54 protein-coding genes and 2 pseudogenes (2 of these 56 cut by a window edge) are annotated in these 57461 nt (G+C 70.8%); 36 read left to right on the forward strand and 20 right to left on the reverse strand.

Going from position 1 to position 57461, the window contains the following annotated elements:
- The 3 genes and pseudogenes from O7610_RS15835 to O7610_RS15840 all read right to left on the reverse strand — a co-directional run.
- Positions 1-97, reverse strand: partial view of a cellulose binding domain-containing protein gene (locus O7610_RS15835; RefSeq protein ID WP_289211266.1) — the beginning only. Its footprint begins 926 nt before the window's first position; only the first 97 of its 1023 coding nucleotides appear in the window; the start codon lies at positions 95-97; the stop codon falls past the left edge of the window.
- Positions 97-189, reverse strand: a pseudogene (locus O7610_RS30680) (hypothetical protein); the annotation flags it as partial. The gene O7610_RS15835 and the pseudogene O7610_RS30680, both read right to left, overlap by 1 nt.
- A gap of 246 nt (positions 190-435) precedes the next feature.
- Positions 436-1461 carry a LacI family DNA-binding transcriptional regulator gene (locus tag O7610_RS15840; protein ID WP_289211267.1) on the reverse strand — a complete coding sequence of 342 codons (1026 nt, stop codon included), beginning with the start codon at positions 1459-1461 and terminating at the stop codon, positions 436-438.
- A gap of 221 nt (positions 1462-1682) precedes the next feature.
- Here O7610_RS15840 and O7610_RS15845 point away from each other — a divergent pair, with 221 nt between their 5' ends.
- A complete protein-coding gene (locus tag O7610_RS15845) occupies positions 1683-2393 on the forward strand; it encodes an aspartate/glutamate racemase family protein (RefSeq protein ID WP_289211268.1) in 711 nt (236 codons plus the stop codon).
- Positions 2394-2463: 70 nt separating this feature from the next.
- Here the strand turns inward: O7610_RS15845 and htpG are convergent, their stop codons facing one another.
- The 4 genes from htpG to modA are packed head-to-tail and all read right to left on the reverse strand — an operon-like array spanning position 2464 to position 7169.
- Positions 2464-4317, reverse strand: a complete 1854-nt coding sequence (gene htpG / locus O7610_RS15850; protein ID WP_281555698.1) for a molecular chaperone HtpG — start codon at positions 4315-4317, stop codon at positions 2464-2466.
- A 34-nt stretch (positions 4318-4351) separates the two neighbouring features.
- Positions 4352-5548 (reverse strand): ABC transporter ATP-binding protein, encoded by a 1197-nt coding sequence (locus tag O7610_RS15855; protein WP_281551511.1) that lies wholly within the window; start codon positions 5546-5548, stop codon positions 4352-4354.
- Entirely contained in the window at positions 5545-6375 is an 831-nt protein-coding gene (locus tag O7610_RS15860) for an ABC transporter permease (RefSeq protein WP_281551512.1), read from the reverse strand. The genes O7610_RS15855 and O7610_RS15860 overlap by 4 nt, the downstream gene beginning before the upstream one ends.
- Positions 6372-7169: a molybdate ABC transporter substrate-binding protein gene (modA, locus tag O7610_RS15865; protein WP_281551513.1), complete on the reverse strand. Its 798-nt coding sequence runs from the start codon at positions 7167-7169 to the stop codon at positions 6372-6374. The genes O7610_RS15860 and modA overlap by 4 nt, the downstream gene beginning before the upstream one ends.
- Before the next feature lie 349 nt (positions 7170-7518).
- On the opposite strand from modA, the gene O7610_RS15870 reads away from it, so the two are divergent.
- The 4 genes from O7610_RS15870 (at position 7519) to O7610_RS15885 (ending at position 12693) form a co-directional block, all read left to right on the forward strand.
- The gene (locus O7610_RS15870) at positions 7519-7860 is read left to right on the forward strand and encodes a hypothetical protein (RefSeq protein ID WP_281551514.1); all 342 of its coding nucleotides are present in this window, start codon (positions 7519-7521) and stop codon (positions 7858-7860) included.
- Positions 7857-10037, forward strand: a complete 2181-nt coding sequence (locus O7610_RS15875; RefSeq protein WP_281551515.1) for a hypothetical protein — start codon at positions 7857-7859, stop codon at positions 10035-10037. Before O7610_RS15870 ends, O7610_RS15875 begins: the two co-directional genes overlap by 4 nt.
- Before the next feature lie 4 nt (positions 10038-10041).
- Positions 10042-11934: an ABC transporter ATP-binding protein gene (locus O7610_RS15880; protein ID WP_281551516.1), complete on the forward strand. Its 1893-nt coding sequence runs from the start codon at positions 10042-10044 to the stop codon at positions 11932-11934.
- Between the two features lie 108 nt (positions 11935-12042).
- The gene (locus O7610_RS15885; protein ID WP_281551517.1) at positions 12043-12693 is read left to right on the forward strand and encodes a hypothetical protein; all 651 of its coding nucleotides are present in this window, start codon (positions 12043-12045) and stop codon (positions 12691-12693) included.
- Here the strand turns inward: O7610_RS15885 and O7610_RS15890 are convergent.
- Complete coding sequence (locus O7610_RS15890) at positions 12671-13477, reverse strand: AfsR/SARP family transcriptional regulator (protein WP_281551518.1); 807 nt, start codon at positions 13475-13477, stop codon at positions 12671-12673. The genes O7610_RS15885 and O7610_RS15890 overlap by 23 nt on opposite strands.
- Before the next feature lie 337 nt (positions 13478-13814).
- Here O7610_RS15890 and O7610_RS15895 point away from each other — a divergent pair, with 337 nt between their 5' ends.
- The 11 genes and pseudogenes from O7610_RS15895 to O7610_RS15945 all read left to right on the forward strand — a co-directional run bounded on the left by O7610_RS15895 (position 13815) and on the right by O7610_RS15945 (position 26169).
- The gene (locus tag O7610_RS15895) at positions 13815-14150 is read left to right on the forward strand and encodes a TcmI family type II polyketide cyclase (protein WP_281551519.1); all 336 of its coding nucleotides are present in this window, start codon (positions 13815-13817) and stop codon (positions 14148-14150) included.
- Positions 14147-15889 carry an acetyl-CoA carboxylase carboxyltransferase subunit alpha gene (locus tag O7610_RS15900; protein WP_281551520.1) on the forward strand — a complete coding sequence of 581 codons (1743 nt, stop codon included), beginning with the start codon at positions 14147-14149 and terminating at the stop codon, positions 15887-15889. The genes O7610_RS15895 and O7610_RS15900 overlap by 4 nt, the downstream gene beginning before the upstream one ends.
- Positions 15886-16386 (forward strand): acetyl-CoA carboxylase biotin carboxyl carrier protein, encoded by a 501-nt coding sequence (gene accB, locus O7610_RS15905; protein WP_281551521.1) that lies wholly within the window; start codon positions 15886-15888, stop codon positions 16384-16386. The genes O7610_RS15900 and accB overlap by 4 nt, the downstream gene beginning before the upstream one ends.
- Positions 16387-16399: 13 nt before the next feature.
- A complete protein-coding gene (locus O7610_RS15910; protein ID WP_281551522.1) occupies positions 16400-17770 on the forward strand; it encodes an acetyl-CoA carboxylase biotin carboxylase subunit in 1371 nt (456 codons plus the stop codon).
- 24 nt (positions 17771-17794) lie between these two features.
- A complete protein-coding gene (locus O7610_RS15915) occupies positions 17795-18595 on the forward strand; it encodes an SRPBCC family protein (protein ID WP_281551523.1) in 801 nt (266 codons plus the stop codon).
- A pseudogene (locus O7610_RS15920) lies at positions 18592-18963 on the forward strand (cupin domain-containing protein); the annotation flags it as partial. The gene O7610_RS15915 and the pseudogene O7610_RS15920, both read left to right, overlap by 4 nt.
- Before the next feature lie 119 nt (positions 18964-19082).
- Positions 19083-20366, forward strand: a complete 1284-nt coding sequence (locus O7610_RS15925) for a beta-ketoacyl-[acyl-carrier-protein] synthase family protein (RefSeq protein ID WP_281551524.1) — start codon at positions 19083-19085, stop codon at positions 20364-20366.
- Positions 20367-20410: 44 nt separating this feature from the next.
- On the forward strand, positions 20411-21652 hold the full coding sequence (locus tag O7610_RS15930; protein WP_475048423.1) for a beta-ketoacyl synthase N-terminal-like domain-containing protein: 1242 nt from the start codon (positions 20411-20413) through the stop codon (positions 21650-21652).
- 127 nt (positions 21653-21779) lie between these two features.
- A complete protein-coding gene (locus tag O7610_RS15935) occupies positions 21780-22169 on the forward strand; it encodes a hypothetical protein (protein WP_281551526.1) in 390 nt (129 codons plus the stop codon).
- A complete protein-coding gene (locus tag O7610_RS15940) occupies positions 22166-24868 on the forward strand; it encodes a KGGVGR-motif variant AAA ATPase (protein ID WP_289211270.1) in 2703 nt (900 codons plus the stop codon). The genes O7610_RS15935 and O7610_RS15940 overlap by 4 nt, the downstream gene beginning before the upstream one ends.
- Before the next feature lie 338 nt (positions 24869-25206).
- Positions 25207-26169 carry a TIGR03557 family F420-dependent LLM class oxidoreductase gene (locus O7610_RS15945; protein ID WP_289211271.1) on the forward strand — a complete coding sequence of 321 codons (963 nt, stop codon included), beginning with the start codon at positions 25207-25209 and terminating at the stop codon, positions 26167-26169.
- A 33-nt stretch (positions 26170-26202) separates the two neighbouring features.
- Here the strand turns inward: O7610_RS15945 and O7610_RS15950 are convergent, their stop codons facing one another.
- The 3 genes from O7610_RS15950 to O7610_RS30890 form a co-directional block, all read right to left on the reverse strand.
- Positions 26203-26421 (reverse strand): hypothetical protein, encoded by a 219-nt coding sequence (locus O7610_RS15950; RefSeq protein WP_278174201.1) that lies wholly within the window; start codon positions 26419-26421, stop codon positions 26203-26205.
- 131 nt (positions 26422-26552) lie between these two features.
- Positions 26553-27317 carry an enoyl-CoA hydratase-related protein gene (locus O7610_RS15955; protein ID WP_281551529.1) on the reverse strand — a complete coding sequence of 255 codons (765 nt, stop codon included), beginning with the start codon at positions 27315-27317 and terminating at the stop codon, positions 26553-26555.
- A 70-nt stretch (positions 27318-27387) separates the two neighbouring features.
- A complete protein-coding gene (locus O7610_RS30890) occupies positions 27388-30378 on the reverse strand; it encodes an amino acid adenylation domain-containing protein (protein WP_502959029.1) in 2991 nt (996 codons plus the stop codon).
- A 200-nt stretch (positions 30379-30578) separates the two neighbouring features.
- Here O7610_RS30890 and cobF point away from each other — a divergent pair, with 200 nt between their 5' ends.
- From cobF to O7610_RS15980, 3 genes are read left to right on the forward strand one after another with little or no spacing between them, the layout of a single operon-like run.
- Positions 30579-31394, forward strand: coding sequence for a precorrin-6A synthase (deacetylating) (gene cobF / locus O7610_RS15970; RefSeq protein ID WP_281551530.1), 816 nt, complete (start codon positions 30579-30581; stop codon positions 31392-31394).
- Between the two features lie 29 nt (positions 31395-31423).
- Positions 31424-32203 carry a GntR family transcriptional regulator gene (locus O7610_RS15975; RefSeq protein ID WP_289211272.1) on the forward strand — a complete coding sequence of 260 codons (780 nt, stop codon included), beginning with the start codon at positions 31424-31426 and terminating at the stop codon, positions 32201-32203.
- A 2-nt stretch (positions 32204-32205) separates the two neighbouring features.
- Positions 32206-33225, forward strand: a complete 1020-nt coding sequence (locus O7610_RS15980) for a helix-turn-helix transcriptional regulator (protein ID WP_289211273.1) — start codon at positions 32206-32208, stop codon at positions 33223-33225.
- On the opposite strand, the gene O7610_RS15985 is transcribed toward O7610_RS15980, so the two are convergent.
- Positions 33216-34130, reverse strand: a complete 915-nt coding sequence (locus tag O7610_RS15985) for an SDR family oxidoreductase (protein WP_281551533.1) — start codon at positions 34128-34130, stop codon at positions 33216-33218. The two genes, O7610_RS15980 and O7610_RS15985, sit on opposite strands and share 10 nt — an antisense overlap.
- Before the next feature lie 175 nt (positions 34131-34305).
- On the opposite strand from O7610_RS15985, the gene O7610_RS15990 reads away from it, so the two are divergent.
- Positions 34306-35898, forward strand: coding sequence for an RICIN domain-containing protein (locus O7610_RS15990; protein WP_289211274.1), 1593 nt, complete (start codon positions 34306-34308; stop codon positions 35896-35898).
- 36 nt (positions 35899-35934) lie between these two features.
- On the opposite strand, the gene O7610_RS15995 is transcribed toward O7610_RS15990, so the two are convergent.
- The 3 genes from O7610_RS15995 to O7610_RS16005 all read right to left on the reverse strand — a co-directional run bounded on the left by O7610_RS15995 (position 35935) and on the right by O7610_RS16005 (position 39552).
- Complete coding sequence (locus tag O7610_RS15995) at positions 35935-36837, reverse strand: hypothetical protein (RefSeq protein ID WP_289211275.1); 903 nt, start codon at positions 36835-36837, stop codon at positions 35935-35937.
- Entirely contained in the window at positions 36834-37943 is a 1110-nt protein-coding gene (locus O7610_RS16000; protein ID WP_281551536.1) for a WxL protein peptidoglycan domain-containing protein, read from the reverse strand. The genes O7610_RS15995 and O7610_RS16000 overlap by 4 nt, the downstream gene beginning before the upstream one ends.
- 100 nt (positions 37944-38043) lie before the next feature.
- Positions 38044-39552, reverse strand: coding sequence for an HtaA domain-containing protein (locus O7610_RS16005; protein ID WP_289211276.1), 1509 nt, complete (start codon positions 39550-39552; stop codon positions 38044-38046).
- A gap of 217 nt (positions 39553-39769) precedes the next feature.
- Between O7610_RS16005 and O7610_RS16010 the strand changes: the two genes are divergently transcribed.
- The 7 genes from O7610_RS16010 to O7610_RS16040 are packed head-to-tail and all read left to right on the forward strand — an operon-like array spanning position 39770 to position 45164.
- A complete protein-coding gene (locus O7610_RS16010; RefSeq protein ID WP_289211277.1) occupies positions 39770-40663 on the forward strand; it encodes a neocarzinostatin apoprotein domain-containing protein in 894 nt (297 codons plus the stop codon).
- Positions 40660-41700, forward strand: a complete 1041-nt coding sequence (locus O7610_RS16015; RefSeq protein ID WP_281551539.1) for a heme/hemin ABC transporter substrate-binding protein — start codon at positions 40660-40662, stop codon at positions 41698-41700. The genes O7610_RS16010 and O7610_RS16015 overlap by 4 nt, the downstream gene beginning before the upstream one ends.
- Before the next feature lie 4 nt (positions 41701-41704).
- A complete protein-coding gene (locus O7610_RS16020; RefSeq protein WP_281551540.1) occupies positions 41705-42754 on the forward strand; it encodes a FecCD family ABC transporter permease in 1050 nt (349 codons plus the stop codon).
- Positions 42751-43629 carry a heme ABC transporter ATP-binding protein gene (locus O7610_RS16025; protein WP_289211278.1) on the forward strand — a complete coding sequence of 293 codons (879 nt, stop codon included), beginning with the start codon at positions 42751-42753 and terminating at the stop codon, positions 43627-43629. The genes O7610_RS16020 and O7610_RS16025 overlap by 4 nt, the downstream gene beginning before the upstream one ends.
- Complete coding sequence (locus tag O7610_RS16030) at positions 43622-44299, forward strand: biliverdin-producing heme oxygenase (protein ID WP_281551542.1); 678 nt, start codon at positions 43622-43624, stop codon at positions 44297-44299. The genes O7610_RS16025 and O7610_RS16030 overlap by 8 nt, the downstream gene beginning before the upstream one ends.
- On the forward strand, positions 44296-44646 hold the full coding sequence (locus O7610_RS16035; protein ID WP_281551543.1) for a DUF2470 domain-containing protein: 351 nt from the start codon (positions 44296-44298) through the stop codon (positions 44644-44646). The genes O7610_RS16030 and O7610_RS16035 overlap by 4 nt, the downstream gene beginning before the upstream one ends.
- 44 nt (positions 44647-44690) lie before the next feature.
- A complete protein-coding gene (locus tag O7610_RS16040) occupies positions 44691-45164 on the forward strand; it encodes a hypothetical protein (RefSeq protein WP_281551544.1) in 474 nt (157 codons plus the stop codon).
- Positions 45165-45267: 103 nt separating this feature from the next.
- On the opposite strand, the gene O7610_RS16045 is transcribed toward O7610_RS16040, so the two are convergent.
- A complete protein-coding gene (locus O7610_RS16045; protein ID WP_281551545.1) occupies positions 45268-46866 on the reverse strand; it encodes a PQQ-dependent sugar dehydrogenase in 1599 nt (532 codons plus the stop codon).
- 144 nt (positions 46867-47010) lie between these two features.
- Here O7610_RS16045 and O7610_RS16050 point away from each other — a divergent pair, with 144 nt between their 5' ends.
- Positions 47011-48168 carry a tetratricopeptide repeat protein gene (locus O7610_RS16050; RefSeq protein WP_281551546.1) on the forward strand — a complete coding sequence of 386 codons (1158 nt, stop codon included), beginning with the start codon at positions 47011-47013 and terminating at the stop codon, positions 48166-48168.
- A 36-nt stretch (positions 48169-48204) separates the two neighbouring features.
- On the opposite strand, the gene O7610_RS16055 is transcribed toward O7610_RS16050, so the two are convergent.
- Positions 48205-48471 (reverse strand): GlsB/YeaQ/YmgE family stress response membrane protein, encoded by a 267-nt coding sequence (locus O7610_RS16055; protein ID WP_281551547.1) that lies wholly within the window; start codon positions 48469-48471, stop codon positions 48205-48207.
- Between the two features lie 238 nt (positions 48472-48709).
- Here O7610_RS16055 and O7610_RS16060 point away from each other — a divergent pair, with 238 nt between their 5' ends.
- The 7 genes from O7610_RS16060 to O7610_RS16090 all read left to right on the forward strand — a co-directional run bounded on the left by O7610_RS16060 (position 48710) and on the right by O7610_RS16090 (position 55287).
- Positions 48710-49840: an LCP family protein gene (locus O7610_RS16060; protein WP_281551548.1), complete on the forward strand. Its 1131-nt coding sequence runs from the start codon at positions 48710-48712 to the stop codon at positions 49838-49840.
- A gap of 69 nt (positions 49841-49909) precedes the next feature.
- Complete coding sequence (locus tag O7610_RS16065; RefSeq protein ID WP_289211279.1) at positions 49910-50614, forward strand: Crp/Fnr family transcriptional regulator; 705 nt, start codon at positions 49910-49912, stop codon at positions 50612-50614.
- A gap of 217 nt (positions 50615-50831) precedes the next feature.
- Positions 50832-51689, forward strand: a complete 858-nt coding sequence (locus O7610_RS16070; protein WP_281551550.1) for a hypothetical protein — start codon at positions 50832-50834, stop codon at positions 51687-51689.
- Complete coding sequence (locus tag O7610_RS16075) at positions 51686-54013, forward strand: hypothetical protein (protein ID WP_289211280.1); 2328 nt, start codon at positions 51686-51688, stop codon at positions 54011-54013. Before O7610_RS16070 ends, O7610_RS16075 begins: the two co-directional genes overlap by 4 nt.
- Complete coding sequence (locus tag O7610_RS16080; protein ID WP_289211281.1) at positions 54013-54723, forward strand: hypothetical protein; 711 nt, start codon at positions 54013-54015, stop codon at positions 54721-54723. Before O7610_RS16075 ends, O7610_RS16080 begins: the two co-directional genes overlap by 1 nt.
- A gap of 120 nt (positions 54724-54843) precedes the next feature.
- Positions 54844-54966, forward strand: coding sequence for a hypothetical protein (locus O7610_RS16085; protein WP_289211282.1), 123 nt, complete (start codon positions 54844-54846; stop codon positions 54964-54966).
- A gap of 114 nt (positions 54967-55080) precedes the next feature.
- Positions 55081-55287: a hypothetical protein gene (locus tag O7610_RS16090; protein ID WP_281551554.1), complete on the forward strand. Its 207-nt coding sequence runs from the start codon at positions 55081-55083 to the stop codon at positions 55285-55287.
- Positions 55288-55337: 50 nt separating this feature from the next.
- Here O7610_RS16090 and O7610_RS16095 read toward each other — a convergent pair whose 3' ends face one another.
- Positions 55338-55805, reverse strand: a complete 468-nt coding sequence (locus O7610_RS16095) for a PPOX class F420-dependent oxidoreductase (RefSeq protein WP_289211283.1) — start codon at positions 55803-55805, stop codon at positions 55338-55340.
- 68 nt (positions 55806-55873) lie between these two features.
- Here O7610_RS16095 and O7610_RS16100 point away from each other — a divergent pair, with 68 nt between their 5' ends.
- Positions 55874-56383, forward strand: a complete 510-nt coding sequence (locus O7610_RS16100; protein WP_502959030.1) for a YqjF family protein — start codon at positions 55874-55876, stop codon at positions 56381-56383.
- A 51-nt stretch (positions 56384-56434) separates the two neighbouring features.
- On the opposite strand, the gene O7610_RS16105 is transcribed toward O7610_RS16100, so the two are convergent.
- Both O7610_RS16105 and O7610_RS16110 read right to left on the reverse strand, forming a co-directional pair.
- Positions 56435-57313 (reverse strand): Sco1979 family transcriptional regulator, encoded by an 879-nt coding sequence (locus tag O7610_RS16105; RefSeq protein WP_289211284.1) that lies wholly within the window; start codon positions 57311-57313, stop codon positions 56435-56437.
- A 4-nt stretch (positions 57314-57317) separates the two neighbouring features.
- On the reverse strand, positions 57318-57461 hold the 3' portion of the coding sequence (locus O7610_RS16110) for an SAM-dependent methyltransferase (RefSeq protein WP_281551557.1). It continues 666 nt past the right edge of the window; the window shows 144 of its 810 coding nt (coding positions 667-810); its start codon lies beyond the right edge, outside the window; it ends in the stop codon at positions 57318-57320.

The raw sequence follows: 57461 nt of genomic DNA on the forward strand, positions 1-57461 counted from the left end.
AGTCGACGGCCTGGTCGAGCGAGGCGGCGGCACTTCTTCGCCGTACCCGGTGGTGTCGTGCACCTCGAGCACGCAGATCATCCGGTTCCGCTTGCACAGATCGATCACGTCGGCGACGTCGTTGGACGGACCCCAGCGCTGGCCGCTGCCCAGCACCACCCGTACGGTGTTGGCACCGAGCGCCTTGATGTCGGCGAACGAGTCAGTCTCGCCGGTGTACCAGACGTGCGGGTGGTTGACCCCGCGCTTGACCTACCTCAGGTTGAGCCCGGGAAGTCCCGGGGCGAGGCGCGCCTGCCCGAGCGCACGGACCCGGAGCGGGGGCGTGCGCGGCGCGCTGTTGCAACGTTTGTAAACCGGGGGTACGAGGACCGGCTCGGCGCTCTACGGTGTGCCAACAAGCTACGTCCGCACCCCGGCCGGAGGCAATAGCTATCAATCGATGCGTTTCGACGCGTCGGACGGCGGGACGGTCGATGCGCGGACCGCCAGCGTCGGGCGGAACCCGATCTCCCGGTGAGCGTGCCCCGGCCTGGCCTCGTCCAGCAGCAGTTCGGCGGCGGCCCGGCCCAGCCGATACTTCGGCTGGCTGACCGTGGTCAGCGCAGGCGCCAGCCGGCGGGCGAACGGCAGGTCGTCGTAGCCGACGACCGAGATGTCCGCCGGCACCCGGACACCGGCTGCGGCAAACCCGTCCAGCAGGCCCAGCGCCGCCGTGTCGTTGAGACAGACCACCGCGGTCACCGGCGGGGTCGCGGCGAGAATCAGCGCCGACGCCGAGGCGGCGGCTTCGACCAGCGGCGGCGGATGCAGCGGTACGCGGACGTCCAGCAACCCCGTCGCCGGGTCGAGACCGGCGGCGGCCAGCGCCCTGCGTACGCCGTCGCGACGGCGGGCCACCGGCCCGGCGTCCCGGGTGCCGCCGAGGAACGCGATCCTGCGGTGCCCCAGCCCGACCAGATGCTCACCGGCCAGCCGGCCACCGGCGACGTCGTCGACCGCGACCGCGCACAGGTCGAGCCCTGCGCGCGGATGGTCGATCAGCACGACCGCCATCCCGTGCCGACTCATCCACAGCAGCGGCGCCGGGTCCGCACCGACCGGCGCGATGATGACGCCCCGTACGGCCTGGGTCTGCAGCAGTTTCAGCAACTGCCGCTCCTTGGCCGGGCGCAGGTCTGTGCTGCAGGCCAGCACCAGACAGCCGTGCTCGGCGAGCTCGTCCTCGATGCCCCGGTTGACCTCGGCGTAGAACGGGTTGGCCAGGTCAAGGGTGACGCTGGCGACGATCGGGCTGGGCCGGCCGCGCAACTGCCGGGCCGGACCGTTCGGCACATAGCCGACGGACTCGATGACGGCCTCCACCCGGCGGCGGGTCGCTGGCGCGACGATCGACGGTCGGCTCAGCACGTTGGCCGCGGTGGAGACCGATACGCCAGCGGCCCGAGCGACCTCACGCATGCCGATCCGCCGTACCGGTACGTCCCTGGGCACCACGGTCCCCTCCCGCCCGTCGCTGGGTCATCGCAGGTGGCACGCCTGATGTTCGGACAGCTGCCGGTAGTCCGCAAAGTGAGTCCACAATAGTCAATACATGGACGGCCGCGACAGCCGCCGACCGGGTCGATGTCCGCCGACGAATATCCGCCCGGTGCCCGGGCACCCGGTGGCACGATGGCAGCATGATGACGATCGGCATGCTCGGCGGCATGAGCTGGGAAAGCAGCGCGCACTACTACCGGCTCGCCAACGAACTGGTCCGCGACCGGCTGGGTGGGCACCATTCGGCACGGTGCGTGCTCTACTCGGTCGACTTCGCCGACGTCGAACGACGGCAGGCGGTCAGTGAGTGGGACGAAGCCGCCGACCTGCTCGCTGACGCGGCCCGGCGGGTCGAAGCGGCCGGTGCCGACCTGCTGCTGCTGTGCACCAACACCATGCACAAGGTCGCCGATCAGGTCGCCGCCGCAATCGACATCCCGTTGCTGCACATCGCCGACGTCACCGCTGACGCGGTCCGCAGCCACGGGCTGCACACGGTCGGTTTGCTCGGCACCGCCTTCACCATGGAGCAGGACTTCCTACGCGAGCGGCTGGCCGGCCATGGCCTGACAGTCCTGGTGCCCGACGCCGCAGACCGCAAGATGGTCCACTCGGTCATCTACGACGAGCTGTGCCTCGGAGTGGTCAGCGAGTCGTCCCGGGCCAGGTACCTGAAGGTGATCGAGCGGCTGATCGCCGCCGGCGCGCAGGGCGTGGTGCTCGGCTGCACCGAGATCGAGCTGCTGGTCCGTCAAGAGGACACCCCGCTGCTGCTCTTCCCGACCAGCCGGCTGCACGTCGCCGCCGCCGTCGACCAGGCGATCGTTGCCGAAGCAACGGTCACCGCCTGAGCTGTGGCGGGTCCCGCCAGCGGGCGTCCCCCGGCGGGTCGACGCCCGCCGGGGGACCGGAACCGGCGGTTCAGACGGTACGGGCCAGTCGGTCGGCGAGCAGCTTGGCGAACCGGGCCGGGTCGTCCAGCTCACCGCCCTCGGCGAGCAGCGCGGTGCCGTACAGCAGCTCGGCGGTCTCGGCCAGCGCCGGATCGTCGGCGCGGGCACCGTACGCCTCACGCAGCCCGGTGACCAGTGGGTGGGTCGGGTTCAGCTCCAGAATCCGCTTGATCTTCGGCCCGTCCTGGCCCATCGCCCGGTACATCCGTTCCAGCGCCGGGGTCATGTCCGCGGCGTCGCCGACCAGGCAGGCCGGCGAGGTGGTCAGCCGGGTGGAGAGCCGTACCTCCTTGACCTGCTCGTCGAGCGTCTGGCCCAGCCAGGACAGCAGCGGGGCGTACGTTTCCTTCTGCTGTTCCCGCTCCGGGTCGGACTCGGCGGTGTCGTCGTCGCCGGCCAGGTCGACCTGGCCCTTGGCGATCGACCGCAGCTTCTTGCCGTCGTAGTCGGCGACCGACTCGACCCACATCTCGTCGACCGGGTCGGTGAGCAGCAGGACCTCGTACCCCTTGGCCTTGAACGCCTCCATGTGCGGGGAGTTCTCGATCATCGTGCGGGACTCGCCGGTCATGTAGTAGATGTCCTCCTGACCGTCCTTCATCCGCTCGATGTACCCGGCCAGAGTGGTCAGCTGCTCCGGATCGTGGGTCGAGGCGAACGACGAGATGTCCAGGATCGCCCGCTGGTTCTCGTAGTCGTTGAGCAGGCCTTCCTTCACCGCCCGGCCGAGCTGGGTCCAGAACGTGCGGTACCGGTCGGCGTCGTTGTCCATCAACTCCTTGAGCGAGGAGAGCACCTTCTTCACCAGCCGCCGCCGGATCAGCTGGATCTGCCGGTCCTGCTGCAGGATCTCCCGGCTGATGTTCAACGAAAGGTCCTGCGCGTCGACGACACCCTTGATGAACCGCAGGTACTCCGGGATCAGCGCCTCGCAGTCGTCCATGATGAACACGCGCTTGACGTACAGCTGCACGCCGCGCCGCGCGTCCCGCATGAACAGGTCAAACGGCGCCTGCGCCGGCACGAACAGCAACGCCTCGTACTCGAAGGTGCCTTCGGCCTTCATGTGGATGATGTCGAGCGGGTCGTTCCAGTCGTGGCTGACGTGCTTGTAGAACTCCTTGTACTCGTCGTCGGTGACCTCGGAACGGGGCCGCGCCCACAGCGCCTTCATCGAGTTGAGGGTGACCACCTCGCTGGTGGTCTCACCGTCGGATTCACCGGGACGCTCGGTGGTGGTGCGGATCGGCCAGGCGATGAAGTCCGAGTACCGCTTGACGATCTCCCGGATCTTCCACTCTTCGGTGTAGTCGTGCAGTTGGTCGTCCTTGTCCTCGGGCTTGAGGTGCAGGGTGACCGTGGTGCCCTGGGGCGCCTCGTCGAGCGTCTCGATGGTGTAGGTGCCCTCGCCGGACGACTCCCAGCGGGTCGCCTCGGTCTCCCCGGCCCGCCGGGTGGTCAGGACGACCCGGTCGGCGACCATGAAGGTGGCGTAGAAGCCGACGCCGAACTGCCCGATCAGCTCCTGCGCGGCGGCTTCCTTGGATTCCTTCATCTTGCGCAGCAGCTCGGCGGTGCCGGACTTGGCGATGGTGCCGATCAGGCTGACCACCTCGTCCCGCGACATGCCGATGCCGTTGTCCCGCACAGTGAGGGTGCGCTGTTCGCGGTCGGCCTCGACCTCGATGTGCAGGTCCGACGTGTCGACGTCGAGATCCTTGTCGACCAGCGCCTGCAAGCGCAGTTTGTCCAGCGCGTCGGAGGCGTTCGAGATCAACTCGCGCAGGAAGATGTCCTTGTTCGAGTAGATTGAATGGACCATCAGCTGCAAGAGCTGGCGCGCCTCGGCCTGGAACTCACGCGTCTCGACCCCGGTGCTCACCTGGATTCCCTCCTGGAGACGAATTGCCGTCGGAAGCATGGCTTCCACCGAGAATCGTACGGTCCGGGTCTGCCGGATACCCGGCCACCTCGGTCGCCTTGAGCGTCGCCCACACCCGCTCGCCGCGACGCAGGTCGAGGTGCGCGGCCGCCGCCGCGGTGACGTCCGCTCCGACCGGTAACGGCCCGGCCAACTCGACCCGCAGCCGGTCGCCGTTGCGGGCGACACTGCTGACGGTGGCCGGCCACGAGTTGCGCGGGCTGCCGTCCGGACGCTGCCGGTAGAGCGCCACCGCCGACGGTGGGAACGCCACGAACACGTCGCCGCGCTGTGGCTCGGCGGCGACCAGCCGGAAGCCGCCGGGCAGCGTGACGCTGCTCCCGTCCCCGCTGCCCCGGTAGAGGTTGAGCCCGACCAGCCGGGCCACGTAGTCACTGCGCGGGCGGGCGGTGACGGTGGCCGCGTCACCCGACTGCACCAGCCGGCCGTTCTCGACGATCACCAGCCGGTCGGCGAGCATCATCGCGTCCAACGGGTCGTGGCTGACCAGCACGGCGACGCCGGTGTGCGCGGCGAGGTGCTGCCGCAGGTGGGCGCGGGTCTCCGCGCGGGTCCGGGCGTCGAGCGCGGCGAGCGGCTCGTCGAGCAGCAGCAGTTGCGGGCGTACGGCGAGCGCCCGGGCCAACGCGACCCGCTGCGCCTGCCCGCCGGACAGTTCCCGGGGCCGGCGGCGGGCGTGCCCGGTCAGCCCGACCCGGTCCAGCCAGCCAGCCGCCGTGTCGCGCGCGACGCGACGCGGCACGCCGTGGCTACGCGGCCCGAACGCCACGTTGTCCAGCGCGGTCAGGTGCGGAAACAGCAGATAGTCTTGGAAGACCACGCCGATCGGCCGGTGCTCCGGTGCCACCAGCAACCCCGCGTCCGGCTGGTCCAGCGTCCGGTCGCCGAGGCGCAGGTGGCCGGCGTGCAGCGGCTGCAGTCCGGCGAGGGCCCGCAGCGCCGTGGTCTTGCCGGCGCCGTTGGGCCCGAGCAGCGCGACCACTTCCCCGGGGACGACGGTCAGCCGCAGGTCGAGGGTGAACCCGGTGCGGCGGACCACCAGATGTGCGTCGAGCGCCGCCGCCGGCCCCGGGTCGGGGACGGGGTCGTCGGCCCGTCGCCGCGTGGTCACCGCAGACCACCGACCCAGCGCTCCCGCAGCCCGGCGAGAATCACCACTGACACGGTCAGCAGCAGCAGGCTCAGCACGATCGCGGCGTCGAAGTCCTGCTCCAGGGCGAGGTAGACGGCGAGCGGCATGGTCTGCGTACGGCCGGGGAAGTTGCCGGCGAAGGTGATGGTGGCACCGAACTCGCCGAGCGCCCGCGCCCAGCACAGCACCGAACCGGCGGCGATCCCGGGGCCGACCATCGGCAGGGTGACTCGGCGGAACGTGGTCCACCGGCTGGCCCCGAGGGTGGCGGCGGCCTCCTCGTACCGGGGGTCGGCACCGCGCAGCGCGCCCTCGACCGCGATGATCAGGAACGGCATGGCGACGAACGCTTCGGCGAGCACGACGGCGGTGGTGGTGAACGGCAGGGTCACCCCGAACGCGCTGTCCAGCCAGCCGCCGACCAGGCCGCGCCGGCCGTAGACGAGCAGCAGCGCGACGCCGCCGACCACCGGCGGCAGCACCAGCGGCACGGTGACCAGGGCGCGGATCAGGCCCCGGCCGGGAAACCGGGTGCGGGCCAGCAACCAGGCCAGCGGTACGCCGAGCAGCAGGCAGAGCACGGTGGCGGCAGTGGCGGTCAGCAGGGACAGCCGCAGCGCGTCGAGGACGCCGGGCGCGGTGAGCCGGGCCGGCAGCTGCGCCCACGGGGTACGCAGCAGCAGGCCGGCCAGCGGCAGCGTCAGGAAGGCCAGTCCGGCCAGGGCGGGCAGGGCGAGGAAGACCGGCGGCCGCCGGTCGGTGCGGCGACGTCGCCGGCTGACGGCGGGCGGCGCGGGCGTGGTCACGGACGCTGGAAGCCGGCGTCGGTCAGGTCGGCCTGGCCGGCGGCGGAGCGGACGTACCCGACGAAGGCCTCCCCGGCCTGCGGGTTGGTGGCAGCAGCCAGGGTGACGATCGGGTATTCGTTGATCGCCTGGCCGGACTCGGCGAACTCGACGGCGTCGACCTCGTCGGCGGCGGCGGCCGCGTCAGTGCGGTAGACGACGGCGGCGTCCACCTCGCCGAGGCGGACCTTGGACAGCGCGGCGCGGACGTCCCGTTCGAAGGTTACCGGGACGAGGTCGCTGCCGGCGGCGTCGAGCGCGGTACGGGCGGCCGCCCCGCATGGCACCTGCTCAGCGCAGAGGGCGACCTTGACGCCGGACCTGGTGAGGTCGGCCAGCCCGGTGACGCCGGCCGGGTTGCCGTCCGGCACCGCGATGACCAGCTGGTTGCGGGCGAAGACGGCCGGTTCGCTGGCTGCCTCGCCTGCGGAGACGACCGTTGCCATGGTGGCCGGGCTGGCGGCGGCGAACACGTCGGCGGGTGCCCCGGCGGTGATCTGCTGGGCTAGCTGGGAGCTGCCGGCGAAGCTGAAGGTGACGGACACACCGGGGTTGGCCGCCTCGAAGTCGGCCCCGATTCGGGTGAACGCGTCGGTCAGCGAGGCGGCGGCCAGCACGGTGAGTGGGCCGGTGACGCCGGCTACGGCGTCGTCCCGGCTGTCGCCGGGCGCCGCCGCAGGGCCGGTGGCGCAGCCGGCGGCCAGCAGCGCGGTGGCGAGAACGGTGCCGTACGTCCGCCGGTGAGTCGTCGTCACGCGGACCAGCGTATATACCGCAGAAGCGAGGCCGGATACCGTCGCCAGGCAGCTGGCAGGTGCGATGACCTCGGTCCGACCGGTCCCACGCTGGCGAGTGCCCCGCCAGGTGTCGACGGCCGCCGCTCGGCGAATTCTGGCCGGACGTCGCCGATTTCCACCGATCCGGCGTCGTGAGCGATACAACCAGCCGGCCGTGTTGCCAATATCTGACACCGGCCTGACGTCGTCGCTGATTGTCGCTGCTCGAACTCCGGAGGTATAAACGATTCGCCGCGCCGCACACTGGCGGAGAGCCATGTCGTCGCGCCATTGCCCGCAACCTGACAGATCCTGATCTGGAGATCAGATGGCCAACTTCAATGCTCGACGTGACATCAAGATCAACGAGCAGATCATCTTCGAGCAGTCAGGCGGTACGGAGGATCTCGGCGGCGTCGTGGCGTTACAGGAGGCGTTGGAGCGACTGGGCGAGATGCTCGCCAACGCTCGGTCCCGAGGCGAACTGGCCGAGGCAGATTACGCTGCGGCGCAGCGCGAGTTGATCTGCGCACAGCAACAACTTCCTGCTGATGATCGGGAAGAGCAGCGTGCGCTGCAGGCCGCGCTGACCCGGATCGGGAAGATTCTTCCCGGTACGCTGGCGATCAGCGCGAACGTGGCGACGATCCTGGGTTCCTTCGGGGCATGAGCATGCCGACCGGGGCCTTCAGTCAACCCGTGCAGCAGCCACGGCAGCCGACCGACCGGAACCTGTACGCCGCTCGTGACATTAACATCGGCAAACAGGTCCTGATTGAGAACAAGACATATCAGGTCAACCCGCAGGCCTCTTTCGAGGAGCGGCTCGCGGCCGCCGAGCGGATGCTCCGAGGCGGTGTAGTCACTTCCGCCCGCGAACTGCTCCGAGATCTGATCACCTCGCCGCAGTCGTCCAACAAGGTGGTCTACTACTACCTCGTCGCGGTGCTGAGCGGCCGAACGGTGGACCACCTGTCTGATGATGAGTTCCGTACGATCAACGGACAGGCTCAGCTCACCAAAGACCGACCTCGCGACGAGTGGACCGAAGCACTGGAAACCGTCGAGATGATGGTCGCAAACTCAACTCAGCAGGCAGCCGACGAGTCCCAGATCAGCATACACCGCATCCTGGACCGCTTTCAGAAGCTTGACAGTAAACGACGAGAGGAAATAATCCGGCACCTGGACATGATTCTGTCCGGGCAGCTCCAGGATCTGCTGGATGCCAAGCTGGCTGGCGAGATAAGCACCCAAAGGATGGGAGACGGCCGCCGCGACCGGGTCTGGATGTTCTTTGAGCCGATCCCGCTGGCCCCGCAGCCGATGCCGGTCGCCCCGGAAAAGAGCAGACTCGACGCCTGGATCCGGCTTGGGCTGGGCCTCGCCGCCGTCGGCGGCGGCGTAGCCCTCGCCCTCCTGACCGCCGGAAGGCAGAGTCTCGGCGGCAGCGCCCTGGTCACGCTTCTTTGGCTTGCCGGCGGCGCGGGCATCGCGTTGTTTGGTCCCCGGCACGACTGGATGCGCCGCCGCCTCGCCCGCAGCGAACGAGAGTTTAGCTCGTACGCCGACACGCTACCGGCCGGCTGGTCCGCGCCACAGCCGTTCAGCTCCGTTCTCGAACGCCTCGTCAGCGACAGTTTCGCAAGCTTCCGCCCCCGAGAACGACTGTCCGACGTGCAGTGGGCCGGGCTAACTGTCGGCATCCGCGCCACCCTTCGTCGCGATCTCACGCTGTTGTACGGCTACCCCGACGCGGACGTGGCAAGGATCCGGTGGCTGGTGCGGTGGTACGCATGGCGCGCCGCCGACCAGTGGCGGCGTGGCAAACTGGCGGAGTTCCGCGAACGGCTACGTGTTCCCTTTTCAGTGCGTGTCGGTGTTTCCTCGGGATGGACAGCCTTCCACATCGCCACCGTTACCGCCGTGATTCTCGGAATGTTCGCCATGCCGTGGCACGCACTGCTCGCAGCGATGCTGCTCGTCACGGGTGAGTGGGTATCGTGGAAGGCGCTGCTGACCCTGCAGTCGGAGCGGATCCGCTACGCGGAGGAGAGCCGGGAGTCCACTGCCCGACTGGCTGCCGAGCGGACCGAGTTCGGCCGATGGTCGCAGGTGCTCGCCGACCGGCCGTCCGACGAGGAGATGGCCCGCTGGCTCGACTATGACAAGGTCTTCATCCGAATGGAGGTGATGCGCGACTACGGGTTGTCGAACCGCGACGTCATCACGCATGTGCTGATGACCCAGGAGGCACCGGACGCATTGCGCGCCCGGGTACTGCACGGGCCACCTCGTTACTCGAAGTACGAGATGATCCTCTTTCTATTGAGTCAACGCGGCGTCCGCCAGGTCGCCATGTCTATGGATTTCGCCACCGGAACGCTGAGCAACGAAAGCCGACAGACGTTCCGGTACGACATGATTGAGTCGGTACGGGTAGATGAATTCGGCCTCCGACTTTCCGACGGACAACGCAAGCTTCTCTCACCTCAGGAGGCAGGCGCATTTGGGCCGCACGTGAACAAACTCGTAACCCGCCAAGCATTTAACCTCAACCTCGCGGGGGGCCGCGAAATCAACGTACTGGTCGAGAACTTCGAGAAGGGTTTCCTGGGACCGGAGGAGAACCTTGCACGGCTGCGGCAGCTGGCGCTCAGTTCCTCCGGCATCAGCTCCGCGATCCGAATCCTGGAGTCGGTTTCCGCAGACGGACGGGACTGGATCACCGACGAGCAGCGGAGGCTGCGGCGGAGGCTCCAGCTCGATAGCAGCGGCGACACGGCGAAGGCCCTCCCGCCGTCCTCTGACGGCGACGACCGTGACGGCGGCCCGTGGTCCACTTGATGGTGTGACCGTCACGCAGACCGCCGAACCCCCCGTCGCCGACCGCCGGTTGCCCCGGCTCCGCCTGCTCTGGTCGTTCGCCCGGCCGCACCGCCGCGCGCTGGGCCTCGGCCTGTGCCTCGCCCTGGTCGGCTCCGCCGCCGGCCTCGCTACGCCCATGGTCACCAAATGGGTGCTGGACACCCTGACCGGGGCGGCGTCGCTGCGCGGCCCGGTGCTCGCGCTGCTCGGTCTGCTCGTCCTGGGTGTCGTGATCTGGCTGTGGCAGTGGATCCTGCTCGGCACCGTCGGTGAACGGGTGATCCTCGACGCCCGCCAGTCGATGGTGCGCCGACTGTTCCGGGCCACCGTGCCGGCCGTCACCGCCCGGCCCACCGGCGAGTTCGTCACCCGGGTCACCTCGGACACGGTGCTGCTGCGCGAAGCCGCCTCGTCGAGCGTGATCGGCCTGATCAACGGCTCGGTGAGGATGGTCGGCACTCTGGTGCTGATGGCAGTGCTCGACCTGGTGCTGCTCGGCGCCACCGTCGCCTCGGTGGCCGGGATGACCGTCCTGTTCAGCCTGTTGCTGCCGGGCATCGCCAAGGCACGCGAACGCGCCCAGGAGCACGTCGGCAAGTTGGGTGCGGCGCTGGAGGGCACGTTACGGGCGATCCGCACGGTCAAGGTGAGCCGGGCCGAGCAGCGCCAGTCGGAGCGGATCGTCGGCGAGGCCCGCGAGTCGGCCCGGCAGAGCATCGCGGCCATCCGCCGCGAAGCCCTCGCCTGGACAGTCGCCTGGGCCGGCATCCAGTTGGCAATCATCACGATCCTCGGTCTCGGCGCCTGGCGGGTCGGCACCGGCGCGCTGCCGGTCTCCAGCCTGATCGCGTTCCTGCTGTACGCGTTCGGGCTGATGGAGCCGGTCACCACGCTGAGCCGGCACCTCACCGCGCTGCAGTCCGGGATCGCCGCGGCCGGTCGAATCCGGCAGGTCGAGGCGATGCCGGCCGAGGCCGACCCGGCCGTTACCCCGGCACCGGGGACAAGCCCGCAGCCGGCTGCCCGCCGGGCGGGTCGGGCGACCGACGACACCGACCGGCCGGTACTGGAACTGCGGCAGGTCACCGCCGGCTACGGACCCGACCTACCGGCCGCGGTACGCGACATCGATCTCGCCGTGCCACGCCGTGGGCACCTGGCCATCGTCGGCCCCTCCGGCGCCGGCAAGACCACCCTTTTCTCGCTGATCCTGCGGTTTCTCGCACCGCAGCAGGGCGAGCTGCTGCTCGACGGTCGACCGTACCCGTCGCTGGGCCACGAGCAGGTCCGGAGCCGGTTGGCGTACGTCGAGCAGGACACCCCGGTGATCCCCGGCACCATCCGGGAAAACCTGCTGTTCACCCATCCGGACGCCACCGACGGGGAGATCCACCGCGCGCTGCACGCGGTCCGGCTGACCGAGAAGATCGACTCGCTCGGCGACGGGCTGGACACCCTGCTCACTCCGTCGTCGATGTCCGGCGGGCAGCGGCAGCGGATCGCGCTGGCCCGGGCGATCCTGCGGCGGCCGGACGTCCTGCTGCTCGACGAGGCGACGGCCCAGGTCGACGGACTCACCGAGGCGGCCATCCACGACTGCATCCGGGAGCAGGCCGGCAACGGCGCGGTGGTCACCATCGCGCACCGGCTCTCCACCGTCATCGACGCCGACACCATCGTGGTGATGGACAGCGGGCGGATCCGGGCGTACGGCGACCACGAGACGCTGTCGGCCACCGACGAGCTGTACCGCGACCTGGTGGAGGCGCTGCGGATCGCCCAGGCCGGCGGAGCGGCGAACGGTGACCGCGTCGGCGGGTCTGCGGACGGTGACCGCGCCGGCACCGGGGAGCTGGTGCCGAGCGACGTGGGCTGACCCGACGCCGAAAGCGACCGACGACGCCGGCGGGGGGGCACGGCGGGCTGCTCCGTTTCATGCGCACCGCCGGGGGTACCTCGTCGGCCGGGAACGGAGGTTGCCACGATGGCGGATCGGCAGGTACGCGCGGTCGACGCGCTGCTCGACCGGCAGGGCCGGACGTTCAGCGTCGAGGCGGGTATCGCCCTGGCCGACCGGCCGGCCCCGCTGTACCAGCTGCTGGTGCTGGCCACCCTGCTCAGCGCCCGGATCTCGGCCGGGGTCGCGGTCGCCGGCGCTCGGGAACTGTTCGCGGCCGGCTACCGCACACCGGCGGCGATGTGCGCGGCCGGTTGGCAGGACCGCGTCGACGCGCTCGGCCGGGGCCACTACCGGCGGTACGACGAACGGACCGCCACGATGCTCGGCGACGGAGCCGAACTGTGCCACCAGCGGTGGGGCGGTGACCTGCGGCGGCTGCACGCTGAGGGCGGTGACGATCCGGCCGTGCTGCGCCGGTTGCTGACCATGTTCCCCGGCATCGGCCCGACCGGAGCGGACATTTTCCTGCGCGAGGCGCAGGCGGTCTGGCCCGGACTACGTCCGTACCTGGACAAGCGGGTGGTGACCGGGGCCCGCAAGCTGGATCTACCGACCTCACCGCGGCGGCTGGCCGCCCTGGTGGGTGAGCGCGACCTGCCCCGGTTCGCCGCTGCCCTGGTCCGGGTCTCGCTCGGCGGTGACGCCGGACGGGTCAGCGGGCCGGGCGAGGGCTGACCGGGCCGGACGCCGACTCACCCGGCCGACGCCGGTCGAGTGTGCGCCGGGCCGGCGCGTCCCGGATCGGGGTGAGGATGTCGCCGATCAGCGCGGCCATCGCCGGGGACGGTTCCAGCTGCAGCTCCCGCAGGGCCAGATCGCGGTACGCGTAGAAGGCGTGCAGCGCCTCGTAGGCGTTGCCCTCGGCGAGATGGATCTGCACGATCAGCCGGTGTGGGGTCTCCCGCAACGGTTCGGCACCGACCGCTTCCAGTGCGGCCTGCAGCGCCTCGTCGTGCCGACCGGCGTCCAGATGGGAGCGGGCGATGTGCTCGAGCAGGTGCAGCCGCAGCTGCCGCAGCCGTTCCCGTTCCAGCAGCACCCAGTCGTCGTACCAGCCGGGCAGCAGGTCGTGCCGGGCGGCGGTGAGCACCGCGTCGGCCAGTCGCGGATCCCCACCGTCGCGCACCCGCGCGGCGGTCCGGACCAGGTCGTCGACGTCGACCTGGACCCGATGGTCGAGCCGGACGGTGTCGCCGGCGGTCCGCAGCGGGCAGTTCGGCTCCTGACGCAGCCGCCACAGTGCGGTACGCAGCGAGGACAGTGCGCGGTCCTCGGCGGCTTCCGGCCAGAGCAGACCGGCCAGGTGGGCACGGGTGGCGCCGGGTCGCAGCCCGATCACCGCGACGATCCGCTGCAGTCCACGGGGGATCAACACGGTCTCGTGCTGGTGGAGCAGACGGAAGCCGCCGAGCAGCAGCAGCCGGACTGATGCCCCCGCGTTGCCTGCCTCTGACGTCACGGCCGAACCTCCTGCACACGTCAGTCACCGGTCGCCGCCCTTGCATCACGTCATCGCGTCACGAAGATTATCAATCATGGTTACTCTCAGTCAACATTCAGTCGACTACCCGATTCGCTTGACCCACCGACCCCATCCCATCTGACCTGGCATTTTGCAACCCCGATGGCAGCTGGAGCGATACCGACGCACATCGAGAGCGATCACGCACTGTACTCACAGGCCGTGACCTCGGCGTCACCAGTGAACGGTGCCCCGGACGGCACGGACAACGCGCCGGTGACGCCGACGGCGGCAAGGTTGGCCAGGACCGGGCCCGACACCGCTGGGAGGAACCATGGATCGCTCGCTGATCATCGCCAAGGTGGTCCCCGACGCGGAGCAGCAGGTCGCGGAGATCTTCGCCGAATCGGACCTGACCGACCTGCCCCACCTGGCCGGGGTACGGCACCGGTCGCTCTACCGGCTGCACGACCTGTACGTGCATCTGATCGAGACCGCCGAGACCGGACCGGACGCGGTGGCCGCCGCCCGGCGACACCCGGAGTTCGACGAGGTCAGCCGCCGACTCGCCAGCTACATCAGCCCGTACCTGGCGACCTGGCGGTCACCTCGGGACGCGATGGCGCACCGGTTCTACCACTGGGACGCACCCACCGGTCGGCCCCGATGACCGCCGTCGCGGCCCTGGGCCGCAACCGCTGGCTGCGCTGCCACGCCTGCCGCGCACTGGTCTACCGGCGACGGATGCGCCGCAACCTGGAGGTCTGCCCCGAGTGTGGAGACCACCAGCGGTTGACCGCGGCGGAACGGATCGGACAACTGGTCGACCCGGACAGCTTCACCAGGCTCGCCGACCGCGCCGCCGAGGTGGACCCGTTGGGGTTCGTCGACTCGATGCCGTACCGGCGACGGCTGGCCGAGGCGCGGGCGGCGACCGGCATGGCGGAGGCGGTGTTGTGCGGCACCGCCCGGATCGGCGGGCATCGGGCCGTCCTGGCGGTGATGGACTTCCGGTTCCTCGGTGGCAGCCTCGGCTGCGCCACCGGCGAGTTGATCACCCGCGCCGCCGAGGAGGCACTCGCCGCCCGGGATCCGCTGGTGCTGGTCACCGCCTCCGGCGGGGCGCGAATGCAGGAAGGCGTCCTGGCGCTGATGCAGATGGCGACGGTCAGCTGCGCGATCGCCGAACTGCGCGCCGCCGGACTGCTCACCGTCAGCGTCGTCACCGATCCGACGTACGGCGGCGTCGCCGCCTCGTTCGCCACCAACACCGACCTGGTGATCGCCGAACGCGGCGCCCGGATGGGGTTCGCCGGCCCCCGGGTGATCCGGGAGACGATCCGCCAGGCGTTGCCCCCCGGTTTCCAGACCGCGGAGTTCCTGCTCCGGCACGGCCAGGTCGACATGGTCGTCGAACGCCACGACCTACGCCCCCGGCTGCGCGCCCTGCTCGCGCTGGCCGCGGGTGGCCGGGCCGGAGCAGGTCCGCTGGCCGAACCGACGGTGCCGGGATCCGGGCCGATTCCGCGCCCCAGGCCGACGCACCGGGCCGACGCGACGCCGACCGCCTGGCAGTCGGTGCGTACCGCCCGGGACCTGGCCCGGCCGACCACTCTGGACTATCTGCGGACGGCGTTCGACGGCTTCGTCGAGTTGCACGGCGACCGGCTCGGTGCGGACTGCCCGGCGATCGTCGCCGGACTGGCCCGGCTCGGTGACCAGCCGGTCGCCGTCATCGGGCAGCAGAAGGGCCACGACCCCCGGGAGATGCTGGCCCGCAACTTCGGCATGGCCAGCCCGGCCGGCTACCGCAAGGCGTTGCGGGTGATGGGGCTCGCCGCCCGGCTCGGACTACCGGTGGTCACCCTGATCGACACCCCGGGCGCACATCCGGGGGTCGACGCGGAGGAACAGGGCCAGGCCGCCGCGATCGCCACCTGCCTGCGCACCCTGGCCCGGCTGCCCACCCCGGTGGTCGCCGTCGTCACCGGCGAGGGCGGCAGCGGCGGAGCGCTCGCGCTGGCCGTCGCCGACCGGGTGCTGATGCTGCAGAACGCCGTCTACTCGGTGATCAGTCCCGAGGGTTGCGCCGCGATCCTGTTCCACGACCGGGCCGCCGCACCCCGGGCCGCCGCCGCGCTCCAGCTCACCGCGCCCGACCTGGTACGCCTCGGCGTCGCCGACGGCATCGTCGGCGAACCACCGGGCGGCGCGCAGCGGGATCCGGCCGGCGCCGCCGACCGGGTACGGGCGGCGCTGACCGCCGCGCTGTCCGACCTGCTCGCCGTGCCCACCACCGACCTGCTGCGTCGACGTTCCCGCCGGTTCCGCCGGTACGGGGCAGGCACCGTCGATGCCGCCGTACCGCAGCCCGACACCGACCGGACGATCCAGGTGATGCCGCGATGACCACTGCCGCCGCCAACGGAACACCGGCCGGGCCGGAGCCGGCCGGCCAGCTGCGCCGGCTCGCCGAGCAGACCCGGACGCTGGTCGGTGAACTCACCGGTCCGCTGCGCCGGGTCCAGGTCCGGCACGGCGACACGGTGATCGAGATCGAGTGGCACGACCGGACGACGTCGGTCGCGGCCACGCCGTCGCCCCCGGCCGACGCGTCGGCGACCGGACCGACCGCACCGGCGGCGGACCAGGCCGCGCCAGCGGCCGGGCACCGGATCGGATCACCGATCGTCGGCACGTTCTACCGGGCCGCGGAGCCCGGCGGAACGCCGTTCGTCGAGGTCGGCGACTCGATCGAGCCGGGTCAGGTGATCGGGATCGTCGAGGCGATGAAGCTGATGAACGAGATCACCACCGACCGGCCAGGTGTGGTCGTGGAGATCCTGGCCGGCGACGGCGATCCGGTCGAGTTCGACCAGCCGCTGATCACCGTGGCACCGGGCTGAGGAGGCGGTGACCGTGTTCGAGAAGATCCTGATCGCCAACCGGGGAGAGATCGCGCTGCGGGTCGCCCGGGCCTGCCGGGAACTTGGCGTACGGACCGTCGCGGTGCACTCCACCGCGGACCGCGACTCGGCGGTGGTCCGGTTCGCCGACGAGGCGGTACAGATCGGCCCGCCGCCGAGCCGGGCCAGCTACCTCAACGCGGCGGCGATCGTCGAAGCGGCCCGGCGCACCGGTGCCCAGGCCGTCCACCCCGGATACGGCTTCCTCTCCGAGGACGTCGACTTCGCCGAAATCTGCGCGGAGAACAGCCTGGTCTTCATCGGGCCGCCGCCGCAGGTCATGCAGGCCCTCGGGGACAAAGCCAAGGCCCGGGACGTGTTCGGGGCGGCCGGCCTGCCGCTGCCGCCGGGCAGCCGGGAGCCGGTGCCCAGCAGTGCCCACGCCGCCGCAGTCGCCGCCGAAACCGGCTATCCGGTCATCATCAAGGCGGCGGCCGGCGGCGGTGGGCGGGGAATGACAGTGGTCACCGACGAAGCGGACCTGGCACCGGCGTACCACCGGACCCGGCAGACCGCCCGGGCGGTCTTCGGCGACGACCGGGTCTACCTGGAACGGTTCCTCACCCAGGCCCGGCACGTCGAGGTGCAGGTGCTCTGCGACGGCCACGGCAACGGGGTGCACCTGGGCACCCGGGACTGCTCGGTGCAGCGGCGGCATCAGAAGCTGATCGAGGAGGGTCCGGCACCGACGCTGCCGGCAGCAATGCTCGACGAGATGGCCGCAGCGGCGCTGCGCGGCGCGCTCGCGGTCGGCTACGTCGGCGCCGGCACCTTCGAGTTCCTGGTCGACGAGCACGACCAGTTCCACTTCATCGAGATGAACTGCCGGATCCAGGTGGAGCACCCGGTCACCGAAATGATCACCGGGGTGGACCTGGTGCAGGAACAGATCCACATCGCCTGCGGTACGCCGCTGCGGCTGCGCCAGCCGGACATCCGGCCCCGGGGCGTCGCGGTCGAATGCCGGGTCAACGCCGAGGACCCGCAGCGCGGGTTCACCCCGACCCCCGGCCGGCTGGACCGCTTCGAGATCCCCGGCGGCCCGTTCACCCGGGTCGACACCCACGGTCACACCGGGTACGTCGTCGGACCGCACTACGACCCGCTGCTGGCCAAGGTGGTGGTCTGGGCACCGGACCGGGAACTGGCGCTCAACCGGATGGAACGCGCGCTGAGCGAGTTCGAGGTACGCGGGCCCGGCGTCCACACCACCATCCCGTTCCTGCGCCGGGTGCTGGACGACGCCATGTTCCGCAAAGGACGGCTCTCGACCGGCCTGGTCGGCCGGCTGCTCGACGAGCCGTCGCAGATCCGTACGGCCTGACCACACACGCCCGAGGAGGAGCGGATGAGTATCACCGATGATCAGCAGAAGGTCACCGCCGCGGACATCACCGCGATCCTGGTACGCAACTGCGGGCTCGACCCGTCCGGTGCCGCCGACGCCCCGGCATCATCCCTGGCCGAACTCGGCCTGGACTCGCTGGCATTGCTGGAACTTCAGGCCGTGGTGGCCGACCGGTACCAGGTGCGGATCCCGCCAGACAGCGCGGACCTGACCATCGTCGAGATCGCCGAGCTGGTTGCCAGCGAACTCACCGGCGACGACGACGCCGGAGCTGCCTTGGACACCGGCCCGGCCACAACGGCCGCGGCGGACGCCACCGGACAGCCCCCCGGACACACCGAGAACAGCGTGGTGATCGCCGCCCCGTTGGACCTCGTCTGGGCGGTCACCAACGACGTCGACCGGTGGCCCGACCTGTTCACCGAGTACGCGTCGGTGCAGATCGTGCACCGGCACGGGGACACCGTGCGGTTCCGGCTGACCATGCACCCGGACGAGAACGGAACGGTCTGGAGCTGGGTCAGCGAACGCACCGCCGACCGGAGCCGCCGCCGGGTGCTGGCCCACCGGGTGGAGACCGGACCGTTCGAGTACATGCGGATTCGCTGGGACTACGCCGAGGTCCTGGGCGGCACCCGGATGACCTGGGTGCAGGACTTCGCAATGCGACCGGCCGCGCCGCTCGACAACGCCGGCATGACCGAACGGATCAACACCAACAGCCGGATCCAGCTGGACATCATCCGCGACCGGATCGAAACCCTGGCCCGCACCGCAGACCCCGTCGGAGGCACCCCATGAACGATCCACGGCTCGTCGCCGCCCGCGACCTCGCCGCCGACCGGCGACGCGGCGGCGAACTCCGGGTCCTGCTCGGCCCACGCACGGTCGGCAGCACCTCCGGCTTCCTCGGCCTGGCGGTGCTGCGCCCCGGCGAACGCATCGCCGAGCACTACCACCCCTACAGCGAGGAATTCCTCTACGTCGCGCGCGGTGAGATCGTCGTCGACCTGGACGACCTGCCGGTGGCGGTGCACCGCGCCGAAGGGCTGTTCGTGCCGATGAACACCCGGCACCGGCTGCGCAACGTCAGCAAGGCACCGGCCGAAGTGGTCTTCCACCTCAGCCCGCTGGCGCCGCGCCCCGAACTCGGCCACGTCGACACCGAAGGACCGGCGGTGCTCGGTCCCGGTCCGGACGCCGCCGCCGGCCCGGGTCCGAACGGTGCCAGGCCCGGCCGCCGGCCGGTGCCGCGCACCCGGACCACCACACCCAACGGACACCGGCCGTGACCGCGGCCGGGTCGCCCCGGCGTACCGTCGTCACCGGGGTCGGGGTGGTCGCCCCCGGCGGCACCACCCGGGAGGCGTTCTGGGCGACGATCACCGCCGGGCGTACCGCGACCCGCCGGATCACCGTCTTCGACCCGTCCCCGTTCCGGTCCCAGATCGCCGCCGAATGCGACTTCGACCCGGCGGACGCCGGGCTCGGCCCGCGCGAGCGGCGACGGGCCGACCGGTACGTCCAGTTCGCCCTCGCCTGCTCGATCGAGGCGGTCGCCGACGCCGGGCTGAGCCTCGACGACGCCGGCCGGCAGCGGGCCGGGGTGGCGCTCGGCTCGGCGGTCGGCGGCACTGTGGCATTGGAACAGGAGTACGTGGTGGCCAGTGACGCGGGCAGCCACTGGCTGGTCGACCCGGACTGCACCATGCCGTACCTCTATCAGGCGCTGGTGCCCAGCAGCCTGGCCGCCGACGTGGCCTGCCGGCACGGGCTGCACGGGCCGGCGCAGGTGATCTCCACCGGCTGCACCTCCGGCATCGACGCGATCGGCTACGCCCACCAGTTGATCGTCGACGGGGACGCGGACGTGATGCTCGCCGGCGCCGCCGACTCGCCGATCTCCCCGGTCACCGTCGCGTCGTTCGACGCGATCGGGGCGACCAGCCCGGACAACGACGACCCGGCGCACGCCAGCCGGCCGTTCGACAACGACCGGCACGGATTCGTACTCGCCGAAGGGGCCGCCGTGCTGATGCTGGAGGAGCTGGACCACGCGCGGCGGCGCGGCGCGCGGATCTACTGCGAGATCGGCGGATACGCCACCCGCAGCAACGGCTACCACATGACCGGGCTGCGCCCGGACGGCGCGGAGATGGCACTGGCCATCGTGGACGCAATGAACCAGGCCCGGCTCAACCCGGACGACGTGTCGTACGTCAGCGCACACGGCTCCGGCACCCGGCAGAACGACCGGCACGAGACAGCCGCGTTCAAACGGGCGCTCGGGGACGCGGCGTACCGGGTGCCGGTCAGTTCGATCAAGTCGATGATCGGGCATTCGCTCGGCGCGATCGGCTCGATCGAGATGGCGGCCTGCGCGCTGGCCATGGCACACGGGGTGGTCCCGCCGACCGCGAACTGGCGCACCCGCGACCCGGAATGCGACCTGGACTACGTCCCGAACACCGCCCGTGAGCTACCGGTCGACGTCGCGTTGTCGGTCGGCAGCGGATTCGGCGGATTCCAGTCGGCGATGGTCTTCGCCCGACCGGACAGGACAGTACGGTGAGCGCCGACGGCCCCCCGGCCGCGCTGCCCGGTCAGCGGGCCGCGGTGCCCGGGCGGCGGGCGGTGGTCACCGGGATCGGCGTGGTGGCGCCGACCGGGCTGGGTGCCGACGCGCACTGGAAGGCGACCCTGGCCGGGCAGGTCCGCACCGGGCGGATCACCCTGTTCGACCCGGCGCCGTACCCGGTCACCCTGGCCGGCGAGGTGGCCGACTTCGACGCGCTACAGTGGACCGACAACCGGCGGGCGGTGCAGACCGACCGGTGGACCCATCTCGGTTTCGCCGGCACCCGGCTGGCGCTGGCTGACGCCGGGCTGCCGGACACCGCCGACGACCCCGACCGGTACGCGGTGGCGCTGGCCAGCTCGTCCGGGGGCAACCTGTTCGGCCAGCGGGAGCTGCAGCGGCTGTGGAGCCGGCCCGGCCGTACCGTCGGGGCGTACCAGTCGATTGCCTGGTTCTACGCCGCCAGTGTCGGCCAGCTCTCCATCGCCCACCAGTTCAAGGGCGCCTGCGGGGTGCTGGTCGCCGAGGCGGCCGGTGGGCTGGACAGCCTGGCGCACGCCGCCCGGACCATCCGCCGGGGCGCCGACGTGGTGCTGGCCGGTGCCACCGAATGCGCGCTGAGCCCGTACGCGCTGGCCTGCCAGCTGCGGAGCGGGCTGCTCAGCACCGGCACCGACCCGGAGTCGGCGTACCTGCCGTTCGACGTCGACGCCGCCGGCTACCTGCCGGGTGAGGGCGGCGCGGTGCTGGTCGTCGAGGAGCTGGGGCACGCGTTGGCCCGGGGCGCCCCGGTGATCTACGGCGAGGTCGCCGGCTGGGGTGCCAGCCACGACGCCCGGCACACCGACCGGCACACCGGCGGGGACGCCGACCAGTACGCCCGGGCGATGCGCCGGGCGCTGGCGACCGCCGGGGTGGCTCCGGCGCAGGTGGACGTCTGCCTGCCGGACGCGCTCGGCGTACCGCGTTTCGATTGGGCCGAGGCGCGGGCGGTGCGGGCGGTCTTCGGCCCGGCGGCGCCGCCGGTGACCACGCCGAAGCCGTTGACCGGGCGGGCACACCAGGGCAGTGCGGCGCTGGATGTGGCGACGGCGCTGTTGGCGCTGCGGCACCGGCTGCTGCCGCCGACCGCCGCACCGCGCCGCCCGGCACCCGGCTGCGACCTCGACTTCGTCCGTACGCCACGGGAGTGCGCGGGGCACGCCGCGCTGGTCGCCGCCCGTGGCTTCGACGGCTTCAACAGCGCCCTGCTGCTGCGCCGCGACCCGGACTGGGAATGATCAACTATTACCCGTGCGGCCCGCTCCCGACCGCCCTAGGAACCGTCACGGCGAACCGTCGGCCGGCAAGCGCCTCGGGGATCAGTAGTATCACTCGGTGCCCCTTCATGTCACCCATCGTGATCTTGTGAAGAGCTTCGTTCGGCTGCTCGAGTCCGCAGAGGTCACCGCCGGCCAGGTCTCGAATCTGCTCCAGTTCTATGCCGTGGAATGTGGACTCAAGGCCGCAGCGCTGCGGCGGAGGAACCTACAGCGGACCGATCAGTTGCCCTCGGACCTGCTCAGCCATGACCTGCGGCGGCTCGCCAAAGAGCTCCGGCTCACGCCAGCCGCGTACCAGCGGCTCGTGGACTGCAAGCGCGTCGCCGTAGCGAACGCGCCCGCCCCGCCCGTTGCGGTAGCACAGCTGCATGAGGCATGGCGATACGGCGCGGGCCTGGATGCCGGTGGCGAGCGGAGCTGTGTGGCAGGCTTGGTATCCCTTGGCCAGTGGTGTCGGAAGGAGCTGGGCCGGTGAACGAGCGTTTGGACGTTTCTGGTCCCTCGCATCCTGACCACCTGTTCACCTGGCTCGATGTCAACCTGTACTTCGCCGCGCTGGCCCGACAAGGCCGGTGGCCGGGATGGCTGCGGGAGATCGACGCCTACTGGGACGGAGTGCGGGTCTCCGTCGCCCCGCTGACGCCGCCCGACGATGTCTGGCATTGGCTGCGCGAAGTGCTCGGACCACTTACCGTCGAACCCGCTCGCGGGTGCCTGCTACTCGATGACGCTGGCGAGGAGCGACCGCTCGCGGTGAGTATCGATCAGGACGACCCGCCCGCGCCTGGCGATCGGCGTCCGCGCTGGACGGATCGGCGGGTGGTCGCGGAGCTGGCGAACCCGCTGCCCGTTCCGACAACGCCATTGCCGCACGACATCCCGATCGTGGCCTTTCATTCATTCAAGGGCGGCGTCGGTCGAACTTTGCACTGTGTGGCGGCGGCTCAGAAACTTGCCTCAAGCGGGCAACGGGTACTGCTGATTGATGCCGATCTCGAAGCACCGGGTATAACCTGGATGATTGCCGAGTCGATTCGCATCGACTTTGCCTACGAAGATTTCCTCGCCCTCGTGCAAGGTTCGGTTGATTCATCATTCACGGAGGCAATCAGCCTCGGCCGGAAGTTCTTGGTGAACCAGGAAATCGACGGCGTGGTGGTGATGCCGGCCCGCCGAGATCACAGCCGGATATCACCACCGCAGATTGAGCCGGTCGACCTGTTGACCCCCGATCGCAGTCCTTACGTTCTTTCGAATGCACTTGCTCGACTCGGCCACGCGCTCGGTGCCGACGTCATCATGGTCGATCTGAGAGCCGGCGTGAGCGAACTGAGCGCACCCCTCCTACTGGATCCGCGGGTATTCAGGGTGTTCGTCACGACCATCAGCGACCAGTCGGTCAAGGGTACCGAACGAGTTCTCGCCGAGCTGGCGCAACGCGCACCTGCCCGCATGGAGAACGACCCCGACTGCGCACTTCTACTCACGCAGTTCAGCGGGCAGGACCATGGCGATCGGCTGGCAGAGGTAGCCGCCGACCTGCGGCGCGCCGCCTACGCCGTATCGTCAACGAGCCAAGCAGCTTCCACGGTTGACGCCGACATAGCGATTCCTTCAATGACAAGCGAGTTCAATCCGATACTGCTAAATCTTCCAGCCTCGTGGGAAGCCGTCACCGGACTGGCCGAACGCGCCAGACTCGCACAGCCGCTGACCCCATTGATCGATTCGTTGCCCCGCTTGAACCCCGGTGCGCCTGTGCCAGCAGAACCTGAGCCCGCCGATCTCGACGCGATCAGGTCGAGACTCGCGGCGGTCGCGGGAAACTTGGTCTTCGCAGAGACTTCTCCAGAGGTTGACTTCCTAGTCACCGACGCACTACGCAACCTCGCCGAAGCACACCGGACCGAGCCACCAATCGAAATCGTCGTCGGCGGAAAAGGTGCCGGGAAGACCTTCACGTACCTCCAGCTGTGCCGGAGGACGACATGGGCTGATTTTGCGGCTGCAGCCGGAGTCGACGATGCGACCCTGCGAATCCCAACAATCCCTGTCCTGGCGTCAACAAATTTGGGCGATCAATCGGCCACAGCGATCAACGAGAGACGCATCGCGGAAGCCAACAGGCTTACCGGCGGCGTAGCGGCCGGATCGCAGGCGGTCCGCGAAAACGTCGAGGACGCCCTGTCCGGCGAGCTGACATCGGGAGGTTGGCGGCGAGTATGGCTCACCTGCTTTGCCCGCGCAATCGGCCTGGACACCACCCCCGAACAGGTCGAGGAATCATTGGCCTCCTTTGCCCGCTCCAATTCAGTAATCTTCGTCATCGACGGGCTTGAGGACCTGTTCCCGGAGTTCGTCGAGGACAGCCGTCAACAGCGAGCCCTGCGCGCCCTGCTAGTCGACTGTCCGGAGTGGCTCCGCACCTTGCGGGGACGCCCACTGGGAATGGTGACCTTCGTCCGACGGGACCTCGTACAAAAGGCCATCCACCAGAACGTGGCACAGTTCGAGAAAAGATATGAGAAGTATGCACTGCGCTGGAACAGAGAGGAGGCGCTCAGACTGGCGGCATGGGTATGTCAGAGGGCCGGCGCGCTCACCGCATCCGCAGACAGCGTCCGCACCGCCACCGCCGATCAACTCTCCGACCAGATGAGCACTGTATGGGGCGACAAGATGGGGACTCCGAAATCAAAGGAAGCTCGATCAGATGTGTGGTTCTTCGCGGCACTTTCTGACTTCCGCCAACAGATCCAGGCCCGCGACATCGTCTCCTTCCTATCCGAGGCGGCCACCGCATCGACGGGCACCGACCGATGGTCGGATCGAATACTGACACCGGTCGCGATGCGTAGCGCACTACCTCGATGCAGTAGCCAGAAGATCGAAGCCATCAGTCTCGAAAACAGGCCGGTCGGTGCACTTTTGGACCGTCTCAGGTCGCTCGACGCCGATCGCCGCAAGCTCCCCTTCACCCTGGAATCTGTCGGTCTCACCGCAGAGCAGGCACAACTACTCGACGCAAACGGCGTGGTCTTCCGCGAGGCGGACCACTACTGGATTCCAGAGATCTTTCGCCATGGCCTTGGCTTCGACGTCGCGGGCGGCCGCCGCCCACGCGTCATCGCGGTGGCAAACCTGGTCCGCAGGCGCAACGACATCTTGGGGTAGACCGGTCCGGCCCGCCACTGCTCAGCCTCAGGCATCGACTGCCTCCCCACGCGCGCCCCCACCCCCGTGCTGAAGGGTGGGCACTGGCCCGCATCCCGGTGACAGCCGCCGTACTGCGCGGCCTGCCGGCGTCGGCCGCGCAGCCTGCCGGACGTCGCCGGCTTCCTGGTGCTGTCGGTGCTCACTCCCAACGTGCACGGACCATCGGTCTACTGCAGCTTGGATGGAAACTGCGGATCGACCGTGAACGCGAATAGATCCGTCGGGCAGGGGTAGGGCAACCCTGGACGGCGCCACGGACAACTGGACGTGACGCGGACGACCACCGGGGAGGCGACATGCGGATCGGCTACAAGCTGGCCACCGAGGCGTTCGGACCGGCCGACCTGATCGCTCAGGCTGTCCGGGCCGAGCAGGCCGGGTTCGACTTCGTCGAGATGAGCGACCACTTCCACCCGTGGCTGGACTCCCAGGGCCATTCGCCGTTCACCTGGAGTGTGCTCGGTGCGATCGCCGCCCGTACCGAACGGATCGGGCTGGCCACCGGCGTGACCTGCCCGAGCCTGCGTTACCACCCGGCGATCGTCGCCCAAGCCGCGGCGACCGTGGCGCTGCTGTCCGACGGCCGGTTCACCCTCGGCGTGGGTGCCGGCGAACGGCTCAACGAGCACGTCACCGGGGAACCGTTCCCGAGTGTGCACGGGCGGCACGAGCGGCTCCGCGAGGCGCTGGAGATCATCCGACTGCTCTGGTCCGGCGGCTACCACTCGTACCAGGGGAAGCACCTGCAGCTCGACGACGCGCGAGTGTTCGACCTGCCGCCGACCCCGCCGGTGATCGCGGTGGCCGCCAGCGGCTCGGAGTCCGCCCGGCTGGCCGCCGAGCTCGGCGACGGACTGTTCGCCACCGAGCCGAAGGGCTCGATCGTCGAGCACTACCGGCGGTCCGGCGGCGCCGGGCCGCGCTACGCCGAGGTGCCGATGGCCTGGGCGGTGGACGAGGAGCAGGCGGTCAAGGCGGCCTGGGAGTCCAGCCGTTGGGCGCTGACCGGCTGGAAGGTGATGAGCGAGTTGCCCAACCCGGTGAACTTCGAGGCGGCCTCGGCGATGGTCGACGCCGACGACATCGCCGCACACTTCAGCGTAGGGCCGGACCCGGCGGTGCACCTCGAGGCGGTCAAACCGTACGTCGATGCCGGTTTCGACCACATCGTGCTGCAGAACGCCGGGCCCGACCCGGACGGTTTCCTGGACTTCTTCGAGCGAGAGCTGGCCGACCGGCTGCGGGGGCTCGACCGGTGACGGCGGCCGGCTCAGGCGTCGGCGCCGCGGTTGTCAGGCGCGGGCCGGGCCGGAATAGTCGGGGGCGACGTAGACCGGCAGCCGCTCGCCCTGGCTGCGGGCGTAACGGCGGGTGTAGGTGACGGGCTTGACCCCGGGTCGGAGCGGCACCGTGTACTGCGTTGGCAAGGTGTCCGCGGCAGCGGCGAGGCGGCGGGGCGTCACCTCGCGACGTTGGTCATGCCACGGGCCACCCAGGAAGAGAACCTTCATATGCCGATCCTTGCCGGTTCAGCCAGCCCGCGCCTCATCCGTACGCACAATAACTATCAAATCCCGCCGGATCCGTCCGCCGCAGCCGGCCGGCCGGTGACAGCCCGTCCGGCCGGTGAAGCTCGGTCGGCTCAGCTGCCGGTGAACCGTGCCGGCCGTTTTTCCAGGAACGCGGACATCCCCTCCGCTCGGTCGGCGGTGGCGAACAATCCGTGAAAGACCCTCCGTTCGAACAGTAGCCCCTCACGCAGTCCGACCTCCTGCGCCCGCTGGACCGCCTCGCGGGCGGCGGTGACCGCGAGCCGGCTGTGCCCGGCGATCACCGCCGCCGCCGACCGGGCCTCGACGAGCAGTTGGTCGGCGGGCACGATCCGGGACACCAGGCCGCACTGCTCCGCCTCCCGGGCCGGCATCATCCGCCCGGTGAGGATCAGATCCATCGCCTTCGCCGTGCCGACCAGCCGGGTCAGCCGCTGGGTGCCGCCGATCCCGGGGATCACCCCGAGGGTGATCTCGGGCTGACCGAACCGGGCGTCCTCGGCGGCGAACACCAGGTCGCACATCATGGCCAGTTCGCAGCCACCGCCGAGCGCGTAGCCGGCGACCGCGGCGATCTTCGGTGTCCGGAACGCGGCGAACTCCTCCCAGCCGGCGAAGAGATCGGCCGTCATCGCCTGCACCGGGCTCATCGCCGCCATCTCTCGAATGTCGGCGCCGGCGGAGAAAAAGCCGTCCGACCCGGTAATCACGAAACAGCCGATGTCCGGGTCCCGGTCCAGTGGTCGCAGGGTCGCGAGAAGTTCGTCGCAGAGCGCGGTGGTGAGTGCGTTGCGGGCCGCGGGCCGGTGCAGCCGTACGGTGACCACGGCACCGTCCCGCTCGGTCGTCAGATGCATGTCGGTTCCTCCAGTCGGATTCGCAGGGTCGTCGGTCGGATGGTCCGTTTTCAGTCGGCCCAGTCCGGTTTCACGAGTCCCAGATCGCGCCGTAGGCGGGGATCCCCCGGCGTTCCAGCCCGTGGACCACCTGCCGGGTGAGCTTCTGGTTGGCGATGCAGATCACCGCTTCGGCGCCGGTGGCCTGCCATGCCTGGTAGGCCAGGGCCACCATGTCCGGCTTGCCACGCTGCGCGGTGTCCCAGATCGTGGCGTCGGGCTGCACCCGCAGGATCTCGTCGACCAGCTGGTCGCCGTAGGTCGTCCGCGGGCTGCGGGTGGACCAGACCAGGTGGGCCGGCACCTTGCCGGCCAGCAGATGCGGCAGCACCGGCCCGATGCCGCTGCCGGTGGCGACGTACACCACCCGGGTGAACAGCGTTTCGATGTTGGCCACGCCGGCGGTGGTGATGCCCTTGACCCAGATCCGGTTCGGCAGGTCGTCGATAAGGGAGCCGGTCCAGTCGCCGGCGCGGGACACCGTCAGCCGGAAGCCGCGCTCACCGGGCGCCGGCACGTTGGCGAACGAGTGCCATTCGAGCAGCGGACGACGGCTGATCGCGGTGGACGATCCGGCGAACGGGGTGGTGTGACCGAACGTCAGCATGGCCACGTGGCTCGACGGCCGGTCCACCTGCACCGGCACCCGGCGCAGCCGCAGCCACGGCAGGGCGACGCTGACGGTGAGCAGTGCCAGGGTCCACAGCGCCGGCGAGCCGAGCAGCGCGGCGGCCAACGGCCTCCCGTCGCGGGCACCGTCGACCACCAGCACCGTCTGGGCCCACAGGAGGATCAACGCGGCCCACCCGCCGAACCGGTGGACCCGCTCGAACAGGTCGTGCCAGCGGCCACGAACCGGCGGCAGCGCGGTCGTCACCATCGCCAGCAGCAGCGCGACCAACAGGTAGGACAGCACCAGTACGGCGGTGACGGCCCGGCCGGCCAACGCCTGCCGGGTGAGTTCGGCGACGTACCCGGCGAACCAGGCGGTGCCGGCGAGTGCGCCACCGACGTGCAGCCCACCGAAGTGGTAGACCTTGCCCAACCCCCAGCGCACCCGCAGCGGCCACCGGGTCGGCGCCCGGGTGGCCAGCCAGAACAGCAGGTTGATCATGTACTGCTGGCGGATCAGCACCGCCAGGGCGACGTTGGCCAGGGCGGCGTACGACAGGTTCGCCAGGCCGCCGTCGGTCGCCTGCCACCAGCCGCCGGTGGTCAGCGCGTAGTACAGCAGTGCGGCGTTGCCGGCCAGGACCAGCGCGGCCAGCCGGTGGTACGGCATCAGCCGGGGATGGCTGAGGATCCGGCGCTGCCACGGCAGCGGAGCCGGCAGGTCGGACCGAGCCGGATGGCTGGGCGGGGCCGGATTGCTGGGCGGGGCCGGGTTGCTGGGCGGGGCCGGGCGGTCCAGCGACCGGCGCAGCGCCCCCTTGTCGATCTTGCCCCGATCGGTCACCGGTAGCGACTCGAGGGCGTGCACCCGCTCGGGCACGCAGTAGTACGGCAGAGTCCGGGCGACCGCGGCCCGCGCCGCCGTCGGGTCAACGGTCGCCGGGGCGACGAACGACACGAGCGTACGGTCGTCGACCTTGATCGTCGCCGCCCGACGGCAACCCGGCACCGCTTCCAGGACGGCGGAGACCGAATCCAGCTCGACCCGGAACCCACGGACCTTGACCTGGTCGTCGGTGCGGCCAAGGTGCTCCAACTCACCGTCGGGGGTCCAGCGTCCGAGATCCCGAGTACGGAACATCATCCGTCCACCGCCGAGGAACGGATCCGGGACGTACCGCTGCCCGGTGAGCTCGGGATCGCCGAGGTAGCCGACCGACACGCAGTCACCACCCGCCCACATCTCCCCCACCTCGCCGATCGCGCAGGGCCGGCGGTCGGCGTCCAGCACGTACACCGTGTTGTTCGGGGTCGGCCGGCCGATGGTGAGCTGTTCGGAGGCGGGGTCGTGCCGGTGCATGGTGTTGACGATGGTGGTCTCGGTCGGTCCGCAGCCGTTGTAGAAGACCGCCTGTCGGGCCCACCGGTCGGCCAGCTCCCGTGGACACGGTTCACCGGCCACGGCGACCACCTTGACCCGTGGGCACCGGTCCGGGTCGACGGCGCCCAGCACGCTCGGGGTGGCGATCACCACGTCCACCGTCTCGACCGTCGCCGCGATGTCGCTCCCCCGGACGACCAGGGTTCCGCCGTGGCTGAGGCAACCGAGGATCTCCCAGGCGGCCATGTCGAAGGCGATGCTGAGAATCTGCCCGACCCGCCACCCCGGCTGGATGCCCAGGTCGCCGGGGGCGGTCAGGAGCAGGTTGCACACGTTTCGATGGGTGACGGTGACCCCATTGGGTCGGCCGGTGGTGCCGGAGGTGAACAGCACGTAGCAGCCGTCGTCCGGGCTGGTCGGACCGGTCGGGACGACCGGGTACGCCGAGTCCGCCAGCGGCTGGGTGAGCAGCTCGTCGACGGCGATCAGCATCCGGCCCGGCAGGTGCGGCAGCTGACCCGCCGTCTCGGTGGTGGTCAGCACGATCCGGATGCCGGCGGTGTCGGTGACGTGCCGCAGGTGGGCCTCGGTGGCCACCCCGGCGTGCTGGGGCACGTACGCCGCGCCGGCCTTCAGGGTGGCGAGGATGCCGACCACCATGGGGATCGACCGGCGCGTGAACACGCCGACCCGGTCACCCGGACCTACCCCGTGGGCGATCAGCCGGGCGGCGAGACGGTCCGCCTGCCGGTCCAGCTGTCGGTAGGTGATGCGCTCGTCGAGGTGCTCGACGGCGACCGTGTCGGGGGTGAGGACGGCCCACTGTTCGATCGCGTGCTGGATGTGGGTGGAGACGATCGGCTCAGCCGGACCGTAGCCGAACCGACGGAACAACTGTCTGTCCTGGTCGGACAGGATGGCCAACGGTCCGGTGCCGACCGCAGCGGTGGCGATCCCGGGAATGCCGCGTTGCCGCACGGCGCTGGCCCGGAATCGGGTCGCTGGTCGACCGGAACCACGCTGTGGCATGACTGTTCCTCCTCAATGCTCTGCACCGACCGGGGGACGGCGCGCCTCCGACCCATCGAAGCATAGAAATACATTTTCGACCATATGCAGTGATGATTAATGATAAATACAGAAGAAATGTGATAAATAGTTAAAATCGGGCGGATTCGCTGTAGTCCGCGACTGTCGCTGCCCGGTCGAGGTACGGCACACTCCCCCTGGTGCGAGAGATACTGATCATCGGAATCGGGGCCGGCGATCCCGACCACCTGACCGTGCAGGCGATCGAGGCGCTGCGTCGGGTCGACGTGTTCTTCCTGCTCGACAAGGGCGCGGTCAAGCAGGACCTGGCCGCGTTGCGGCAGGAGATCCTGCGCCGGCACACCACCGGGGCGTACCGGGCGGTCGAGATCGCCGACCCGGAGCGGGACCGGACCGCGACGGACTACCGGGCCGCGGTCGAGGACTGGCGCCGACGCCGCGCCGACCGGTACGCCCAGCTGATTCGCGACGAACTACCCGACGGCGACTGCGGCGCCTTCCTGGTCTGGGGCGACCCCGCGCTGTACGACAGCACCCTCGCCATCCTCGACGATCTGCGGGAACGCGACGTCGTCGAGTTCGACCACCAGGTGATCCCGGGCATCAGCAGCGTCGCCGCGCTGACCGCCCGGCACCGGATCGCGCTGAACCGGATCGGCTGCCCGGTCCAGATCACCACCGGCCGTCGGCTCGCCGACGAGGGCTTCCCGACCGGCGTGGACGACCTGGTGGTGATGCTCGACGCGCAGTGCGCCTTCACCCGACTCGCCGACGCCGACAGCATCGACATCTACTGGGGCGCGTACCTCGGCACCCCGGACGAGATCCTGATCGCCGGCCCGGTGCACCGGGTCGCCGACCGGATCGTCACCGCCCGCGCCGAGGCCCGCCGCCGCAAGGGCTGGATCATGGACACCTACCTGCTACGGCGTACCCTTGTCCAGACAACCGGACAGCACCAGAAGACCGGACACCAGACGCGAGCGATCAGGTAGCCGTTGACTTCCTCCGCGGAAGGACTCTGATGACCGACCAGGCCCGGCCGGTCGACCGGGACAGCCCGATGCCGCTGTGGGCACAGCTGCACGACGACCTGGTCCGCCGGTTGACCGCTGGCGGGTTCGCCGCCGGCTTCCCCGGCGAGCACGAACTGGTTGACGAGTACGGCGTCAGCCGGCACACGGTACGGGAGGCGTTGCGCCGGCTACGCCAGGCCGGGGTGCTGGACTCGGCCCGGGGTCGGCGTACCGCCGTCCACCAGCAGCGGATCGAGCAGCCGCTCGGCGCTCTCTACTCGCTCTTCGACGAAGTGCAGGCTCGCGGGATGCGCCAGCGCAGCGAGGTGCTCGGCCGCGACCTGCGGGTTGACGTCGCCATCGCGGCCCGGCTCGGGCTGGATCCGGACACCCGATTCGTGCACCTGGAGCGGCTCCGGTTCGCCGACGACGAACCGTTGGCCGCCGATCGGGTCTGGCTGCTGGCCGAGTTGGCCCGGCCGCTGCTCACCGCCGACCTGACCGGTACCGGCATCTACGGCGAGCTGGCCAGGCACGGCGTCCGGGTCACCGACGGCGAGGAACGCATCCACGCCATCGTGCCCACCGCCGAACAGCGTCGACGGCTGGGCGGCGGCGGCCTGCTCGCCGTCGAACGGATCGGCCGGACCGACGGACGGCCCGTCGAATGGCGGGAGACCTTCGTCCGCGGCGACCGGTTCAGCCTGGTCGCCAGCTGGGCACCGCACCGGGCGTACCAGTTGCGGGTGGCCGACGGATCCCCGCTGCGCTCGCCCGCCGGGCGCTGACCGTGCGGGTCGCCCGGCTGATCTCCCTGGTCCTGTTGCTGCAGTCCCGGGAGACGATGACTGCTGCGGAACTGGCCCGCGAGCTGGAGGTTTCCGAGCGCACCATCTACCGCGACGTGCTGGCGCTGTCCGCCGCCGGGGTGCCGGTCTACGCCGACCAGGGCCGGGCCGGCGGGTACCGACTGGTGGACGGCTACCGGACCCGGCTGACCGGTCTGAGCCGGGCCGAGGCGGAGACGCTGTTCCTGTCCGGGCTGCCCGGCCCGGCCGATGAGATGGGCCTCGCCGACGTACTCGGGGTAGCCCAGCTCAAGGTGACCGCCGCGCTGCCGGTCGGGCTGCGCGACGCCGCCGGCCGGGCCCGCCAGCGGTTCCATCTGGACGCGCCCGGCTGGTTCCGGCAGGCCGATCCGCCGCCTGCGCTGGCCGACCTGGCCCGCGCCACCTGGCAGGACCAGGTGGTCCGCCTCAACTACCGGCGGAGCGGCACCGAGGTGGTCAGAACGGTTCAGCCGTACGGTCTGGTGCTCAAGAACGGCACCTGGTACCTGGTTGGCCAGGTCGACGACGTCGGCCGGGTCCCCGACCCCGGCCGGGTCGACGACGGGCACCGGATCTACCGGGTGGACCGGATCGCGGTGGTTGACCCGACCGGCAACGTCTTCGACCGCGACCACCGCTTCGACCTGGCTGCGGTGTGGGCGGCCGGCACCGCCGACTTCGTCCGCAGCGTGCTGGTCGACGAGGTCACCGTACGGCTGAGTCCGGCCGGGCTGCGGGCGCTGCGCTGGGCGGTGGAGGCGCCGGCCGCCCAGGCAGCGCACGAGGCGGCCGGGCCACCCGACGCTCAGGGCTGGGTGCACACCCGGCTGCCGGTCGAGTCGCCCGACGTGGCGTACAGCCAACTGCAGGCGCTCGGTCCGGAGGTGGAGGTGCTCGCCCCGCCCCCGCTACGGGACCGGATGCGCGACGCCGCCCGCCGGCTCGCCGCGCTGTACGGCGAGACCGCCGGTCAGCGGTAACCGGTGGTGTCCGCCGGCCGGCCGGTCTCGACGACCTCGACGATGTAGCGGTACGCGTCCGGGCTGCTGCCGTCGACGTCGGTGAAGCCGTACTCGCGGGCCAGCTGCCCACTGGACAGTGACCGCCCGGTGAACCGGGACACCTGCGGATCGGCGGCGAGCGCGACCACTGCCCGACCGACCAGCGCCGGTGTCTCGGAGATGGCGAAGTGCGGGTCCTTGGCGGTGCCGTCGCGCCAGTTCGCCTCGGTCACCCCGAAGTGCTCCAGCATCGCCTCGGACCGGATCCAGCCAGGGCTGAGCGCGACCGCCGTCGCACCGTACGGCCGCAGCTCCTCGGCCTGAGCGAAGGCCAACCGGATGACGGCGTTCTTGGCCGTGTCGTAGAAGACCGACTCGCGGTAGTGGGTGCCGTTGTAGTCGGCGGTGCCGTCGGTCATCTCAACCACCAGCCCGCCCGGCTGGCGGATCAGCAGCGGCAGCGCGAAGTGGCTGGTGATCAGGTGGGTGTCGATGGCGAGCCGCAGTGTGCGTAGGCCGCGGTCCAGCGGCTGTTCCCAGATCGGCGACTCGAAGTCGGTCAGGTGGTCGGCCCCCCAGATGTCGTTGACCAGCACGTCGAGCCGGCCCTGTTCGCGGTCGATCCGCTGCACCAGGGCACGGACCTGGTCCGGGTCCAGGTGGTCGGTGGGCACCGCGACGCCGGTGCCGCCGGCGGCGTCGACGAGCTCGGCGGTCTCCTCGATGGTCTCCGGACGGTCCATCTCGGAACGCTGCCGTCGGGTGCTGCGGCCGGTGACGTAGACGGTGGCGCCGGCGGCACCGAGTTCGATCGCGGTCCGCCGGCCGGCGCCCCGGGTCGCTCCGGCGACCAGCGCCGTCCTGCCGTTCAGTGGTGTGGACATGCCGCTGACGGTGCCAGCAAAACCTGACATCCGACGTCAGCTTTTCCAGAGAACAGCAGCCTGGTTGACTCCATCGAATGTGGTCGATACATTGCCGTCACGATGAGAAAGCCCTTTCCCGCCTCACTGTGGGGGCGCTAACCGGCAGCAGTCTCCGACAAATCCAGGAGGTTCCATGACAGCCACCAGATGGCGGCGCTGGCGTACCGGCGTCGTGGCGCTCGCCACGACCGCCATGGTCGCAACCGGCGCGGCGGTTGGCGTGCAGTACGCCGCAGCTGCCACCGTCGACACCGGCGCCTGGTACGTGATGCTCAGCCGGCACAGCGGCAAGGCAATCGATCTCTACGGCGGGGCAACCCATGACGGCGCACCGATCGTCCAGTGGACGCGCAACGACAGCGCGGCGCAGCAGTGGCAGTTCGTTGACGTCGGCAGCGGCTACTACAAGATCAGATCTCGGCACAGCGGCAAGTACCTGGAGCTGCCGAACGCGGTCGACGGGGCCCAGCTGATTCAGAACTACGACAACGGCAGCACCCGGCAGCACTTCCGGCTCGCCGACTCGGACAGCGGCTACGTCCGCTTCATCAGCCGGCACAGCAACAAGGCTCTCGATGTGTGGCAGTGGTCCACCTCGGACGGCGGAATCATCTCGCAGTACCAGGACGTCAACGGCTGGAACCAGCAGTGGCAGATGGTCCGGTTGGACAGCTCCGGCGGCTGCGGGTCCGGCTCGTTCAACGCCGAAGCCGTACAGAACGGGTCGACCTGGACGGCGCGCAACGGCGGCAGCACCGTCTACACCGGCTCCAGCATGCTGTCGGCCATGCAGGCCGCGGTGAACAGCCTGTCGGCCGGGCGCAACAGCAAGCAGAAGGTCGTCGTCCGCGGCTCCGGGTCGATCAGCGCCGGCTCCCGGCTGTCGCTGCCGTCGTACACCGTCCTGGAGGTCTGCGGCACGGTCAACGTGACCGGTTCCGGCTCCGGCGACCAGGCCGTGGTGTACGCCCGCGGCGTCACCGACGTCGAGGTGACCCGGCTCAACATCACCGGCAATCCGCTGTACGGGATCTTCATCCGCAACGGCAACAACATCACCCTCGGCCAGATCGACATCCGGGTCACCGCCGGCCTGGGCATCCGGATCGACAACCACGGTGACCGCAGCCAGCGCTCCCGCAACGTGCGGATCGACAACGTGTACGTGCAGGGCACCAGCAACCACGGGGTCGAGACGTACGGGGTCGACGGACTGACGGTCGGCACCGTCACCGCACGCAACACCGGCTACTCCGGCCTGATACTCAACGACACCATCAACGCGACCGTCGGCACCGTCGACGCGCAGGGCGCCGGCACCGGCACCGGGTACGCCGGGTTCCGGATGGCCAACCGCAACGGCCGGGTCGGCGACAGCTACCCGACGAACATCCGGGTCGGTACGGTCATCGCCCGGGGCGGTGGCCGGGGCATCTTCTGCGTGTCGGAGTCCGGCGGTGCGGTCATCGACCGGATCGACATCTCCGGCACCGGCAGCAACTCGATCCTGCTGGAGAACTGCTACAACGTGACCATCGCGGCGGTCTCCGGTACGGTCAACGGCTCGGACGTACGGATCGCCTCGCGCACCGAGTTCCCGGTGTCGCGCGACATCACCCTGCAGAACCTGACGCTGACCAACTCGCAGATCAACGAGAACCCGTGCGGGCAGAACATCGTGATCCGCAACATCGCCCTGAACAACTCGACCATCAACCGCTGCTGACCGTTCCCTGTCCACTGAACGCCGGACGCCGGGTGCCTATCGCTCGGTGCCCGACGGCGACCGGCTGATCCGGCGCAGGCCGATGACCTGGCGCAGCAGCAGAACCACCACGAGTACCGCCGCGACCGCCGGCCAGCCCCACGGATAGCGTTCGGTCTCGACGACGAACGCCACCGCGCCATCGCCACCGACTCCGGTGCCCAGTTGACCGTGGACCGCGTACCGGCCGTAGACGGGGAAGTCGACCGGCGCGGTGACCACGATGGCTCGGCCCGCACCGGTGGCCAACGGCGCGGACGCCGGCCCGGGCGGTTCGACGATCACCGTCGGCCGCCCGGGCCGGCCGGACAGCAGTGACAGGCGTAGTTCGTCGGCGTCGACCGGGCCGTCGTTGCGAACGTCGACATCCAGCCGGATCTCACTGGACAGACCGAACAGCGCCGGCCAGTCCCAGCCGGTCGGCACAACGGTCACGTCGGTGATGTGCAGCCGGGCGGGGCCGGAGACCGTCGGTGCCAGCGGGGCGGCCGACCCGACGATGTCGATCGGGACGCTGCCGGTAACCGGCAGCACCGGCCCGGTGCCGGACCCACCGGCGTCGACGGTCCGGGCCCGGACCACGCATGGGCAGGCCACCGGGGGCTCCACCAGGACGAGCCGACTGGTCACCGCGTCGGCCCCCGGCACATGCAGTTGGCTGGCCTCGCTGGCGGCGCAGTCGACCGACCCGCGCGCGGCACGGTTGCCGCAGATCTCCAGCTGAACGTTCCCGGCCGGCCAGCCGGTGAGGGTGACGGTCAGCCACTCGCCGACCGCCGCGCTGGCCGCGTCCACGCTGACCTGCGGCGGGGCGGCGACCGCCGGGGCCGACGGCAGACCGCCGGCCCCGGCGATCAGGACCAGCGCGAGGGCACCCACCGAGGTCCGGCGACCGGTCATCGCGCGGGCGACGAGGCGGGCGACGACGAGGCGGCACCGTCTTCGGCGGGCTCGACGTCCGGCGAACCGTTCGAGGCGGGGGTGACCGCAGGCGAAGCCGGGGTGGCCACGGCTGCGGCCGCGCGGCGGGCACGCCAGCGGCGTACCCCGAACCACCCGGCGAGGGCGACGATCGTGGCGAGCAGCAACCACGGCGGTGCCCAGATACCGGCGGTACGGGTGACCGGTGGCAACGCCTCGTCCACGGTGGTCGGGGCCAGGTCGACGGTGGCGGTCAGCCGCAGCGCCGGCGGTACGCCGGTGATCTTCTCGGTCACCGTGAAGGTGCTGCCGGGCAGCAGTTCGGGCAGGTCGACCGGATCGGTGCGGGCCAGCTCCCAGCCCAGCGGGCCGTCCAGCAGCACCGCGCCCGTACCACCGACACGGATGTTCCCGGTGTTGCGCACCTGGTAGGTGACCTCCACGTCACCGTCGCCCAGCGGGTTGACCGGGTCGTCGTAGCTGATGCTCATCGATTCGATGTTGACCGCTGGCAGGACCGGGCCGTCGACCCGCAGGTAGACCCGGGCGGCGACCCGCTGGTCGACGTTGACCTGCTGGCCGCTGGCGTCGGTACGGAGTTGGGCGATCGAACCGATCACCCCGCCGGCGTGGTCGCCGGGTGTCGCGTTGGCCGGCACCGTCAGGCGGAACGGGATGTCCAGCCGCTCACCGCCCGGGATCGCGTACTCCCGCTGGTCGAAGTGGATCCAGGTGCCGACGTCGGTGGCCGGTTGGTCGGCCGGGAGCAGGGCGAACGCACCGTCGTCGGTGAGGAACCCGTCAGTGCCGTACACGGTGAACGTCCGGTCCTGGTCGCCGAGGTTGCGCACCGCGACGTGGTCGGTGATCTCCGCGCCCGGGGCGAGGTCGTAGACGAAGTAGTTGCGTCCGGTCGGCCCGTCCGCGCTGGACGGCTGTACCGCCCAGGTGACCGCGTCGGCCGGAGCCGGACCGGCCGGCTGCGCGGCGGCCGGGGTGGCGCCGGGCAACGCGAGCAGCCCGGCCACCAACAGGCCGATGGCGGCGCGGCGACGGTGCGGGCGACGGGCGGGCGGGGCGGACATCGGGCACTCCAGTCGGTCCGGTGGCCGGTGCGGGACCGTTGCGGCCCCGCACCGGCCGGTAGAGCTGATCCTCAGGACAAGGTCAGCTGGGAGCTGATCCTCAGGACAAGGTCAGCGTCAGGGTCGCGGTGTAGTCACCCGACACCGCCCCAGCGGGTACGCCGAGGTTGAGCTGCGCGCCGCAGGTGAAGCTGCCGGCGCTGGCGCCGGCAGCCGAGGTGCACAGCGCCCGAGCGGTGCCGAGTCCGGCACCCGGGTCGGCCACCGCGCCCGGGGTGACCGTGCCGGTCGCCCCGATCAGCGGGTCGTCCACCACGGACGCGGTGGGCGCCCAGCCGAGGTTGTCCGCCGCGATGACCGCGTCGCCGCTGGCGACGAAGTCACCCACCTGGCCGACCAGACTCCAGCCGGCGTTGGTGCCGCGCAGGTCGGACACGGTGGCGGTGTTCAGCTCGCCGCTGGTGACGGCGCCGTTGCCGGTCGGCGGCAGGGTGACCGAGGAACCGGCCACGCTGAGCGTGAGCGGGCCGCCGGCCAGCACGGTCGCGGCGATCTGCTGGCTGGCGTCGCCGCCGCCGACCGGGGCCGCGAAGCTGATCGGAGTGAAGGTGTCCTGGCTGCGGTCGGCGGAGCCGCGCGCAGCGAAGGTGATCACATAGCACTGGGTGACAGTGCAGTCGACCGCGTTGCCGTTGCGGTCGGTGTACTGGGCACTGATCGGCAGCGTGGTGCTGAACGAGCCGTCCAGGTTCATCGTGTCCCGGGCGTCGGTCGGCTCGTTGGTGCTGCTCACCCACTTGGTGACCTGCAGGACACTGGCGTTGGTCCAGTGTTCGTCGACCTTCGGGCCGAACGACACGTAGATCCCTGCGGCGTTGTTGGCCTGCGGGTCGAAGCCGCTGCCGTCGACGGTGATGGTGGCGCCGGCCGGGTCGACGCCAGTGTCCGGGGTGGCGTCGACGGACGGAGCTGCCGGTCCACCGCCGCCGGAGGTGAACGCCTCGAACGACAGCGGGTCGAGGACCTGGCCAGCTGGGTAGAAGCCGGCGAAGGCGGTGGCGCCATCGGCGGTCAGGGTGGCGGCCAGGTCGGTGCCGGTTATCCCGTCCGCACCGGCCACCAGGTTGGCGCTGGTGGTGGTGAGGTCGGCGATGACCGCCTGGGTGACGTCGACCGACGGGAACGCGGTGCTCACCAACTCGACGTCGGCCTTGAGGACGGCGGTGCCGCCGGAGATGGCCACCGTCGGGTTGGCGAGGGTGATGGTGAACGTGTGCGCCGGGAACGAGAAGACGACCGTGCCGCCGTACGTGGCGTTCGTCTCACCGGTCTCGGCGTCGTAGCTGCCGCCGGTGGACGGGAAGGCGAACGTTCCATCGGCGTCGATCGACGCACCGTCACTCGCCGCGATCGGCGGGTTGCCGTCGCCGGACGACACGTAGTTGCAGAACGACTCCTTGAAGCCCCAGTTCAGGCTTGCCTCGGTGATGTCGGCAGGGGCAGCCACGGCGGGTGCGGCGCCAACGAGTGCGGTCGCGGCGCCGAGTACGGCCGCAGCCGCCCAGGTTGCCGACCGTCGCCCCAGAGCACCAGCTCTGGATGTGATCATCGACTGGTCCTTTCCGGATGGTTACTCACCGTGTTCTACTTCCACTGTGAACACGGCATGTGATCGGGATTAGGTTAGCCATGCCTAACAGATCTCGGCTCCGGCGCGGGTGCCTGATCTTCGAACCGGTCGGACCCTTGTCCCGACCTGCGGCGATGACTTAGGTTAGGCAAACCTTCATTGAGAACTCAACCGACGATCGTCGGAGGGATCACCCATGCCAACGCCGCTGCTCAGCGGCCGCGACACCGCGACCTTGGCGGTCGTGACCGCCACCGCCGCGACCGCCGCCGTACTCGCCGCACCACTGTTGGCGTCGCCGGCCCACGCGGACACCTCCGCGACCGGATCCGGCGGCCAGCGACTCACCGTCTCCGACTCCACCGGCATCAGCCGCTCCGGTGCGACCGTCACGGTGACCGGCACCGGGTACGACACCGATAAGGGCATCTACGTGGGGTTCTGTGTGGACAACGGCGCCGGGGCGCTGCCGACACCGTGCGGCGGCGGGGTGGACACCTCAGGCGGCAGCGGCAGCTCGCACTGGATCTCCAGCAACCCCCCGTCGTACGGCGAAGGACTGGCCGTGCCGTACGGCGACGGCGGCTCGTTCCAGGTCCGAGTCCCGCTGACCGCGAGGATCGGCGACGTCGACTGCACCGTTCGCACCTGCTCGGTGGTCACCCGAGCCGACCACACCCGGACCAGCGACCGCAGTCAGGACGTACGCGTCCCGATCAGCTTCGCTGCCGCCGCCGCGCCCGCCCTTACCAGCGCCGCCCCGGCGGCTGGCAGCCCGGACCGGACCACCGCGCCACCAGCCCCGGCAACCGGCGACGCCGCAGGCCCGGCCGACACCGACGGTACGGCCGGTGACGTCAGCAGCTCCGCACCAACTGCCGGTGCTGCCACCGGCCAACCGACCGACGACGCCGGCGGCCCGACCGCCGTCGCCGTCACCGGAACCGACCCAACCGGGTTGGCAGTCACCCGGGTCAGCACCGTCGGCCCGGCTGGTCGGTGGTGGAGCAGCACGCTGATTTTGCTGGCGCTCGGCGTGCTGGCGCTGGCCGGGCTGTCCGCTGTCCGCCGCCGCCGGAGCCGGTCGTGAACCGCCCGACACTGGTCGTGAACCGCCCGAGGCTGGTCGGGCTGCTCGCCGCCGCGCTACTCGCCGGCCCGGTGGCCGCCTGCGCCGACAGCGCCGCCGACACCGACGCGGCACCGGATCCAACGACCTGCGGGCCGGTCACCGCCGTCGTCGACGACGCGGTGACGCCGCTGGACCCGGCACCGCAGCCGGCGTTGCCGGTCACCGTCACCGACGCCGCCGGCGACCGGGTCACGGTGACCGACGCCGGCCGAATCCTGGCCGTCAACCTGTACGGCTCCATCGCCGAGATCGTGTTCAGCCTCGGCCTCGGTGGCCGGGTCGTCGGGCGGGACACCTCCACCGACTTCCCGGCCGCCGCCAACCTGCCGCTGGTCACTCCCGGCGGGCACGACCTGTCCACCGAGGCGGTCATGGCGCTGGACCCCAGCGTGGTGCTGCTCGATGACAGCATCGGCCCGCCCGAGGTGCTCGACCAGCTCCGCGCCGCCGGCATCCCGGTGGTACGCATCGGCGACGAGCAGAGCCTGGCCGCCGTACCGGTGCACATCCGGGAGGTCGCCGCCGCGCTCGGCGTCGCCGACGCCGGCGAGGCACTCGTCGCCCGGGTCGAGGGCGAGATCGCCGCCGCCCGCGACGGCATCGCGGACGACGCCGAGCGACCCCGGGTCGCCTTCCTCTACCTGCGCGGCACCGCCGGCGTCTACCTGATGGGCGGCGAAGGCGCCGGCTCGGACGCGATGATCGCCGCGGCCGGCGGCGAGGACGCCGGCACCACCATCGGACTGGCCCGGTTCCGGCCGCTGACCAGCGAGGGTCTGATTAACGCCGCGCCGGACATCATTCTGGTGATGACCAAGGGCCTCGAATCGGTCGGCGGGGTGGACGGACTGGTCGCCATGCCCGGCGTGGCCCAGACCCCAGCTGGTCAGCAGCGGCGGATTGTCGACATGGACGACACCGTGCTGCTCAACTTCGGGACCCGCACCGGCAAGGCGATCCAGGCTCTCGCCCGTGCCATCCACGGATGCCGGTGACGGCATGACACTCCCGGTACTCGCCGCCCGCCGGCCGCTGCTGCTCACCGGCCTCGCCGGCACGTTGCTCGTGGTCGGCGTGGTCGCTGCCGGCTCCGGACAGGTGCAGATCGCCCCGGCCGAGGTGGTCGCGTCGGTGCTGCACCGGCTCGGCCTGGAGATCGGCGCGTTGCCGACCGCACCGCACGGCGAGAACGCGCTGTGGATCGTCCGGTTCCCCCGGGTCGTCCTGGCCGCGGTCGTCGGCGCGTCGCTCGGCTGCGCTGGCGCCGTCATGCAGGGCGTCTTCGGTAACCCGCTGGCCGAGCCCGGCGTCATCGGAGTCTCCTCCGGAGCGGCGGTCGGCGCCGCTCTGGCCATCGTCACCGGGTTCTCCGCACTCGGCGGCTGGACGTTGGCCGCCGCCGCTTTCGTCGGCGGGCTGGCCACCACCTACCTGGTGTACGCGTTGTCCCGCGCCGACGGACGTACCGAGGTGGTCACCCTGGTACTCACCGGCATCGCGGTCAACGCCGTCGCCGGTGCCGCGATCGGGCTGCTGATGTTCGTCACCGACGCGGCCGGGGTGCAGGCGATCGCCTTCTGGAACCTCGGCAGCCTGGCCCAGGCCAACTGGAACGCGGTGGCGGTGGCCCTGCCCTGCCTGATCGTCGGGTTGGCCGCCGCGCTCGCCTCGGCCGGCAAGCTGGACCTGCTCGCCCTCGGCGAACGCTCCGCACGTCATCTCGGGGTGGACGTGGAACGGCTGCGGGTACGCATGATCGTCGTCACCGCGCTGCTCGGTGCCGCCGCGGTGGCCTTCACCGGCGTGATCAGCTTCATCGGTCTGGTGGTGCCGCATCTGGTCCGGATGGTCGCCGGACCAGGGCACCGGGTGCTGCTACCGGCCAGCGCGCTCGGTGGGGCGGTGGTGGTGATCGCCGCCGATCTGGCCGCCCGGACCCTGGTCGAGTACCAGGAACTGCCGCTCGGGGTGCTCACCGCGGTGGTCGGCGGTCCGGCCTTCTTCTGGCTGCTGCGCCGTACCCGGCGGCGGGCCGGAGGTTGGGGATGAGCCCGCCGCCGGCGCGGCTGCTCGGCCGGCGCACGCCTGTCCGCGTGCCGGCATCCCGGCCGGCCGGCACCGCGCTGATCGAGATCGACCAGCTGCGGGTCGAACTCGGCGGGCGAGCGGTGCTCGACCAGGTCGACCTGGTGGTTCACACTGGCGAGGTGATCGCCCTGGTCGGTCCCAACGGTGCCGGCAAGTCGACTCTGCTCGCCGCCATCGGCGGCGACGTCGCGGCGGCCGCCGGCGGGATCCGGATCGACGGCAGGCCGCAGTCCGCCTGGAGCTCGACCGAACTGGCGCTGCGCCGGGCGGTGCTGACCCAGCGCAGCGTGTTGTCATTCCCGTTCACCGTGGCCGAGGTGGTCCGGATGGGCCGGGCACCGTGGGCCGGGCTGTCCGCCGAGGAGTCCGACGATCCGATCGTCGACGAGTGTCTGGCCGCCACCGACGTGGCGCAGTTCGCGGGCCGCACCTTCACCTCGCTGTCCGGCGGCGAGCAGGCCCGCGCCGCGTTGGCCCGGGTGCTGGCCCAGCGGGCCGCCGCGCTGCTGCTCGACGAACCGACCGCCGCGCTCGACCTGCACCACCAGGAGCTGGTACTACGGCTCGCCCGACAGCGGGCCGCCGCCGGTGACGCCGTCGTGGTGGTGCTGCACGACCTCGGTCTGGCCGGCGCGTACGCGGACCGGATCGCGTTGCTGTCGGCCGGTCGGCTGCGGACCGTCGGACCGCCCGAGCAGGTCCTCACCGGTGCGCTGCTCAGCGAGGTATACCGGCACGACATCGAGGTGTTGCCGCACCCCGAGACCCGACTCCCGCTGGTCGTTCCGCGACGGCAGCATCCGACCCGGCAAGGAAAGGAACCCCGAGTTGAGTGACACCTTCTCCGCCCGGCTACGGGCGGCAAGCTGGCAGGACCACCAAGCGGCCGAGTCCCAGCGGTACGTCTCCGCGCTGGTCGCCGGGGAGCTGCCCCGACAGCGGTACGCCGACCTGGTCGCCCAGCACCACTTCATCTACCAGGTGCTGGAGGAGGCGGCCGACGCGATGCGCGAGGATCCGCTGGCCGGCGACTTCGTCGACGACCGGTTGACCCGGTTGCCGGCGTTGGAAGCCGACCTGGCGTACCTGCTCGGCCCGGACTGGGCCGGCCGGGTCGGCCCGAACCTGGCGACCCGCCGCTACGTCGCCCGGATGCAGGAGGTCTGCTTCACCTTCGCGCCGGCGTTCATCGCCCACCACTACACCCGGTACCTCGGCGACCTGTCCGGCGGGTTGTTCATCGGCCGTCAGGTGGCGCAGACATACGGGCTGACCGAGGAGGGCGGCGTGGCGTTCTACCACTTCGCCGGCATCGACGATCCGCGCGGGTACAAGAACGCGTACCGGGCCCGGCTGGACGCCCTGCCGCTGGACGTCACCGCCGAGGCGGCTCTGGTCGGTGAGGTGGCGGTGGCCTACCGGCACAACTCGGCGGTCCTCGCCGAGCTGGGCCAGGAGCAGGAGCCGAAGTCGGTGGCGTCGGAGTCGATGGAGTCGGCGGCGTGAGCGCGGCGCAGGGCCAGGCCGGGCCGACGCAGGGCCAGCCGACCGACCCGTTCACCGCCGAGGTGGTCGCCCAGGTTGCCCGGCACATGAACGACGACCACGCCGCCGACTCGTTGCTGATCTGCCGGTCGCTGGGTGGCACCCCGCAGGCGTCGGCTGCCCGGATGACCGACCTGGACGCCGACGGCATCGATTTCGCGGCCACCGTGGCCGGCGTCGAGGTGCCGGTCCGGGTGCCGTTCGCGTACCGACTCACCGAACGGGTCCAGGTCCGCCACGAGGTGGTCCGGATGTACCAGGAGGCCTGCGCCCAACTGGGCGTCACGCCCCGCCCGGCGGACGGCTGACCGGCAAGCGAGCGGAGCCCTCCGGCGTATGCGACGATCGCAAAATGGTTGCCAAACGGCATCGCGGGCATATCGCCCGCACCGGTGTCGCGGTGCGACTCGCCGCCTGGCTGGTGTCGGCCGTCGCCGTACTGTCGATCGCCGGGTGCACCGGGATCGGGATCGGCGAAGCACCCGAGTCCGGCAGCGCGACGTACTCGGCGTGGGGGCTGAACGAGGCGTCCAGCGCGCTGACCGGCTCCGACCGGATGATCGTCCTCAACGGCGACGTGCAGCGCAGCGAGCAGGAGTTCTTCCAGGTACGCGGGGTGTGGGGGCCGGACGGCTTCACCCTCGACGAGACGTCCGCGACCAAGGTACGGGCGTTGGCCGGCCAACTGCCGCAACGCACAGGTGACCCGGACTGTCACCGGCTGGTCCTGGTCAACCACGGCTTCTTCGGCGGCGGGGCGATCGCCGTGGTCGACCCGGAGGAGTTCCCGCCCGACGAGCCGGTGGTCGCCCGGCCACTGAACTGACCTCGCCTGCCAGGGCTGATGCCGCAGGTACATCAAGATGCACCTGCGGCATCGAGCTCGACCGGCACCCCCGCCCCGGGGCGGGCATTGATTTCAGACGGTTCTAGCCGGTGGTCACGGTTGGTGCCGCGTCGCAGGGCAGACCGTTGAGAGTGAACCCGGCCGGTGCCGGTCCGGCACCTGCGCCGCCGCTGCCGAGGAAGCCGAATTCGACCCGGCCACCGGCGGGCAGTGACGCGTTCCAGGCGGCGTTGGTGGCGGTCACCGTCGACTCATCCTGGGTGATCACCGCGTTCCAGGCGACCGCGACCTGCTGTACACCCGCGAACGACCAGCCGAGCGACCAGCCGTCGATCGGCTCGTCACCCGTGTTGGTGACGCCCACCGTCACGGTGAAACCCGATCCCCAGTCGCTGTCCACCCGGTAGTCGACCAGGCACTCGGCGACCGGATCCGGTTCGTCGGCCTCGAAAGTGATCCGGTGCAACTGGCCGGGCAGGTCGTTGGCGAGGTAGAACTCGCCGTCCGCAGCCACCGCGAGGGTGGTCGGCTGGATCGGCAGCTCGCCGATGACCGCTGTGTCGTACCCACCGTCCGCGTCGGGCCGAATCGCGTACGCGGTCGCCGAGCAGTAGTCGGTGGCCAGGTAGGTGCCGGCGGCGGCGGATTCGCTGCCCCGGTAGACGTGGCCGCCGATCACAGCGCAGCCGCCGACCGAGGTCTGGTAATGGAACACCGGGTCGACGTACTCGGCGGCCGGGTCGCACCGCTGCGGATCGAACTCGACCGGGCCTTCCCGGCAGGACCAGCCGAGGTTGGCACCGGCCACCCCGCGCAGATGGTTGACCTCCTCGTAGCTGCCCTGTCCGACGTCGGCGATCCACAGCGAGCCGTCCGCCGGGTCGAACGAGAACCGCCACGGGTTGCGCAGGCCGTACGCCCAGATCTCGGCGCGGGCGCCGGCTTCGTCGACGAACGGATTGTCCGTCGGTACGCAGTACGCAAGGTCGCCGCAGGCGGCCGAGACGTCCAGCCGGAGGATCTTGCCGAGCAGGGTGCCGAGATCCTGACCGGTGCCGAGCACGTCGTCGGCGCCGCCGCCGTCGCCGATGCTCCAGTAGAGGTGGCCGTCCGGGCCGAAGGCCAACTGTCCGCCGTTGTGGTTGGCGTACTCGGCGTGCGGCTGGCTCAGCAGGATCTCCTCCCGGTCGGCCGGCACCGGCTGCTGGTCGGCGGCCTCCAGTGGCAGCCGGGACAGGGTGACCGCGCCGTCGGGCAGCGCGGTGTACGCCAGGTAGATCGCCGGGTCGGCGGCGAATCCGGGGGACGTGGCGATGCCCAGCAGGCCGCGTTCGTTGCCGGAGGTGTCGACCCGGTCGCTGATGTCCAGCAGCGCCGCCTCGGCCAGGCCGGAGGCCGGGTGGTAGATGCGCACCCGACCGGCCTTCTCGGTGATGAACAGCCGGCCGCTGCCGTCGTCCGGGGCCACCATCGCGGTCGGTCGTTGCAGCCCGAAGGCGACCTGGGTGCTGGTGACGGAGATCTGGTCGAGTGGCACCTCGGCGGCCGCCGAGGTCGCCGCCGAGGTGAGGTCGGCGGGCTCGGCGTGCGGGTCGGTGTACGGCGTGGCGTGAGCTGCGGTTGCGGACAGCGCCAGCGCGGTCGCGGCGAGTGTCGTCGCGGCGACCCGCCAACCAGCCAACGCATAAGATCGAGAATCTCTCATATTCATGATGATCAGCTTATGGCCGGGGTGACCCGATCGCCACGCCTCCGCCACCCGGCGGACACAGATTGCACCACTCAGAGTAGTCAAACGGGCGCACATAGTGGTTACTCTGGGTACATGGAGCCGGACTCCCCCGACCCGATCCAGATCGCCGAACTGGTGATCGCCTGGTCCGGTGGGATAATCGCGGCTTTTGCCCTTTTGGTCACTGCGTTGACGGTGGTCTTCGTCTTCGCGGGTTTCGTCGGTGTCCGTGAACTGCGCACCATCCGGCGCACCGGCGCCCGCGCCCGGCTGGAGCTCGACCGCCAACGGGTGGTCGCCGAGGAGATCGTCGCGCAGGCCGACCGGGCCATCGACCAGGCGGAAACCCTCTCCGAGCAGGCCGACACGCTGGTCGGCCGGGTGGAGACGGCGGTCGGCCGGGCCGAACGCCAGTCCGAGCAGGTACACCTGCTGATCGAGGACATGCGGTCCCGGCTGAGCGACTTCGATCACCGGTTGACCACCCAGGTCGAGGTCTCCTACCTGTTCAATCAGGGAGAGGCCGCGTACTGGGAGGGCTACTACGAGAAGGCGGTGGAATGCCTGCGCCGGGCGGTCGAACTCGATCCGCGTAACCCCCGGGTGCGCTACCGGTTGGGCCGGTCGCTGACCAACCTCGGCGAGGACGCCGCCGCCGAGGAGGAGTTGACCACCGCCATGGCGCACCGGTTGCCGACCGACGCCGCCGACCGGGCGCTGGCCCTGCTGCACCGCTACGCACGGCCGGACCGGGCGCTGGCCTACGCCCGCAACTCGACCAAGCACGGCCCGCACGACGCGCAGAACTGGAATTGTCTTGGGCTGCTGCTCCGCGACAACGGCGACTTCACCGCCGCCCGGGATGCCCACCAGCAGGCCAACCGGTTGGACCAGGAACTTGTCTCCACCCCGTTCTTCCTGGCGCTGCTCGCCGCCCACGGCCAGGCGCTGCCACACGCCCGGGACCGCTCCGCCGAAGCGATCAGCCGGCTCGACTCCAGCGAACGCCGGGCCAAGATCAAGCCCATGTGGGCGTCGTTGATCCGGTGGACCGACGAGGTGCTGCGCGGCAACTACGCCGAGGCCGACCTGCACGCCGCGGTGCTCTACCAGACCTGCAAGTCGAGTCGGCGGGCCCGGGAGATCTGTGACCACATGGACTTCCTGCTGCGGTCACTGGCCCGCGAGGAGCACCGGGACCGTTACCTCGGGGCCATCGAACGCACCTGGCTGACCAGCCGGCCCTGCTGACTATCTGCCCGCTGGCTTGCAGCCTGCCGACCGCCGCTATCCCTGTTTGCCGGCCGCTCCGGAGATGGCCGCCACGCCGACTGCGGCGAGCGCCACCTGCAACGCGAGCTCGATCCAGTCGACGCCCCGGGTCTCGGCCACCCCGAACAGGCTGGCGACCAGGGTGCCGAGCAGCGCCGCCACCACACCGATCAGCAAGGTGACCCAGATCTTCAGCTTCTGCTTGCCCGGGACGACCAGCCGCCCGAGCGCTCCAACGATGAGACCGATGATCAGCGCCGAGAAGATTCCGTCGATTTCCACCGCATACCCCCTGTACCGGTCGGCTGGCCGCCCCTACCGCACTGTCGGCCCTCTCCTACCACCATGCCAGAACCAGGCAACGACGCCCATTGCGTCAAGCACCGGACAACCATCGATGAATCACAGTAGATAGTCGCACTGAGCTGGATCTTCTCAGCAGGTTCGCAGCATGACGCGATAATCTCTCGGGTAAGACAGAGCTGTCCTGCCCTCGTCACCCCTCGACTGGAGCATCGGCATGTCGGCACCGGACGCGCCCGCCACGACAGCCCTCCGAGCCCTCCGCGGAACGCCGATCTGGGCGGTGCTGACCATCGCCGTCGGCGCGCTGCTCATGGCGACCAGCGCGACCGCGGTCGTCGGCGGCAAGCTGCTGATCGACCGGTACACGAGTCGAATCCAGCAGCAGGACCTGCTGGCCGGTGCCGCGAAGGTCCCACAGGAGCCCGACGGCGAGGCGCTGGACGGCCCGATCACCATGCTGCTGCTCGGCGTGGACGAACGGGGCAGCCGACCTGGCGAGATGCGGTCCGACACGATCATCATCCTGCACGTGCCGGCCACCCACGATCAGGCGTACCTGGTGTCGGTCCCCCGGGACACCTGGGTCGAGGCGCCGGCGTTCGAGCCGAGCGGATACCCCGGCGGCGAGTCGAAGATCACTGACGTGTTCCGGGCCGGCTCGCGCAACGGAGTCGGCCGGGCCGGCGGCGCGCAACTCGTCGCACTCACCCTCAAGGACCTGACCGGCATCGAGTTCGACGGCGCGGCGATCATCGACTTCGGCGGTTTCCGGAATGTCATCGACGCACTCGGCGGGGTTCGGATGTGCGTTGACCAGCGGGTGAAGTCGCAGCACATGCGGCTGGTCGACGGCGAGCCCAGCTGGCTGGCCGAGGCCCGCGAGGTCGGCGGCGGCGAGGAGCTGTGGCACGAGGAGGGCTGCAAGCGGATGGCCGGGTGGGAGGCGCTGGACTACTCCCGCCAGCGCTACGGCCTGCCGAACGGGGACTACGACCGGCAGCGTCACCAGCGGCAGCTGCTGAAGGCCATGGTGCAGGAGGCGAGCAGCACCGGCGTACTGACCAACCCGGCGAAGATCGACCGGGTGATCACCGCGGCCGGCAAGGCCTTCGTACTGGACACCGGCGGCGTCCCGATCGCCGATTTCGTATTCACCCTGCGCGGGATCACCGCGAACGACCTCATCATGGTGAAGACCAACGGTGGCGGGTTCAATCCGGCCGGATTCAGCAGTACGGCGGCCGAACGGCTCACGCCGGAGAGCCTGGAGATGTTCGACGCGGTACGGACCGGCACACTGGACGACTACCTGTTGGCCAACCCGGACGCCGTCCAGCGGGATTGACCGTCCGACTCATCGGGACATCCGTCACCGTGATTCCCGCCGCACGGTCCACATCGGTACGGTGTCTCCATGACCGCCGCGTACCCGGTCCGGGTCAGCTTCACCAATCACGTCACCGCCGCCGACTGGCAGGCACTGCAACAGGCCGGGCAGCCGGTCCAGCTAGGCCGCAAACATGGTCTCTTCCTGCAGGACGAGCAGAGCCGCGACGTGTTCCTGCTGCTCGGCGGGGCGGTCAAGGTGTACCGGACCGAGGCCAACGGCAGCGAGACGATGCTGACCGTCCGGTCTACTGGGGATCTGCTCGGTGACATCGCCGCGCTGGACGGCACGCCCCGGTCGGCCAGTGTCTCGGTGCTGCGCCCGGTCACTGCCCGGAAGCTGACCACCGAACAGTTCCTCGCCGTGGTCGACGACCGCGACCTGCACCCCGCGCTGCGCCGCTACACCAACGCCCGGCTGCGTGAATCCGACGAGCAGCGGGTGGAGATCGCCTCGCTGCCGGTGCCGCAACGGCTCGCCAGGGCGCTACTCCGGCTCGCCAAGGCCAGCCCGGACGGCCCGAACCAGGTCTCGCTCGACCTCGGGCTCTCCCAGGACGGCCTGGCCCAACTGATCGGGGCGTCCCGCAACGCGGTAGTGACCGCGATCAGCCGGTTCCGTGACGACCGGTTGATCGCGACCGCACCCCGCCGGTTCATGCTGCTCGACCTCGGCCGGCTCGCCCGGATCGGATACAGCGGACCACGGTCCGGCAGCCACTCGTCGACCTGAGTATCCGCCGGCCTGAATGCCTGTCGACCGAACAGCAGACTTTGGGAAACCGATTGTCTGGGCGGAGCCGCGATCAGTTCGGTCCGGGTCGCGGACCGGCCACCCGGTGACCATCTTGGTCCATTGATGGCCGCGTTGCCCACTGGTTGGCAGAAAACATCGGGCAACTTGGGCACGATGCGGAGCCGACGAAACTCGACCTTCGACAGGAGCACCGGTGGTCGTCACCCCTCCGCCATTCACCGTGACCCGGGAGTTGCCGCCATACACCGGCATCCTCGCCGTCGACGCCAAAGGTTTCACCGCCGAGCCCGGCGGCACCCATCAGGACATCAACCAGCTCATTCCCCAATTGGTCCAGCAGGCCTTCGACGCGGCGGCGATCGGCGAAGCCTGGCAGGACCCGCTGTTCTACGGCGACAGCGGCGACGGGCTCGCGATCGGCGTACCGACCCGGCTGCTCCCCGCCCTGGTGCACCCGTTCCTGGCGGTGCTGCAGCACGTGCTGGCCGAATACAACGCCGGTGTCTCGCGCGGCCAGCCGGTCATCCGGCTGCGTGCCAGCCTGCACGTCGGGCCGCTGCCGGTCGATCCGGACCGGCCGGAGCGGGCCGGCAACGGCACCGCCCGCAACGAGACGCACCGGCTACTCGACTCCGACGCGGTCCGGATCATGCTCGACTCGGCCCAGCCGACGATCACCCACGTCGCGGCGATCCTGTCCGACCGGGTCTTCACCGACGTCGTCCGGGCCGGCTACACCAGCCGGCATCCGGACCACTTCATCGAGGTCTCGGCGACCGTGCCGGGCAAGAGCTTCAGCCAGCAGGCCTGGCTGTACGTGCCGGAGCCGTCCGGCAGTCTGCTGGCGGTGCCACGGTTCGCCCCGCAGCCGACGGTGCCCGAGTCAGCGGGCGGCCCGGCGGCACCGGACAGCGAACGCGCACCCACCGGCAACGCCGGCGGTCGACAGCCCGCGCAGACCGGCGAGCTGCGAATCCGCAGCAACTCCGGGCAGGCGGCCAACCAGGTCAACGGTGGGATGTGGCAGTCCCGGGGCGGACGTCACGGATGATCCGTACCGACCGGAACCTGCCGGAACTCGCCGAGCCCGACCGGCCGGAGCCGGCCGACCAGGACCTACCGGAGCTCGCCGACCGGGACCTACCGGAGCTGGCTGACCTCGATGACCTCGACGCGCTGGACGAGCTCGACGGCGGCGGTACCGACCTGCCAGCCGGCGGCACCGGTGCCGCCGTGACCGTCGACCACAACGACGGGCAGGTCGCCAACGTCGTCTACGGCGGTCTGCACCAGTACGTCCAGCGGGTACGGGACTACCACGAGCTCAGTGCCGAGTACGTGCGGGACCGGCTGGCCGGATTCGTCGACCCGGGCTACCGCACCGTCGCAGGCGACCGGCTGACCGCCGAGACCGCGGTCGCCCGGATGCGTCGGGACGGCGGAGTGATCCTGGTCGGCGGCCCCGGGACCGGGCGGTACACGGCCGCGCTGCGGCTGCTGCACGGCACCGGGCTACGGCTGCGGGAGATCCGGCCGACTTTCGACCCTGCCCGTGGCGAACAGCTGACCATCGCGGAGCTGCCGGTCGCGCCGGGCTACGCGTACCTGCTCGAACTGCCCGAACACGCCCCGCACATCCGGTACGGCTTTGCCCGGGACATCGCTGCCTACTGCGACAGCCTGGCCCGGCGGGGTTCGGCCATCGCGGTCACCGTCACCGGTACGACCTGGGAGCAGCTCGGCGCGGTACGCGACGGCCCGGTGCTGCACGTGGCGGCACCACCCGCCGATCTGGTCCTCGGCCGGCGGCTGCATCAGCTTCGGCCGGATCTGGCGCTCGACTGGCTGACCGGTCAGCCGCAGATCGCCGAGCTGTTGGTTGACGCGTCACCCGCCGAAGCGGTCCGGCTGGCCCAGCTCGCCGCCGACGTGCTGACCGCCCAGCCTGGGCCGGCCGGCCCGCCGGTCACCGCCGGAACCGACGCCGGCCGGCAACTGGTCGAGGCGCTGGTCTCGGCGTACCGCAACTGGGAGGTGGAGCTGACCGCCTGGTTCCACCACCATCCCGACCCACGCCACCGGGCGTTCCTGGTCGCCGCCGCAGCGTTGGAGGGTGCCCCGGCGGGACGGGTGCTCAGTGCCGCCGAGGCGCTCGACGCCCGGCTCGCCGGCACCGACGCACCACCGGCCAGCCTCGGGCACGCTGGCGTCCGTACCCTGGTCGAGACCGTCGACGCGTACCTCGACGACGATCACACGGTCCGCTACCGCCGGGCCCGGTACGCCGAGGCGGTGCTCGATTTCGTCATCACCGACCGGGCCGACACGTTCCAGCGCGAACTGTGGCGGTGGGTGTCCGAGCTGCCGCTGCGGGGCGGACAGCGGCGCGGTCCCGTCGACCGTGCGTTGGCCACCCGCAGCGCCGAACTGGTGCTGCACACCGCGCTCCGGCGGCGTACCCCCGAGATTCTCAGCCAGGTGGCACCGGCCTGGAGCCGGCGCGCCGGGCTGCGCGGGGCGCTGGTACACGTGCTGGGCATCGCCGCGCTCAGCCCGGAGATCGGTGCCGCCGTCCGCCAGCAGCTCTACCGCTGGGCGCAGGGCAGCAGCAACCCGGCCGTGCTGATCGCGGTGGCCGAGGTCTGCGGTGGCGAGTTCGCCGACTTCTACCTCGAACAGGCGATGGTCCGGCTGGGCCACCTGGCCCGGCACGACATCGCCGAGGTCGACGAGGCGGTACTCACCGCGCTGGCGGCACTGTGGCGGCGGCCGGCGCTGCGCCAGCCGGTGCTGCTGCGGTTGGCGCACTGGCTGGCCGACGACCAGCCGCGGCGGGCCGCGCTCGCCGCCGTCGCGCTGAATCTACTCGGCCGGCCGGAGCAGCCTCGGGCCGGCGACGGCCCAGCGCACGGCCCAGTCGACCCGGCGCACGGACCAGCCGACCAGCCCACCGGGCCACAGGCGCCGGTCCGGCAGCCCGACCGGGTGCTCGCCGAACTCGTCGTGGCCACCCCGGTGGTCCAGGACGCGATCGGGGTGGCGCTGGGCCGCGTGCTGGACGTCCGGCAGCTGCCGGGCAGCGTCGAAGCTCTGCTGCACCGGTGGTTCGACGACGCGGCGGCCGACCCCGGGCTGGTCGACGCGCTCACCCACGTCCTCGGCCGCACCGTCACCGCCGGTCCCGCCGCCGCCCGGCGGGTGGCCCGGCTGCGCGCGCTGCTGACCGCCTGGCCGGCCACCGACGACCCGGCGCGTCAGGCGGAACTCCGCCGGCACCTCGTCGACCAGCTGCGCCGTGCGAACCCGATCGCGGCCTGCCCCCGGCCCGCACCGCTACTGCCGTCTCTGCTCTCCAGTGCCGCCGAGGAGTTGTGATGCCCGGTTTCTTCGACGTGTTCCGTAGCAGCCCCGTACCGGTGCTGCCCGGTCCGGACCAGGACGAGTTCACCGACCGGCTACCGGCAGCGCTGTCCGGCACCGAGTTCGTCGCCACGTTCGCCACTGCGTGGCAGCCGCTGCGCCAGCATGACCGGGCCGCCGCCACTGTCCGCTGGTGCATGCTGGACGCGGCCCGCCGGATCGCCGCCCCGCGCAGGGTCACCGAGCGGACCATGCTGGAGGCCGAGCTGAACACCCGGCTGCCGCAGATGGATCTGACCGCCTCGCACCTGCGGCTCCTGGGCTGCACGGTCAGACTGGCGGTGGACGCCCAGGCCGAGCAGGACACGCAGACGGTCGACAAGCTCACCCGGGAGCTGCGGATCCAGCGGCTGCGGCAGCAGTTGGAGCAGGAGCAGATGGGCTACCTGCGGGACAAGGTGCTCACCGACCCGGCGACCGCTCGGTCCTACTGGTTCATGCACCACCCGGACGCGTTGACGTCGCTGCTCGACGACACCTTCGAACAGGTCGCCGCGAAGCTGACCGGTGGCGGCGACCAGCAGACCGCGGTGATCGCCGAGACGGTGCAGGACTTCGTCGGTGGTCTCACCGCCGACGAACGGCGGTACCTGCTGGACCGGCTCGGCGATGTGTTCGTCTCCTTCGACCGGGGTGACCTCGCCGGCCGGGTCCTCGACGCGTGACCGCCGACCCCGTACTCAGGTCAGGTCGGCGTCGTGCACCAGTACGGCGATCTGCACCCGGTTGTTCAGCTCCAGCCGGGACAGCAGCCGGCGCCGTGACATCGCCTGGTCCGTTCGGCGGTGGCCGGGTGGTCGTCGGTCCGGGCGCGACCGAGCGGTACGGCGGTCGGCCTGCTCGCCGGGCTGGTGCTGGCTCGGCGCTGCGCCGGCGGGCGGCAGTTCTGGCGCCGGGCCGGGCCGTGAGGACGGTTACCTCAGCGACGTCACTGGGTACCAGGTTGCCCATCCGCCGGCCGGATCCCACCACCAGCAGGTGCGGCGGGGCCGGTACGGCGTCGACGAGTTGAGGAGGCAGTGATGCGTGGCGGTTCGATATCCGGCGTGATCGTGCTCATCTGGCTGGTGATCGGGGTGGTCGCGGCGGTGCAACGCGGCTACTTCGAACGCGACGACACCAACTGTGCCCATGCCGGCACCACGGTCGTGACGGTGATCGCCGGACCGTTGAACTACATTGGCGTCAACCCGAAGATCGACTGCGACCTCCCCGAGCCGTCCGAGTGACCGGACCTTCCGAGTGACCGGACCTTCCGAGTGACCGGACCGGTGCGCTGTCAGTCGTCGGCGAGGTGCGGCGGAAAGCCGCCGGTGGCGATCGGCCCCCAGCGGTCCACGACCATCCGGATCAACGACTTGTCCTGCCGGCGCATCGCCGCGCGGTACTCGTCCCAGTCCGGATGCTCGCCGGCGACGCAGCGGTAGTAGTCGACGAGCCCGTCCAGCGCGTCCGGCATGTCGATCACCGCTGCCATCCCGTCGAGCTGCACCCACGGTCCGTTCCAGTCGTCGGAGACGACACAGGCGGACACCGTCGGGTCACGGCGGATGTTGACCGTTTTCGCCCGGTCCGGGTAGGTGGCGACCAGCAGCCGGCCGTCGGCGTCGACCCCGCAGGTGACCGGGGACGCCTGCGGGCGGCCGTCGGCGCGGGTGGTGATCAGGACCGCCCGGTGCCGGGTCCGCAGAAAATCGACCAGGCCGGCCCGGTCGACGCGGGTGTTCGTCGCGATGGCGCGTGCCACGGTACGGCTCCTCGGGTTCGCCGCAGTCAGCTGCGGACGCGGGTGTGCGGTGCTGCCAGGATGATCATATGAGCCGTACCGAGATGCCGCCGCCGGAGCCGGTCACCGTCACCGCGCCGCGCCCCGTCCGCTGGCCGGTCCTGGTGCAGGGCTGGCACGATCTGACGTTCCTGCACTGGCCGGTGGACCCGGCGGTGGTCGCCCCACTGCTGCCGCCGGGCACCCGGCCGGACACCTTCGACGGCACCAGCTACGTCGGGCTGATCGGGTTCCGGATGGTCGGCGTCGGTTTCGGTCCCGGTCCGGGCATCCCGTACCTGGGCACCTTCTGCGAAACGAACGTACGGCTCTACTCGGTCGACGACGCCGGCCGGCGCGGGGTGGTGTTCCGGTCCCTGGACGCGGCCCGGCTGCTGCCGGTGCTGGTGGCGATGGCCATCCTGCGGCTGCCGTACCTGTGGTCGCGGATGCGGCTGGACCGCGCCCACAGTGGCCTTTGCACCGGGCTGAGCTGGTCGACCTGGCCGACGACCTGGTCGCCGCCGGCGGGCTGCCGGCACCGGAGGGCCCGCCGGTGAGCGTCCTCTACTCCCCCGGCGTGCCGGTCCGGTTCGGGCGGCCGGTCACCGTCACAGGTCACGCAGCGCGCGGTGCAGCACTTCCCGGGTCCGGTCCGGCGGGTCGGCCTCGATGAACAGCCGCCCGACGGCGGCCGCGTACCGGTCGACCTCTTCCCGCTTGTCCAGGTAGAGCGCGCTGGTCAGATGCTCCAGGTAGACCACATCGGGCAGTTCCTGCTCCGGGAAGCGCAGGATGCTGAAGGCCCCACCGGCAGCCGCGTGCCCGCCGCTGCGGAACCGGACCACCTGCAGCCGTACGCCCGGCTGCTCGCTCGCCTCGGCGAGCGCCTCGATCTGCCCGCGCAGCACCCGCGCTCCGCCGATCGGCCGGCACAGCACCGCCTCGTCGATCACCGCCCAGACGCGGGGTGCGTCGGCCCGGTCCAGCACCCGCTTGCGAGCCATCCGCAGCTCGACCCGGCGGTCCACCTCACGAACACCGGACTCGCTGAACCCGATGTCGATGACCGCGCGGGCGTACTCCTCGGTCTGCAGCAGCCCCGGCACGAACTGGATCTCGTAGGTGCGGATCAGGCTGGCCGCCGACTCCAGGTCCAGGTAGTACTGGAACCAGGTGGGCAGCAGGTCGCCGTACGGATGCCACCAGCCTGGCTGGTTGGTCTCCCGGGCGAGGGTGATCAGCTCGTCGCGTTCCAGGTGGTCGGTTACACCGTAAAGGGTGAGCAGGTCGTCCACGTCGCGTTCCTTGAACCCGACCCGGCCCAGCTCCATCCGACTGATCTTCGACTCGGAGGCCCGGATGGTCCAGCCGGCGTCCTCCCGGCTGATCCCCTTGGCCTCGCGTAGTCGGCGCAGCCGAGCACCGAGCTGCATCCGGCGGACCGTCGGTCCGCCGGCGGCGTACTCCCGGTGCCCGACGACGCTCATCGGCTCACGGCTTACGGCCGACGCCGCAGTACTGGTCGATGGCGGGCGCGTGTGCCTGCTCCGGCTCCGGCCGCCACCGGGTCACCGACACCACCCCCGGCTCCACCAGAGTGAGCCCGTCGAAGAACCGTTCGATCCGATCCGGGCT

The sequence above is a fragment of the Solwaraspora sp. WMMA2065 genome (genome assembly GCF_030345075.1).
Taxonomy (GTDB): domain Bacteria; phylum Actinomycetota; class Actinomycetes; order Mycobacteriales; family Micromonosporaceae; genus Micromonospora_E.

Coding starts and splice junctions, on each gene's coding strand:
- O7610_RS15990 (WP_289211274.1), top strand. CDS start 34,306: ATGACAGCCACCAGATGGCGGCGCTGGCGTACCGGCGTCGTGGCGCTC.
- O7610_RS16060 (WP_281551548.1), top strand. CDS start 48,710: ATGTCGGCACCGGACGCGCCCGCCACGACAGCCCTCCGAGCCCTCCGC.
- O7610_RS16075 (WP_289211280.1), top strand. CDS start 51,686: ATGATCCGTACCGACCGGAACCTGCCGGAACTCGCCGAGCCCGACCGG.
- O7610_RS16020 (WP_281551540.1), top strand. CDS start 41,705: ATGACACTCCCGGTACTCGCCGCCCGCCGGCCGCTGCTGCTCACCGGC.
- O7610_RS16025 (WP_289211278.1), top strand. CDS start 42,751: ATGAGCCCGCCGCCGGCGCGGCTGCTCGGCCGGCGCACGCCTGTCCGC.
- O7610_RS16050 (WP_281551546.1), top strand. CDS start 47,011: ATGGAGCCGGACTCCCCCGACCCGATCCAGATCGCCGAACTGGTGATC.
- O7610_RS15900 (WP_281551520.1), top strand. CDS start 14,147: ATGACCGCCGTCGCGGCCCTGGGCCGCAACCGCTGGCTGCGCTGCCAC.
- O7610_RS16100 (WP_502959030.1), top strand. CDS start 55,874: ATGAGCCGTACCGAGATGCCGCCGCCGGAGCCGGTCACCGTCACCGCG.
- O7610_RS15845 (WP_289211268.1), top strand. CDS start 1,683: ATGATGACGATCGGCATGCTCGGCGGCATGAGCTGGGAAAGCAGCGCG.
- O7610_RS15870 (WP_281551514.1), top strand. CDS start 7,519: ATGGCCAACTTCAATGCTCGACGTGACATCAAGATCAACGAGCAGATC.
- O7610_RS15985 (WP_281551533.1), bottom strand. CDS start 34,130: ATGTCCACACCACTGAACGGCAGGACGGCGCTGGTCGCCGGAGCGACC.
- O7610_RS15950 (WP_278174201.1), bottom strand. CDS start 26,421: ATGAAGGTTCTCTTCCTGGGTGGCCCGTGGCATGACCAACGTCGCGAG.
- O7610_RS15975 (WP_289211272.1), top strand. CDS start 31,424: ATGACCGACCAGGCCCGGCCGGTCGACCGGGACAGCCCGATGCCGCTG.
- O7610_RS16005 (WP_289211276.1), bottom strand. CDS start 39,552: ATGATCACATCCAGAGCTGGTGCTCTGGGGCGACGGTCGGCAACCTGG.
- O7610_RS16040 (WP_281551544.1), top strand. CDS start 44,691: ATGGTTGCCAAACGGCATCGCGGGCATATCGCCCGCACCGGTGTCGCG.
- O7610_RS30890 (WP_502959029.1), bottom strand. CDS start 30,378: ATGCCACAGCGTGGTTCCGGTCGACCAGCGACCCGATTCCGGGCCAGC.
- O7610_RS15840 (WP_289211267.1), bottom strand. CDS start 1,461: ATGCGTGAGGTCGCTCGGGCCGCTGGCGTATCGGTCTCCACCGCGGCC.
- O7610_RS16090 (WP_281551554.1), top strand. CDS start 55,081: ATGCGTGGCGGTTCGATATCCGGCGTGATCGTGCTCATCTGGCTGGTG.
- O7610_RS15885 (WP_281551517.1), top strand. CDS start 12,043: ATGGCGGATCGGCAGGTACGCGCGGTCGACGCGCTGCTCGACCGGCAG.
- O7610_RS16000 (WP_281551536.1), bottom strand. CDS start 37,943: ATGTCCGCCCCGCCCGCCCGTCGCCCGCACCGTCGCCGCGCCGCCATC.
- O7610_RS15995 (WP_289211275.1), bottom strand. CDS start 36,837: ATGACCGGTCGCCGGACCTCGGTGGGTGCCCTCGCGCTGGTCCTGATC.
- accB (WP_281551521.1), top strand. CDS start 15,886: ATGACCACTGCCGCCGCCAACGGAACACCGGCCGGGCCGGAGCCGGCC.
- htpG (WP_281555698.1), bottom strand. CDS start 4,317: ATGGTCCATTCAATCTACTCGAACAAGGACATCTTCCTGCGCGAGTTG.
- O7610_RS16065 (WP_289211279.1), top strand. CDS start 49,910: ATGACCGCCGCGTACCCGGTCCGGGTCAGCTTCACCAATCACGTCACC.
- O7610_RS16010 (WP_289211277.1), top strand. CDS start 39,770: ATGCCAACGCCGCTGCTCAGCGGCCGCGACACCGCGACCTTGGCGGTC.
- O7610_RS15895 (WP_281551519.1), top strand. CDS start 13,815: ATGGATCGCTCGCTGATCATCGCCAAGGTGGTCCCCGACGCGGAGCAG.
- O7610_RS15955 (WP_281551529.1), bottom strand. CDS start 27,317: ATGCATCTGACGACCGAGCGGGACGGTGCCGTGGTCACCGTACGGCTG.
- O7610_RS15875 (WP_281551515.1), top strand. CDS start 7,857: ATGAGCATGCCGACCGGGGCCTTCAGTCAACCCGTGCAGCAGCCACGG.
- O7610_RS16105 (WP_289211284.1), bottom strand. CDS start 57,313: ATGAGCGTCGTCGGGCACCGGGAGTACGCCGCCGGCGGACCGACGGTC.
- O7610_RS15915 (WP_281551523.1), top strand. CDS start 17,795: ATGAGTATCACCGATGATCAGCAGAAGGTCACCGCCGCGGACATCACC.
- O7610_RS15945 (WP_289211271.1), top strand. CDS start 25,207: ATGCGGATCGGCTACAAGCTGGCCACCGAGGCGTTCGGACCGGCCGAC.
- O7610_RS16080 (WP_289211281.1), top strand. CDS start 54,013: ATGCCCGGTTTCTTCGACGTGTTCCGTAGCAGCCCCGTACCGGTGCTG.